Source organism: Streptomyces aureoversilis (assembly GCF_042657885.1).
Lineage (GTDB): Bacteria > Actinomycetota > Actinomycetes > Streptomycetales > Streptomycetaceae > Streptomyces > Streptomyces aureoversilis.
Map to the genome: position 1 here is coordinate 114,722 of NZ_JBHSKJ010000003.1, position 49,751 is coordinate 164,472.

Here is a 49,751-nt window from a genome sequence, read left to right on the forward strand (position 1 = left end):
CCGGCGGACCCTGCCGCCCCGCGACCGTGACGGGCAGCTCCGTCAGCGCGTGCGAGCGGAAGGAAGGCCGCCACCGCAGCGCGCCGGCGGGCACGGCGAGCGCGATGCCCGGCAGGCGGCGCAGCAGCGTGGCCAGGGCGATCCGGATCTCCATCCGGGCCAGCGCCGCGCCCAGGCAGTAGTGCATGCCCTGGCCGAGCGCCAGGTGGGCCTTGTCCTCGCGGTGGATGTCGAAGCGGTCCGGATCCGGGTAGCGGGCCGGATCCCGGTGGGCCGAGGCGAGGCAGAGCAGCACGGTGTCGCCCTGCGGTACCGGGACGCCCCCGATGGTGACCGGTTCGACCGGGAAGCGCCGGATGGCCATCTGATTGGGGTGGCCGTGGCGCAGCAGCTCCTCGACGGTGCCCGGCCACAGGGCCGGGTCCGCGCGCACCTCGTCCAGCTGGCCGGGGTGCCCGAGCAGGGTCAGCAGGCCGCCGCTGATCAGGTGCTGGGTGTTCTCGCTGCCCGCCATGAGGATGAGGAAGGCGAGGGAGACCAGTTCGTCCTCGCCGAGCCGGTCGCCCTCGTCGCGCGCGGCGATCAGAGCGGACAGCAGGTCGTCGCCGGGCGCGGCCCTGCGCGCCGCGACCAGGTCCAGCAGGAAGCGGTGGATGCGGTCCACCGCCTCCCCGGCCTGGGCCGGATGCCGAGGCGCGAGCATGGTGGCGACGTCCGCGGCGAACGGCTTCCGGTCGGCCTCCGGCACACGGAAGAGGTCGCCGATGACGGTCAGCGGCAGCGGCCCGGCGAACTCCGCGACCAGGTCGGCGCTTCCGTCCGCGGCGATGCGCGCGGCGAGCGCACCGGCGAGCCTGTCGGCCGCGGCCTGAACCCGCCCGCTCAGCTCCGCCACGCGCCGCGGCGTGAAGCCCTGGGAGACCAGGCGGCGCAGCCGCAGGTGGTCGGCCCCGTCGAGGTTGAGCAGGTTGGCGTCCAGGGCGGGCGGCAGGGCGAAGCCCTTGAACCCGCTGCCGGAGTGCGCCTTGTTCACCGACAGCCGCGGGTCGGCGAGGGCGGCCCGCACGTCGGCCTCGCGGGTGACGAGCCGGACGGGCGAGCCGTCGGGAAGGGCGATCCGGTGCACGGGCCCCGCCGCCCGCAGGCGTGCGTAGACCGGGTAGGGGTCGGCGAAGAACGCGGCGTCGAACGGGCGGGGGAGGGCGGCGGTGCCGGTGGTGTCGGTGCTCTCGGCGGTGTTCATCGTCCGAGCGTAGGACGGGCGCCGGCGGGGTCCTTGCCGGGTCCTCGCCGAGGCCGGTCGCCGGGGTCAGCGGAGTTGTACGCGGTAGAGCGTGCGGCGGTTGTCGATGGTGAGCTGTACCTCGCCCTTGGCCCCCGCGTACGCTCCCGTGCCGCCGACGACGGCAGCGTCCGCGCGGTACGGTCCGCGTCCGAAGCGGTTCTCCATGGACTCCAGGACCAGGGTGCCGTCGTTGCCCCGCAGCACGTAGCGGCACTGGGCGACCACGCCCTCGTAGCGCAGGAGCACCACCGTGCAGACGGCGCTGCCGTCGCCGGCGGGCTCGCCGGACGGGCCCTGCAGGTCGGCGTAGACCGACCAGGTGTCGCCCTCCTCGGGGTGCTCGGGCGGGCTGCCGGTGCGGTGGACGGCGGTCCACGCGAGGGCCTTCTCCCCGGCGGCCGCGGCGGGTTGGGGGGACGGCAGGGCGACGGCGACGGCAGTGGCCGCCACGGCGGCAACGGCGGCCACGGCGGCGGCTTGGCGGCGCATCGGGCGCATCGGGCACCTCCGGCTCGTACGGACGGGTCGGGCACCCACGTACCCGCTCCTGGTGCGTTCACCCCACCCCGCGTATGGCGCCCGCACAATTCCCGTCACGAAGACTTCACCCGCCGGGGAAGGGCGTTCATGCCGGCGGGTGAAGGTCACGCATCCGGAATCAGGTGAACTGTCCCGGCTCCGGCGGCAGTTCGTCCAGTGTCGGGTACGAGGGCTGGGCGCCCGGCCGGGTCACGGCCGCGGCGCCGACGCGCACCGCGAAGCGGGCCGCCTCGGGCAGCGGTGCGCCGGCCGCCAGCCGGGCCGCGAGCGCGCCGGTGAAGGCGTCGCCCGCGCCCGTGGTGTCCACGGCCTCGGCCTCGACGCCGGGCACCGCCACCGCTTCCCCGGCCCCCGCCTCCAGGACCAGGGCCCCCTCGGCGCCGAGGGTGACGACGACCGAGCGGGCGCCCTGGTCGCGCAGGGAGCGGGCCCACGCCTGCGGCGTGCCGTCCACGAGCTGCGTCAGGTGCCGGGCCTCGTGCTCGTTGACGACCAGCGGGTCGGCCGCCGTGAGGAGTTCGGGGTCCAGGCGGTCCGGGGCCGGCGAGGGGTTGACCACGACCCGCGTGCCGGCCTCGCGCGCGGTCTCGGCGGCCGCCCGTACGGTCGCCGGGGGGATCTCCAGCTGGATCGAGACGACCGCCGACGCGGCGATCACCTCCCGGGCGGCCTCGACGTCCTCGGGGAGGAGGCGGGCGTTCGCGCCCGGCGAGACCACGATGCTGTTGTCGCCGTCCGGCCCGACGACGATCATCGCCGTGCCCGTCCGGGCGCCCTCCTCGACGAGAACGTGCCGCAGCTCCGTGCCGGCCTCGCGCTGACCTTCCATCAGCAGCTCGCCGAACGCGTCGTCACCGACCTTGGCCAGAAGGGCCGTCCGGGCGCCGAGGCGGGCCGCGGCGGCGGCCTGGTTGGCGCCCTTGCCACCCGCCGATTCGACCAGATCCGTGCCCAGGACCGTCTCGCCCGCCCCGGGCCGGCGGTCCACCCGCACCGTCAGGTCCGCGTTGGCCGACCCCACGACCAGTACGTCGTACATCTGCTCGATCCGTTCGCTCTGTGTGTCACCCATCGAAGTGTCACCCATCGAATTCCGCCGCGTTCTTCCTGTCGACCAGCACCACCGGCACCTTGACCCGTGCCGGCAGCTTCTCACCCTTCGAGGCCCTCACCGCCCGGTCCACGGCCTGCCGGCCCAGCAGCTTCGGCTGCTGGGCGACGGTCGCGGTCAGCCTGCCCGCGCGCACGGCGGCGATCCCGTCCGGGGTGCCGTCGAACGCGACGACCTTGACGCCCTTGCCCGCCGCGGAGCCCAGCGCCTTGGCGGCGCCCAGCGCCATCTCGTCGTTCGCGGCGAAGACCCCGGCGAGGTCCCGGTGCGCCTGGAGCATGTTCGCCATGACGTCCATGCCCTTGGTGCGGTCGAAGTCGGCGGGCTGGCGGGCCACGACCTCGATGCCCGGGTAGGCCCTGATGCCCTCCTCGAACCCCTTGCCGCGCTCGCGCGCCGCCGACGTCCCCGGCTGCCCCTCCAGGAAGGCCACCTTCCCCTTGCCGCCCAGGGATTCGGCGAGCGTCCGCGCCGCCAGCCGCCCGCCCGCGACGTTGTCGGAGGCGATCGTCGAGCCGACCCGGCCGCCGTTCACCCCGCGGTCGATGGAGATCACCGGCACCTTCGCGCGATTGGCCACACCCACCGCCGGGACGGCCGCGTCGGAGTCCACGGGGTTGATGACGGCCGCCTTGACGTTCTGGCTGGTGAACGTCTCCATCTGATTGATCTGCTGGGTGGGGTCGTTCTGCGCGTCCGTGATGTTGATCTTCAGTCCGCGGGCCTTCGCCTCCGCCTGGGCGCCCTCCTTGATGCCGACGAAGAACGGGTTGTTCATCGTGGACAGGGCGAGCCCGAGGTCGGTGCCGCCGCCGCGGTCGCAGCCGGACAGGGCCAGGGCCGCCGTGAGCGCCGCGGCCGCCGTCACCGCGCTCCTCCGCCCCCTCACCGGGCGCTCCTGCGGCGCAGCGTGTCGAGCAGCACGGCCAGGGCGATGACGAGGCCGGTGGCGACCTGCTGCCAGAACGCCGACACGCTCAGCAGGTTGAGGCCGTTGCGCAGCACCGCGAGGATCAGCGCGCCGATGAGGGTGCCGGAGACCTTGCCGGAGCCGCCGGACAGGCTCGCCCCGCCGATCACGACGGCGGCGATGGCGTCCAGCTCGTAGCCGACGGCCGCCTGCGGCTGCGCGGAGGTCAGCCGGGCGGCCAGGACGATGCCGGCCACGGCGGCGAACAGCCCGGAGAGCGCGTAGATGACGAGTTTGCGGCGCTTGACGTCGATGCCCGACAGCCGGGCCGCCTCCTCGTTGCCACCGATCGCGAACATCGCGCGCCCGGTGTACGTACGGGCCAGGACCAGCGCCGCGAGTGCCCCCATCGCGACCGTCACGAGGACCGGCACGGGCAGCCGGCCGCCGAGGGTGTCGCCGAGCCTGCCGACGGACGAGGGGAAGGCGATGGGGGAGCCACCGGAGATCACGAGGGCCAGGCCGCGGCCGACCGAGAGCATCGCCAGGGTGGCGATGAAGGCGGGCAGCCTCCCGTACGCGACGAGGGCGCCGGAGAGCAGACCCGCGCCCGCTCCCACCGCGAGGCCGAGCAGCACGGCGACCCAGACCGGCAGGCCCTCCTTCGTCGCCGCCCAGGCGAGGACGGTCGCGGAGAGCGCGGCCACCGAACCGACGGACAGGTCGATGCCCGCCGACACGATCACGAACGTCACGCCGAACGCGAGGATCGCCGTCACGGACGCCTGCACGCCCACGTTGAGGAGGTTCTGCCCGTTCAGGAAGTCCCGGGACAGCACCGCCATCACCACGACCAGGGCGATCAGACCGCCCAGCGGGCCGTTGCGGAGCACCGCTCTCGTGAACCACTGCCCCGTACTGCTCCCGGGCGCCCGCAGCACCTCAGCCGACATCGGAGCCCTCCATCGCGCTCGCCTCGTACGTGTTGCCCTCGTTCACCGGCCGGACGGCCAGTTCCATCACCGCGTCCTGCGTGGCCCGTTCGCCCGCCAGCTCGCCGGCGATCCGGCCCTGGGCCATCACCAGCACCCGGTCGCTCATCCCGAGCACCTCGGGCAGGTCGCTGGAGATCATCAGCACCGCGCAGCCCGCCGCCGTCAGCTCGTTGACGAGCCGGTAGATCTCGACCTTCGCGCCGACGTCGACGCCGCGCGTCGGCTCGTCGAGGATCAGCAGCCGGGCGCCCGCCAGCAGCCACTTGCCGATGACGACCTTCTGCTGGTTGCCGCCGGAGAGGGTGCGCGCGGTCTGCTCCAGTCCGCTCATGCGCACCTTCAGCCGCTCGGCGACCTCGGCCGCCCGCCGGCGCTGGCCGCCCCGGTCGACGAACCCGCCCCGGGTGTCCTGCGCCAGCCGGGCCAGGGTGAGGTTGTCGCCCAGCGAGGCGTCCAGCAGCAGGCCCTGGCCCTTGCGGTCCTCGGGGACGAGCCCGACCCCGGCCCGCATCGCCGCCCGCACGTCGCCGCGCGCGAGCGCCCGGCCGCCGACCTCGACGGTCCCGGCGTCGTAGCGGTCGACGCCGAACAGCGCCCGCGCCACCTCCGTACGGCCCGCGCCGACCAGTCCCGCGAGGCCCACGACCTCCCCGGCCCGGACGTCGAAGCCGACGTCGCGGAAGGCGGGCGCGCGGGTCAGCCCGCGCACGCGCAGGAGCGGCGCCCCGGGCTCCGCGGGCCGCTCGCGCGGGTACTGCTCGGCGATGTCGCGGCCGACCATCAGCCGGATCAGCTCGTTCTCGTCCGTCGTGGCGGGCACTTCGGCCACCGAACGGCCGTCGCGCAGCACCGTCACCCGGTCCCCGAGCGCGGCGATCTCGTCCAGGTGGTGGGTGATGAAGACGACGCCCACGCCGCTGTCGCGCAGCTCGCGCACGATGGCGAAGAGCGTGCCCACCTCCTCGGAGGTGAGCACCGCCGTCGGCTCGTCCATGATCAGGACGCGGGCGTCCAGGCTCAGGGCCTTGGCGATCTCGGCCATCTGGAGCCGGGCGATGCCGAGCCCGGCCACCGGCGCGGCGGGGGAGACGTCCAGCCGGACGCGGCGCAGCAGCTCGGCCGCCCGGGCCCGCATGGTGCGCTTGTCGATCAGCCCGAGTGCGGTGCGCGGCTGGCGGCCCAGGAAGATGTTCTCGGCGACGGTCAGGCCGGGGACGAGGTTGAACTCCTGGTGGATGGTGGCGATGCCGAGCCGTTCCGCGTCCTGCGCGGAGCGGACCGCGACCTCGCGCCCGTCCACCAGGATGCGGCCGCCGTCGGGCCGGTGGACGCCGGAGAGCATCTTGATCAGCGTGCTCTTGCCGGCGCCGTTCTCGCCGAGGAGGACGTGCACCTCTCCCGCGCGGAGGCTCAAGTCGACCCCGTCCAGGGCGCGGACGCCCGGGAACGACTTGGTGACGCCTTCGACCCGCAGCAGTTCGCGGCCGCCCGGTACGTCGTCGTCGACGCCGGTCATGCGCTGCCCCTCTCCTGTCCTGATGTCGGTCGGCCTGGTGTCAGCCGGTCGGTGGTTCGCCGCACGAGCGGCGCCGCACCAGGTGCGCGGGGAGCAGCACCGACGGCGCCTCGCGCCCCTCGATCCGCTCCAGCAGCGTGTGCACGGCGGCCCGGCCCAGCTCGCGCGTCGGCTGGGCGACGGCGGTCAGCGGCGGGTCGAGGTGGGCGAACCACGCCACGTCGTCGAAGGCGACGAGCGCCACGTCGGAGGGGACGCGCAGCCCCCGCGCCCGCACCTCGTCCAGGGCGCCGAGCGCCATCAGGTTGTCAGTGGCCAGCACGGCGTCCGGCGGCTCCGCGAGGTCCAGCAGCCGGCGCATCACCTGCCTGCCGCCCTCCGGGCGCAGGTCGGGCGACGAGCCGATGCGCTCGGGCGGCAGGGGGACGCCGTGCGCGGCGAGGGCCGTGCGGAACGACTCCAGGCGCTCGTCCCCGACGGGCGTGCCGGCGGGCGCGACGATGACGGCCGGCCGGCGCCGTCCCAGCGCCGCCAGGTGCGCGGCCAGCTCCGTCAGCGCGGCCCGCCCCTCCGCCCGTACGCACGGGGCGGCGACGCCCGGCACCTCGCGGTCGAGGAGCACGAGCGGGGTGCCGGCGGCGACGGCCTCGCCGAGCATGGCCGAGCCGGTGCCGGCCGAGCTGACCAGCAGGCCGTCGATGCGCCGGTCGAGGAGGGTGCGGATGTGGTCGTCCTGCTGCTCCGGGCTCTCGCCGGCGTTCCCGATGATCAGGCTGTACCCCAGCCGCCGGGCCTCCTGCTCGACGGCGTCGGCCAGTTCGGTGAAGAAGGGGTTGCGCAGGTCGCTGATGACCAGCCCGAGCGTACGGGTCCGGGCGGTGCGCAGGGCGCGGGCGACGACGTTGGGCCGGTAGCCCAGCTCGGCCACGGCGGCCAGCACGCGCTCGCGGGTCTCGGCCACGGGGGAGCGGCCGTTGAGGACGCGGGAGACGGTGGCGACGGAGACGCCGGCCCGCTCGGCGACGTCCTTGATGTTCGCCATGGCGCTGCGCCTCCCGGTCCCGGACGTGTAATCGATTTCGTGCCGCCGTTGTGCCGGTCAGGTAATCGATTACACGCCCGGGGCGTCAAGGTTTCGCCGGGGTGACGCCCGTCACGCGGGTGCACGTCGCGGGCCGTCGCGTCATCCCGGCCAGCTCCAGTCCGCCACCTCCGGCATGTCCACCCCGTGCTCCCGGATCCACGCGTGGTGGCGGGTGCGGGCGTCCGCCATGGCCTGGCGCACGGACGCCGCGCGGACGCCGAGGCCGGGGACGCGGTCGACGACGTCCATGACGAGGCGGTAGCGGTCGAGGTCGTTGCGGACGACCATGTCGAACGGGGTGGTCGTGGTGCCCGCCTCCTTGTAGCCGCGCACGTGCAGGTTGGCGTGGCCGGTGCGGCGGTAGGCGAGGCGGTGGATCAGCCACGGGTAGCCGTGGTAGGCGAAGACGACGGGCCGGTCCGTGGTGAACAGCGCGTCGTACTCCGCGTCGGTCATCCCGTGCGGATGCTCCTCGCGCGGCAGCAGCCGCGTCATGTCGACCACGTTGACGACCCGTACGGCGAGCTGGGGAAGCTCGTGGCGGAGCAGGTCGGCCGCCGCCAGCACCTCCTGGGTGGGGACGTCGCCGGCGCAGGCCAGGACGACGTCCGGCGGCCGGTCGCCGTTCTCCGTGCCCGCCCACTCCCAGATGCCCGCGCCGCGGGCGCAGTGCGCGCGGGCCTCGTCGAGGCCGAGCCAGTCGAAGCAGGGCTGCTTGCCCGCCACCACGACGTTGACGTAGTCGCGGCTGCGCAGCACGTGATCGGCCACCGACAGCAGGGTGTTGGCGTCCGGCGGGAGGTAGACCCGCACCACCTCGGGGCTCTTGTTGAGGACGTGGTCGACGAAGCCGGGGTCCTGGTGGGAGAAGCCGTTGTGGTCCTGGCGCCACACGTGCGACGTCAGAAGGTAGTTGAGGGAGGGGACAGGGCGGCGCCAGGGGAGCGTCCGCGCGGTCCTGAGCCACTTGATGTGCTGGTTGACCATCGAGTCCACGATGTGGATGAACGCCTCGTAGCAGGAGAACAGGCCGTGCCGGCCGGTGAGGGTGTAGCCCTCCAGCCAGCCCTGGCAGAGGTGTTCGGAGAGCACTTCCATCACGCGGCCGTCGTGGGCGAGGTGCTCGTCGACGGGCAGTATTGCGGCCTGCCACGCCTTGCCGGTGGCCGCGTAGAGGGCGTCGAGCCGGTTGGAGGTGGTCTCGTCCGGCCCGACGACGCGGAAGTTCCGGCTGCCGGCCGTGTCGGCCATGATCTGGGCCAGCAGGCCGCCGAGCACCCGCGTCGGCTCGTGCAGCGCCGCGCCGGGCTTGTCGACGGGCACCGCGTAGTGCTCCAGCGGGGGCAGCGGCAGGGAGCGGGTGAGCAGGCCGCCGTTGGCGTGCGGGTTGGCGCCGAGCCGCCGCTCGCCCCGCGGTACGTGGGCGAGGACTTCCGGGCGCGGCCGCCCGTCCTCGTCGAAGAGCTCCTCCGGCCGGTACGAGCGCAGCCAGCGCTCCAGCTGGCGCAGGTGGTCGGGGTTGTCGCGCACCCCGGCCAGCGGCACCTGGTGCGAGCGCCAGGTGCCCTCGACGGGCAGGCCGTCCACCACGTCCGGGCCGGTCCAGCCCTTGGGCGTGCGCAGCACGATCACCGGCCAGTGCGGCCGGTCGGTCACGCCCTCCTCGCGGGCGGCGCGCTGGGCGAGGGCGATGTGGTCCAGGGCCCGGTCCATCGCGTGGGCGAGCGCGCGGTGCACCTCGAGCGGTTCGTCGCCGGTGACGTGGATCGGCTCGTGGCCGTAGCCGCGCAGCAGCCGGTCCAGCTCGCCCTCGGGCAGCCGGGACAGCACCGCCGGGTTGTCGATCTTGTAGCCGTTGAGGTGGAGGACGGGCAGGACCGCGCCGTCGTGCACCGGGTCGAGGAACTTGTTCGCGTGCCAGGACGTGGCCAGCGGCCCCGTCTCCGCCTCGCCGTCGCCGATGACGCACGCCACGAGCAGGCCGGGGTTGTCGAGGGCGGCGCCGTAGGCGTGGGCGAGGGAGTAGCCCAGCTCGCCGCCCTCGTGCAGGGAGCCGGGCGTCTCGGGGGCGACGTGGCTGGGCACCCCGCCGGGGAAGGAGAACTGGCGGAACAGCCGCTCCATGCCGTCGGCGTCGCGCCCCACGTCCGGGTAGACCTCGCTGTAGCTGCCGTCCAGCCAGGAGTTCGCGAGGACGGCCGGCCCGCCGTGCCCCGGCCCCCAGACGCAGACGGCGTCCAGCCCCCGCGCCCTGACGACGCGGTTGAGGTGGGTGTGGACGAGGTTGAGGCCGGGGGAGGTGCCCCAGTGGCCGAGCAGGCGGGGCTTGATGTGCTCGGGCTCCAGGGGCACGGTCAGCAGGGGGTTGCTCAGCAGGTAGATCTGGCCGGCGGCCAGGTAGTTCGCGGCGCGCCAGTGGGCGTCGAGCGCCGCCAGCTCCTCGTCGTCGGGGCCGTCCGGTCGCGGTCCGGCGGTGCGGTCGGCGTGCTCGGGCATGTACGACCTCCTCGGGACGCGTGCCGGGTACCCGCCACCGGGTACGGGAAACGCTTCCAGCACCCCGGCCTCCCGCGTAGGGGCTGTCCGGCCAGCTTTGCGGGCCGGACGGACCGCCGTGCGACCCCTCCGGCCCCCGCCGTCCCGCCGCCACCCGGCGCACCGTCACCCTGAGTGCCGCCCCCGGCGCTCCGAGTCGCGGGAACGCTCCCGCCGGGCGATCCTTGGAGCACGTGGCCGGCCCCCGGCCACCGCCCCGCGGCACGGCCGGGGCGACCCGCCGACCTGTTTGCAGGTGCCCCGCGGGGGCAGCCGCAACTACCGGAAGGTGCTTCCGGCCGGCAGGCACTCCTTTTGCTCAGGAGCGAGGAGGACCGTGACCATGGCCCAGACGATGCGCCGGCGCAACCGGGACGCCCCCGACACCGCCGATTCCTTCGCCCGCATGGCGGAACTGCCGGCCGGCGCGGAGCGCGAACGGCTGCGGCAGGACGTCATCGCCGCCTGGCTGCCCATGGCGGAGCGCATCAGCCTGCGCTTCCGCAGCAGCGGCGAGAGCCCCGCGGACCTGCGGCAGGTCGCGGCGCTGGGGCTGGTCAACGCCGTCGACCGGTACGACCCCCGGCTCGGCCACGCCTTCGAGACCTTCGCCGTGCCCACGATCGTCGGCGAGCTCAAGCGGCACATCCGCGACCACGCGTGGTCGCTGCACATCCCGCGCCGCGACCAGGAGCTGCGCACGGCCGTGCGCTCCGCCCAGGCGGCCCTCGGGCAGCGCGGCGCGCGGAGCCGGCCGAGCCCGGCCGAGCTGGCCGCGGAGTGCGGCCTGTCCGAGGACGAGGTGCGCCGGGGCCTGGCCGCCGAGGGCGTGCACAACACGCTGTCGCTGGACCACCCGGTCCTGGGTGCCGACGACCTCCCGCTCGCCGACACCCTCGGCGGCGTGGACCGGGCGCTGGACCTCGTCGTCGACCGCCAGTCCCTCAAGCCGCTGCTGAGGGCGCTCCCCGAGCGGGAGAAGTACGTCCTGTACTGGCGCTTCTTCGGCAACCTCACCCAGAAGCAGATCGGCGCGCGCCTCGGCGTCTCACAGATGCAGATATCCCGCATCCTCAGCCGGACCTGCGCGCGGCTGCGCGACGAGCTCGGCCCCGCCGGGACGCCGCAGCGCACCCCGGCCCCCGGCTGACCGGGTCTCCCCCTCTCCCCGGGACTCTCTTCTCTCCCCCCTCTTTCCCCCTCTTCCCCTTCTTTCCCCCTCGTTCCCCAGGACCTCCGACAAGGCAGGCACCAGCGATGACCTCAGGGCATACGCACTTGACCCCCGACCTCCCGCCCGTCGTGGAGATACCCGACCTCCCCGGCGCCCAGCGGCCGGGCCGCTCCGCCGCGGACGACGGCGGGGAGGGGCGCGAGGACGCCGGAGCCGGACACGGCCGTGGCGCCCACCACGAGGAACGTGATGGACGCCACGAAAGCGCAGGTCAGGATTCCGGCGGCTGACTGTGACCTTCCCCGCGCCTACCGCGCTGGTGGGTCCGGTGGTCCCACCAGGGCGCGGGGGTCACTAATCGGCGTTGACGCAGGTGTTGCCGAAGGTCGGGTTCAGGAGACCGACGATGTCGATCGTGTTGCCGCACAGGTTGATCGGGATCTGGATCGGGACCTGAATGACGTTCCCGGAGATGACGCCGGGCGAGCCCACGGCCGCACCGTTCGCTCCGGAACCGGCGAAGGCGACCCCGGTGGCACTGCCGACGGCGACCCCGGCGGCAGCGGTCAGGACGGCGGCCTTGGCGATACGCGACATGGCTAAACCTTTCTCATGGGTGGTGAGCGGCAATTGTGTCCGGTGTAACTGTGGGGATTGGTCCGATGTGGTCACTGAAAGGCATAAATAACCCGGAAGACCCAATAAGTGGTATGTGATGCATGCGGCGCCAGGGGCGGGTGCGTACCCTGTGCCGCAACGCTCGCGCCTGCGGGTTTGGTGCCACCACCGCTGTCTACGTACAGTTCCCTGGAAGCTTCATTCGAACAGACGAACTGGGACACAACAGCGGCGATGACGGTCACCGAGGTCACTGAAGGCAGCCGCGCAGGCGCAGGCACGGACGCAGAGGGCGAGTACGGGCCCGGCATCGACCCCGAGCGCATGGCGGTCTGCCTGAGCGTGCTCGAGGAGCTCGACGAACTGCCCGTCGACCACCCCGACGCCATCGCCGTCCGCCGCGCCACGGCCGGCATCTACCGCACGGTCAAGCAGCGCCGCCGCCAGGAGCGCCGGGCCGCCAAGACCGCCCACGACAAGTCGGTCACCGAGGCCACGGCCACCGGTGCCGCCGACCGGATCGACGACGAGACCCGCGGCATCCCGCTCGCCGCCACCGCCACCACCCAGATCGTCGGCATCCTCGAGCGCCCCCGGTCCTGCTACATCTGCAAGGGCCGCTACACCGAGGTCGACGCGTTCTACCACCAGCTCTGCCAGCCCTGCGCGGCGGAGAACCGCGCCCGCCGCGACGCCCGCACCGACCTGACCGGCCGGCGGGCCCTGCTCACCGGCGGCCGCGCCAAGATCGGCATGTACATCGCGCTGCGGCTGCTCCGTGACGGCGCGCACACCACGATCACCACGCGCTTCCCCAACGACGCCATCCGCCGCTTCAAGGCGATGGAGGACAGCGCGGACTGGCTGCACCGGCTCAAGGTCGTCGGCATCGACCTGCGCGACCCGGCGCAGGTCGTCGCCCTCGCCGACTCCGTCGGCGCCGAGGGTCCGCTGGACATCCTGATCAACAACGCGGCCCAGACCGTCCGCCGCACCCCGGCCGCCTACCGCGAGCTCATCAGCGCCGAGGCCGCCCCGCTGCCCGCCGGCGAGCTGCCCGCCTCGGAGGTCTTCGGCGCCTTCGGCAGCGGCGCCCAGCCGGCGCTGCCCGCCCCCGCCGGCAGCAAGCACGACGAGCTCACCCCGCAGGCCCTGACCGAGCTCGCGCTCACCAGCGGCTCCGCGTCCCTCGCCCGCGTCGAGGCCGGCACCGCCATCGACGCCGGCGGGCTCGTCCCCGACCTGGACGCCACCAACACCTGGATCCAGGCCGTCGGCGAGGTCGACCCCGTCGAGCTGCTCGAAGTGCAGCTGTGCAACGTCACCGCGCCGTTCGTCCTGGTCAACCGGCTGCGGCCGACGATGGCCGCGTCGCCGGCGCGCCGCAAGTACGTCGTGAACGTCTCCGCCATGGAAGGCGTCTTCAGCCGCGGCTACAAGGGCGCTGGGCACCCGCACACCAACATGGCCAAGGCCGCGCTGAACATGCTCACGCGCACCAGCGCCGACGAGATGTTCCAGACCGACAACATCCTCATGACCAGCGTCGACACGGGCTGGATCACGGACGAGCGGCCCCACCCGGACAAGGTCCGGCTCGCCGAGGCCGGCTTCCACGCCCCCCTCGACCTGGTCGACGGCGCCGCGCGCGTCTACGACCCGATCGTCCGGGGCGAGCAGGGCGAGGACCTCTACGGCTGCTTCCTCAAGGACTACAGCCCGGCCGGCTGGTAGCCGGACGTGGACGTCCACGTCCTGCGGGTGTTCACCGGCGGCCCGGACGGGGTGGCCGGTGCGGCGGGGGCCGGGGGCAACCCTCTCGGCGTCGTCCTCGACGGGCCGGCCGTGCCGGACGCGGCGGAGCGGCAGCGGCTGGCCGCGGAGCTGGGCTTCAGCGAAACGGTGTTCGTCGACGACGCCGGGCGCGGCGTCGTCGACATCCGCACCCCGAGCGGGCGTCTGCCCTTCGCAGGGCACCCGCTGGTGGGCGTGGCGTGGCTGCTGCGGCAGCAGGGGTACGCGGCGGACGTGCTGCGGCCGCCGGCCGGTGACGTGCCGTCCTGGACGGCGGACGGCGTCACGTGGATCCGCGCCCGCGCGTCCTGGGCCACGGGCCGCCGCCTCCAGCAGTACGCGATGCCGGCCGACGTCGACGCCCTCCCGTCACCGCCGCCCGGCGAGGGCTGGCTCTACGCCTGGGCCTGGCAGGACGAACCGGCGGGCCGCGTCCGCGCCCGCGGCTTCCCGCGCCGGGGCGACGGCATCACGGAGGACGAGGCGACGGGGGCGGCGGCCCTGTCCCTGACAGCCGCGCTCGAACGGAACTTGACGATCAGTCAGGGCCGGGCGTCCCTGATCCGCACCCGCCACGAGGGGAAGGACACGGTCTCCCTGGGAGGCGGGGCCGCCTCCACCGGGGTCCGCACGCTCACCCCCTGACGGCTCGCCGACCACTGCCGAGGCTTCTGACACACCGGCTTCCGGGGGCGCACCCGTTTCTCCCACCGGAGCCGCCGCGCAGGCCGGTGGGCGCCGGCCACCGCCGCCGTGGTGGCCCGCCGGTTTCCAGGCAGCAGGCCGTGCCCGTTTCTCCGCCGCAACGGCGACCAGCCCCCACGCGCTGCTCCGGCGGTGCCGAGCCGGCGTGCAGGTTGGCGGGCGCCGCAGGGTTGTCCGCGGTGGCGGCGGGGGTTCTGGTGCGCCGGTCTCCCGGATGGTGGGCCGTTCCCGTTTCTCCCGCCGCGACGGCGATCAGCCCCCACGCAGTGGACCGGCGGTGCCGAGCCGGCGTGCAGGTTGGCGGGTACCGCCGGACCGCGCCGCGGGGGTTGTTCGCCGTGGCGGCGGGGCTTCGGTGCGCCGGTTCCAGGCGGCCGGGCCGCGCCCGTTTTCTCCGCCGCCGCGGTGGTCAGCCCCCGTGGCGCGGCCCGGCGGTGCCGAGCCGGTGGGTGTCGGTGGGCCCCGCCCGGGGCCCGGCTGGGCGGGCTTCGGGGGTGGTCAGTAGAGTTCCCGTGCCCCCGCTCGTCGCGAATGCCGAGGTGTCAGCCCCGTGAGCCCCGCCCCCGCCGCCGTCACCGTCGTAGGCATCGGCGCCGACGGCTGGCCCGGTCTCGCCCCGGTCTCGCAGGAGGCCCTGCGCGGCGCCGAGGTGGTCATCGGCGGCCCGCGCCAGCTGGACCTGCTGCCCGGCGCCGAGTGCTCCGCCGAGCGCGTCGCCTGGCCCTCCCCGCTGCGCCCCGCCGTCCCGGGCCTGCTGGCCGCGCACGCAGGGCGCCGCGTGTGCGTGCTCGCCAGCGGCGACCCCATGTTCTTCGGCATCGGCCGCACCCTCGCCGACGTCGCCGGCCCGGCCGCCCTCCGCGTGCTCCCGCACCCGTCCTCCGTCTCGTACGCGTGCGCCCGGCTCGGGTTGCCGCTGGAGGAGGCGGAGGTCGTCAGCCTCGTCGGCCGCCCGCTCGCCGCGCTCACCGCGGCCCTGCACGACGGCCGCCACCTGCTCGTCCTCGGCGCGGGCGCGGACACCCCGGCCGAGGTCGCCGCGCACCTGCGCTCGCGCGGCTTCGGCCCGAGCCGGATGACGGTCCTGGAGCAGCTCGGCGCCCCGGCCGAGCGCCGTGTCGAGGGCACCGCCGACGACTGGCCGCACCCGCCGGGCGACGCCCTGAACGTCATCGCCATCGCCTGCCACCGCACTCCCGGCGCCCTCCGCCTCCCGCTCACGCCCGGCCTGCCCGACGACGCCTTCGAGCACGACGGCCAGCTGACGAAGCGCCACGTGCGGGCGGCCACGCTCGCCGCCCTGGCCCCGGCCCCCCGAGAGCTCCTGTGGGACGTGGGCGGCGGCTCCGGCTCGATCGCGATCGAATGGATGCGGGCGCACCGCACGTGCAGGGCGATCAGCGTGGAGCGCGACCCCGAGAGGGCGTCCCGCATCACCCGCAACGCCGAAGCGCTCGGCGTCCCGGCCCTCCGCGTGGTCACCGGCGCCGCGCCCGCCGCCCTCGCGGAACTGCCCACCCCGGACGCGGTCTTCATCGGCGGTGGCCTGACGGCGCCGGGCCTGCTGGCCGCCTGCTGGGAGGCGCTGCCCCCGGGCGGCCGCCTGGTGGCCAACACGGTCACCCTCGAATCCGAGGCGCTGCTCACCGAGTGGTACCGGCGCCACGGGGGCGAGCTGACCCGCCTGGCGGTGGCGCACGCCGTCCCCGTGGGGGGCTTCACCGGCTGGCGCCAGGCGATGCCGGTGACGCAGTGGTCAGCGGTCAAGCCCACCGACCCCGACCCGCTCACCGCTCCCGAGGGGAACTTCCCGTCATGACCGTGTACTTCATCGGCGCCGGCCCCGGCGCCGCCGACCTCATCACGGTGCGCGGCGCCCGCACGCTCGCGCGCTGCGCCGTCTGCCTGTACGCGGGCAGCCTCGTCCCGCGCGAACTCCTCGCCGAGTGCCCGCCGGACGCCCGCCTCGTGGACACGGCCGGGCTGAACCTGGACCAGATCACCGAGGAGTTCGTCCGCGCCCACGAGGCGGGCCACGACGTGGCGCGCCTGCACTCGGGCGACCCCTCGGTGTTCAGCGCCGTCGCCGAGCAGATGCGCCGCCTCGACGCTGCGGGCATCCCGTACGAGATCGTGCCGGGCGTCCCCGCCTTCGCCGCGGCAGCCGCCGCGCTGGGCCGCGAGCTGACCGTGCCGACGGTGGGCCAGACCGTGATCCTCACGCGCATCTCGCAGCAGGCCACGCCCATGCCCCCCGGCGAGGACCTCGCGACCCTCGGCCGCAGCGGCGCCCTGCTCGTCCTGCACCTGGCCGCGCGCTACCCCGAGCGGATCGTCTCCGAGCTCATCCCGCACTACGGCCCCGACTGCCCCGCCGCCGTCGTCGCCATGGCCAGCCGCCCCGACGAGCTGGTCCTGCGCGGCACGCTCGCCGACATCGCCGGGAAGATCAAGGAGGCGGGCGTGGTCCGTACCGCGGTCATCGTCGTGGGCCGCACGCTGGCCGCGGAGCAGTTCCCCGACAGCTACCTCTACTCGGCGGACCGGGAGCGGGACCAGGACCAGGGCGGCCGCTGCGCAAACTGAGGGCAGCCTATGCTTACCCCCAAATGATCATGTGGCCGCTCGTCCGGCCACGCCATTTCCCAGGGGGGAAGCGCATGTCGCAGCACGTATCCAAGGTCCTGAGGGCCACGCTCGTCGCCCTCACGGCGACCGCGGTCGCCGGCACGGCGGTCGTCCCGGCCGTCGCCGCGACGGCGCCGGGCGCGGACAAGGCGCACGCCGCCACGCAGGAGGCCCTGAACGGCCTGGTCGCCGCCGACATGCCGGGCGTGGCCGCCGAGGCCCGTACGCCCAAGGGCACCTGGTCCGGCTCCGCGGGCTACGCGGACACCGCGACGAAGCGCAAGCGCACCGCCGCCGACCACTTCCGCGCGGGCAGCATCACCAAGTCCTTCGTCGCCACGGTCCTGCTGCAGCTGGAGGCCGAGGGCAAGCTCAGCCTCGACGACTCGCTGGAGAGCCGCCTGCCCGGCGTCGTCAAGGGCAACGGCTACGACGCCGGCAAGATCACGATCCGTCAGCTCCTCAACCACACCAGCGGCGTGCACGACATGGTGTACACCCCGGAGTGGGACAAGGAGATGAACGGCCCCGGCTTCTTCGAGCACCGCTACGACATCAAGACGCCCGAGCAGATCGTCGCCATGGGCATCAAGTACGGCCCGGACTTCGAGCCCGGCAAGGGCTGGCGGTACTCCAACACCAACTTCGTGCTCGGCGGCATGATCATCGAGAAGGTGACCGGGAAGCCCTACGCCCGGGAGGTCGAGCGGCGCATCGTCAAGCCGCTGGGCCTGAAGGAGACCACCTTCCCGGGCACCGACCCGAAGCTGCCCGCGCCGCACCCCGTCGGCTACTCCAAGCTCTACGTGCCCAACCCGGGCCCGGAGATCCACGACGCCACCGAGTACCGGCCGTCGTGGTCCGGCGCCACGGGCGAGGTCGTGAGCACCAGCGGCGACCTCAACCGCTTCTACAGCGCGCTGCTGCAGGGCAAGCTGCTGCCCAAGAAGCAGCTCGACGCGATGCTCACGACCGTCGAGACCGGCGAGCACTACACCTACGGGCTCGGCATCATCTCCCGCAAGCTGTCCTGCGGCGTGCAGGTGTACGGGCACGACGGCGTCGTCTGGGGCTCCCTCAGCGGGTCCGCGGGCACCCGCGACGGCAAGCACATGCTCACCTTCAACATCAACGGTGACTGGCTCAACGAGAGCCCGCCGTTCGAGAACATGTTCGAGGGTGAGTTCTGCGGGGCCATCGCGAAGAGCGAGAAGAAGTTGGCGCCCCGGGCGGAGCTTGGCCCGGTAAACCACTAGGTCAGAGCCGCGGCGCACCCGGAGGTCCGCGATTCGCACTCTGTGATCGATGCAGGGACGTGAATCGCGAAGGGTGCGCCGCGCCGAACGTCCAGAAAACGGGAACCCCATGGGTACCCGTCGGCATGCAAGGCGGCCTATCGTCTCGTTATGGCGAGCATCGTGGAACGTCCTAAGAAGGACGGATCGATCACGTACCAGGTGCGCTGGCGCGACGGTGGGGGCCGCGCCGGCGGCATCCAGACTGAGAACTTCGGAGAGCTGGAAGCGGCCGAGGACTTCCGCGATCTGGTGAACGCGCACAAGCAACACTGGCCGCACGGCTGGGTCCGAGGCCATGGGTTTGTTGAGGAGGAGCGCATCCCGGGAGACCAGCCGCTGATGGACTTCGGCCATCGGTATGTGGACCGGCTCACGGGGGTCAACGAGCGCACACGAGAGGACTACGCGCGGGATCTTCGGCTTCATCTGTCGAGGCTTGTGCACACGACCCGCTCAGGACTGGTCGTGCCTGCGACAGTGTGCAACGTGGTGGCGGACGACGTCCAAGACTGGGTGAGGATGCAGAAGAGCGGCGTGCCAGACCCCGACCGCCCGGGGGAGTGGTTGCGTCGCAAAGCGGGCTCCAAGAGCATCCGGAACCGCCACGGGCTGCTCTTCTGCATCTTCCAGGCTGCGGTGGAAGCAGACCCGCCGCTTCGTCCTAAAAATCCGTGCAAGGGAACGGATTTGCCCCGTATCGACGACGGGCCGGACGAGGAGATGTGCTTTCTGGAGCCGGCGGAGTACGCGCGCGTCAGGGCAGAGATCAAAGATCCGGACGCGGCTGACCTGACGGACTGGCTGGTCACCTCGGGGACACGATGGGGTGAGGCCTCGGCGCTCCAAGTGCGAGACCTGCGGCTCAACAGCGACAAGCCTACGGTGAGCATCGTCCGCGCCTGGAAGAAGGCGCCTAGGAGCAGCACAGAGTCCTTCTACCTCGGCGCGCCGAAGACCAAGAGGGGGCGGCGGACGCTGCGCTTGTCGCCTAGTCAGGTAGAGATGTTGCGTCGGCGCACGGTGGGGCTTCAACCAGAAGCCTTCGTCTTCCGCACGGCTCTGGGATACGTGTGGCAGCACGCGAACTTCTACAGCCGGAAGTGGCAGCCAGCCGTGGAGGCCGCGGTGTCGAAGGGGCTGCCGAAGCGTCCACGCCTCCATGACCTGCGCCATACGCACGTCGCCTGGTTGATTGCAGCTCGGACTCCGTTGCCGAAGATTCAGTCTCGGTTGGGGCATGAATCAATCTCGACGACGGTGGATCTGTACGGGCACCTGCTGGAGAGTCTCGACGACGAGCTCAGTGCCGTCGTCGACGCCATGCTGGTGGTCCCGGAGCAGCAGGGATTGCGCATGGTGCGTGGGGCCTAGGTGAATGCGGGCGGTTAGTTGTGGCCTCTTCGGGCCATCTGGCCGCCCAAGCGGTATGCGTGGACGCTTGTACCGGCGAGCGCTCGGGCGGTCTGGGCAGCCCGTTCGCGGCTGTTCGGGGTTCCTTTAAGGCTGGATAGGCAGCCGTCGAGCAAGAGGCTTCGGCGACTCCTGCACAGTCCCACGGGCGATGCCGTGACCTCGGCGCTGTGTTTGGCGCCGAGGTCGATGGCAGCTTGAAAGCTCGGATTACAAGTGGCAGATGCCGCCTAGACGTCCTTGTCAGGGTGAGGCGTGCAGGGGCCGCCCCACCTCTGTTCCCACAGCCCGTTGCCCACGATGTGTTCCAGTCGCTTATTGATCTCGGAGACCACCTCGGGGGTCATCTGACCGCGACGCACGAGCATCACGAACTCCCCGTCTCGCTCCAGAGGCATGATCACCTCGCCGTCAGGCAGGAGATCACTTAGCTCGAACCGCGCGCTTGCTCTCTTCCTGTCCGCTGCCTCGTCTGCCATGTGTCCCCCGTAGGCATGAGCGCACTCGGACTGATCGCAGGCTGGACCAGCCCGGATGCGGGGTTCTCATCAACACGCCCCCCAGGCGGACCCTCATCGTGCCAGGTTGGACAGGATTGAACTACTGGTTCTGCGCATAAAGATCGCAGGTAAGGGCGGACTTACTCGCTTCGTGGTGAGGATTCGAAGGCGTCGAGTAGCCGAGCCAGCTGCTCACGCTGCTTCGGGGTATACCGCGCCACCTGTTCGACCAGTGCACGCGCCTCCCCCGAGGCGCTCCACGTGGAGTCGATACCGAGGAACTGCGCGCCGGCGGCGTCCTGCAGGCGGCCGAACGGGAGCTCAAGCGCTCGGGCGAGCGCTTTTAGCTCAGGCACCCGGAAGGGGATGGTCGGCTGACGGGTCTCCAGGCGGTGGAGCACGCCAAGCTTGATGACGGGGGCGCCGGCCGTGTCGGTGGTGCGAGATTCGAGGGCTTTGAGGCTGAGGCGGAGCTCAGCGCGCCGGTCCTTGACGAGGTCAGACAGGTCCCAGCGCTCTTCGTGCGTCGTCTCGTCCTGTTCGACCATGGTGGTCATCCTGCCATCCCGGTTCCGTTTACATGCCAATGATGTCCATGGTGCCTGAGTGACAGCGTTGTCGTCACTGCTGCTCAGAGGGCCTAGCCATCTCGCTTGCTGAACGGATTGTCCATCCTGTGCGACACGGGGCAACAGGTACCCCGGCTGATTTGACGCGAATACAACACTCCGTTCATTTCGATGGACAGAGCGTTCATCTCATGCCATGCTGAAGACGTTCAAGCAGATGAACGCTCCGTTTGAGGAGGTGAACGTGGCTGCCCGTGACGATCTGTACCTGCTAGACGATCGCGACCTGCTCATACGCCTCATGCAGCGCACCGGATCGGGACAGCGAGTCACCGTGCGGGATCTGGCGGAACGCGCCTCCGTGGCCGTCGGCACTGTGGGAAACCTGACCAGCGGCGCCCAGCAGTGGGTGACCTACCCCACCGCACGCGCTATCAGCAACGCAATCGGCGTAGATCTGCCGATTCTGTTCGTCCGATCCGGGCGAGCCGTGCCGGTGTCGGAGGCTGAGGCCACACCGCTTTTGAGACGGACCGCCGTATGAGCAGCCGGTACACGTACCCGGAAGCCGCGGCCAAGCTCCGTGTCGAAGAGACCTGGCTCCGCCGCCACATCAAGAAGCTGCCGCACTCGAAGAAGGGGCGCGTCGTCACCTTCTCCGAGGCAGACCTCGACGCGGTCGACTCGCTCTTCCACTACACACCAGCGACGGGCCCGTTGGCCCCTCCATCGACTGCTTCAGCAGGTGCCCATCCCCTGGCTCATCTGAAGCCGCTGCCCGGCCGCTCACTGCGCCGGGCGTAACAGAAGGGGTCGCTCCGACTTCCCGGCCCGAGCGACCCCACACGGATCACCTCACCAACACAGAAGAGAGGCTCACCGTGACCATCAACAATATCCAACCACCCCCTCAGCTCCCCGCTCCCCTCACGGAGCGCCTGCAGTACGGGCACCGAGCCGCCCTGGCGGTAGCCGAGCACCTGCTCAACATCAGCCCTGTCCCGCCGCGCGAGGTCACGACCACGTACTCGGGGCATGCCCTGGACACTCCGCGGGTCGACCTCCACTTCTTCGGCTCCTCGGACGGTGTCGAGGCCCTCGCGGAGGTGCTGGGCGTGCCGGCGGAGTCGGGGCCCCACGCGATCAACGCGGACTCCACGTACACGTCGATGACGACGATGCTGGCCGGGGTCACGGTGCGTGCGTGGTCGCTGGTCCGTTCGTCTCAGGGTGCTGAGGCGGTGTCCCGGTGAGCGGGGAGGCGCGCGTCCGGACCGCGCGAAACATCATCGTCGCGACCTGGGAAGCCTCGCGGGATCCGCTGGCCGACGCGGCGTCGGAGGCCGCGCAGGCGCTGGAGGACGCGGGTCTGCTGCAGTCACCTGAGGTGGCCGCGGAGATGGTGCGACTGCGAGAGCTGGAGCTCGCGGTCTACGTCGCGGTCAGCGAGCTGGCCAGCCTCGTCGCGGCTGCGCCGTCGGACGGGCTGACGACCTACGAGGCGCGCTATGAGGGGCAGACGCTGCGCCCGTACACGAGCCTCGGTGCCGCTCAGCAGCACTGCGAGGAGGACGCCCGGCGGCTGTATTCCCGCCTTCGGTTCGTCTGGGCGGGCGATGAGCTGCTGATGCGCAAGGACGGCGAGCTCGTCGCCACGGGGCACACCGTCGCGGCCGTGCCGGTCGCGTCCTTCTACGGTGCGAAGGGGGCGTGATGAGCCTTCACGACAGGCAGCCCGTGACGGGGCCGTTCAGGGTCTACGTGGATCCAGCGTCGGCGGGGGTCGAGATCGATGTCTCCCACATGATCTACGCGCTCCTGCGTCAGCTCGCGGCGGACTTCGAGGAAGACCCCGACGGAGTCGGCGAGATCCTCACCGAGATTGCTGCCGCGGACCGGGCGGCCAACGGCCCGGATTCCCACGCGACGCACGAGCGGGACGCTCGCCTCGAAGGGCTGCTGGAGTCGATCGGCGGCGGCAAGGTCCCGGTGTATGGGCAGCAGGTGTTGCGGCTGGCGGAGCGGCTGCGGGTGCTGGGGATGCCGAAGTCGGTGCCGCACCAGCGTGAGGGCGGTGAGGCTGCATGAGCGCCCGTCGTGTCCTCTTCGATGCGCTGGTCGCCGGCGCCCCCGTGTCCGAGCTGGACGCGGCCCAGCTCCTCGCCGACCACAGTGACGAGGTGCTCCGTGAGCTCAGGAAGGCGCAGGCCCGGAAGGTGCAGCAGCGTCCTCATGCCAACCATGTGACGGCTGCGCGGAAGCTGCGGCAGGCGCCGGGCAAATGGCGGGTGGTGGCCTTGTACAAGGACATGCCGGCGGCGCAGGGCATTTGCTCGAAGGTGCGCACTGCCGAGCTCACAAGCTACGCCCCCGCTGGTGCGTTCGAGGCGAAGGCGTCGGTGACGAAGGCCGGCTGCCGTGTGTACGTGCGCTACGTGGGGGTGGCCGGTGAGTGAGTCCGGGTTCAGCCCGAGGGTGGCGGATCTGCTGGCGGCCATCCGGAAGCAGGGGGGTGCGTGGACCACGCACCGGGTCCTGCGCACGCACAGCAAGAACGGGCACGCCGCTCCGAACCGGGGCACGGCCCGCCGGGACCTGGACCTTCTCGTCCGTGCCGGCCATCTGGTCCGGCACTACGAGACCCCGGACCGGATGTTCTTCACGCTCAATCGGGCCAAGGGGGATGGCTGATGTACACCATCAGGCGACTGTCTGAGGGGGAACGCGCTCTCTGTCAGGCCGAGCGCGGCGAGATCCGCATCGGCCCGGACGCTGCGCGTGAGATCGCTGCCCGGCATCAGGCCGCGTACGGCGATGCCGTGTGGCCGAGCGACCCCGCGGAGGCAGCGTGGGACGAGGCCGTCGCTGCCCTGGGTGGAGGCGATGCGTCGTGACGATGACCGTGTCGGCCGGGGCCCCGGCCCCGGCCGCCGGCCGCCGGGTTACCCCCACCGGCCGCCTCGTCCTCCCCGCCGACGCCGACCGCGAACTGTGGCTCCAGGCCCGCCGCTCCGGCATCGGCTCCTCCGACATCGCCGCCATCCTCGGCATCAGCCGGTACGGCAACGCGCTCTCCGTCTATCACGACAAGACGGGCGGTCTCCCTCTGGAGACCGACGACTCCGAGCCCGCTCTGTGGGGACGGATCGACGAAGAGGGCATCGCCCGCGAGTGGGCCCGCCGCAACCGCAGCGTCGTCCGACGCGTCGGCCTCGTTGCCAACACCGACCGCCCCTGGCAGATGTGCACCCTGGACCGCCGGGTCCTGGAGTGCCCGCTCGCGGACGGCCGCGAGAAGTGCGCGGTAGAGATCAAGTGCCGCGACAAGATGAAGGCCGGCCAGTTCCGCAAGGGCGTCGCGGACGACGTCCTCGTGCAGACACTCTGGCAGGCCGACGTGTGCGGCTACGACCACATCCACGTCGCAGTGCGCCTCGGCGGCAACGACTACCGGCAGTTCGTAGTCCGGGTCGCCGATCACGCCGAGCTCATTGCGGACCTGCGCGAGGCCGGAGCCCATGCCTGGCGGCAGATCACCGAGCGCCGGCCGCCGGTCCTCGCCGCGGACGCCGACCCGGACGTCCTCCTCGACCTGTACGAGCAGCTCCATCCGGACCGGGGTGGTGAGCCCGTCGCGATCGACCGGGACGGCGATGCCCTGGACGCGCTGTCCGAGTACATCGAGGCCGCGGCCGCCGAGTCCGCCGCCAAGAAGCGGAAGAACCAGGCAAAGGCCCAGCTGATCGCCGTCCTCGGTGACGCCGACCTCGCTCTCCTCGGTGGCCGTACGGCGTACAGCTACGACGAATCATTGCGCGAGCACTGCGACGTGAGGCAGCTCGCCGAGCGGTTCCCGGAGGCCTACGCCGCGTGCGTCGAGGACCGGGTCAGTCGCCGCCTGAACATCCCGAAGTCTGTGCGTGAGGAGCTCGGCCTGTGACCACTCTCGCTGACCGCGCGGCTGCCGCTGCCGGCCGCACCGTGCAGGACACCCCGCCCGTCGACAACTACCTCACCGCTGCCGATGAACAGCCCGCCGCGATGCCGGACATGGGCGAGTACGAGCCTGGTCCGGACGACCCCGAGATGGTGCCCGTCCACCTTGCCTGGCTCCGCGTCCGCCGTGACGTCCGCGCCATCGCCAAGGGCGAGCAGTACAACGGGGGCGGCACCCGCTTCAACTTCCGCGGCGTCGACACCGTCGTCAACACCTTCGGCCCGGTCACCCTCCGGCACGGCGTGAACATCTTCCCCGCCGCCGTGGAGGCCGACTACCGGGACACGACGACCAGCAAGGGCAACAAGATGCGCGAGTGCACCGTGCGCGTCTCCTGGCTGATCATCGGCCCGAAGGGCGACACCATCACTGCCCAGTCCCAGGGTGAGGCGCTCGACTCTGCCGACAAGGGCACCGCGAAGGCACAGTCCGTCGCCCTGCGGGTGCTCCTGCTGACCGGCGGCCTGACACCGACCCACGACAAGGACCCGGACTCCTCCTACATCGAGCGCGGCAACGAGGCGCCGGCCCGCTCGGCGGAGTCCTACCGCGACGAGATCCTTGACATGAAGACGTCGCCCGGCCGCCTGAAGCAGATCAGTTACGAGCTGGGCAACCTGCGCATGCTCGGCAACCGGGTGCAGAACGAGACCGGTGAGTGGGAGACCCTCGACGCTCTCGGCCGCCGGACCTACGACGAGCGCACCTGGGGCGCGTCGTGATCATCAGCCGCCGCAAGTACGACACCCTGCGCGAGGAACTCGACCAGCTGAAGGCCGAGCGTGAGGCCGACCGTCAGGCCCGGCGTCGGCTGGTTGTGGATCTGCGGGAGGCGCACGAGAGCCTCACGAAGATCACGGCTCACGACGGGCGGCTTAGCGCGCTGCTGCAGACCACGCAGCGGGACCAGGGCGCTGAGGTGGCGCGCCTGGAGGGCCGTCTGGAGCGCACGGTCCGAGGGTGCGCCCGCTACCGGAGCGAGCTGGAAGACCGGGACCGGGTGATCGGTCGGCTGACGGTGCAGCTCATGGGCGCGATGGGCTACAGCCCTGAGGAGCTGCGGCTCCTCGGGCTCGTCCCGGACCGCGCTGACAGCGAGCCGGGCCTGGAGGCGGCGTCATGATCGCTTCCGTCATGGCGACCGGGGTTGGGCTGTGCGGGCTGACGGCCGCGGCGTGGTCGATCAACGGCGGCCTGATCAGCGCCTCCGCGCGGCTGCGCCGGGTCCGGCTCGCCCCGCAGCCGCCGTACGCCGGCTTCGATCTGGCCCTCGTCTACGCCGTCCGCTACCTCCCGTGCCGTCCCTGCGAGCGGCCGCACATGCCGCACGAGGTCGACGATCAGGCGCGCACCGCCCGGTGCGTGGAGTGCCGGACCGCCCGGCCGCTGACCGCCGAGGAGGGCCCGTGTTGAACGCCCTCGACCCGTGGGTCATCTTCCTGACCTGCATCGGGGTCACGTCACTCATCGCCGCCGGCGTCATCCTCCTCGTGGTCATCGTGTGGGGCCTCCGGGAGATGGCCCGCTGGGTGCGGGAGATGCGTGGTGGGCCGCGCGGCCGGCACCGGGCAGGCGGCGCAGCCGCGGAGGACGGGCTCGACGACGCCGAGCCGGACCCGCTCGCCGGGCTCAGCCTGCCCGGCGTCTGCGCCGAACACGGCCCGGACATGCACCACGTCCATGCCGACGGCCGCCGTACCTGCTGGTCCTGTGCAGCATTGACCGGGGAGGCCTAGTGACCACCTCCGAAACGCTCGTCATCCCCGCCCCGGCTCCGGCCGGGGCGGGCACCCGCCCCCTGGTGATCGGCCTCGACATCGCCCTCGGTATCACCGGGGTGGCCGGTACCGGCTGGACCGACATCATCCGAACCGGCGACCGCCGAGCCGAGGAGCGGCTGATCTACATCGTCAAGACCGCCGCCAGCTACTACCGTCACGCCGACTACGTGGTGATCGAGGGCCCTTCGTACGGCAGCGCCAAGCAGACCGGGCACGACGAGATGTCCGCCGCCCGCTGGATGGTGCGGTGTGACCTGCACCGCCGAGGCATCCCGTGCGCGGTCGTCCCGCCGGACTGCCGAACCATCTACGCCACGGGCAAGGCCCGGTGGAAGCATCCCGAAAGTGGCCGGAAGCTGAGCTCGGCAGAGGTCAAGGGCATGGTCCGCGATGCGGTGTATGAGCGGTACGGCATGCCGTGCGACGGCGCTGGCCGCTATGACCAGGCCGATGCTTACGTCCTGTTGGCCATGGGTCTGGACCGGCTGGGGTCTCGGCTGGCTGACGTCCCCGAGGACCACTATCGCGCGCTCGCCGGCTGCCAGTGGCCCGGCCTCGGGACGAGGGCCGTGTCATGAGCGACCGCCCGCACGGCTACCCCCGGTACAAGCTCGACGGCTGCCGCTGCTACCCCTGCGGCTGGGCTGTTGCCCAGTACAACGACGCCCGCGAACACGCCATCCGACGCGGTCAGTGGCTGCCCTACGTGAGTGCCGAGCCGGTTCGCCAGCACATCCGCAACCTGCAGGAGTGCGGCCTCGGACTCCGCATCATCGCTGCGGCCGCAGGCGTCGACCGCAAGCGCCTCCAGGCAGTGCTCAACGGCCGGCCGGAGCGCGGAACCCCGCCACAGAGGCAGGTCCGCCCGGCCCTGGCAACCGCTGTGCTCGCCGTCGAGCCGACCCTGGACCTTCTCGGGGCCGCAACGGTCATCACTGCCGTCGGCACTGCCCGTCGTCTCCAGGCCCTCGTGGCCGCGGGGTGGCCGCAGCACCACCTCGCCGTCCGGCTCGGCATGAAGGACACCAACTTCAGCGACACGCTTTACCGCAGCCGCGTCACGGTCCGGACCGCACGGGCAGTGCTCTGCCTCTATGACGAGCTCTGGCGCGCGGACCCTCGCGAACACGGCGTCGGCAACCAGGCATACAGCCGCGCACGTAACCATGCCGCAGCCCGTCAGTGGGCTCCGGTCGGCGCCTGGGACGACGACACCATCGACGACCCGGCCGCCTTCCCTGACTGGACCGGCCGGTGTGGCACGTCGCAAGGCTACGACGCTCATCACCGGCTCGGTATCCCGTACTGCCAGCCCTGCCGCGGCGCCAATGCGGCATACGCCCGGGCGCGGGCCGCAGCCCGCCGTGCGGACGCCCCTGACCTCGAAGGAGCCCAGCCATGAACTCGTGGCGCAACCAGGCTGCCTGCGGCGGCATCGTGAACGACACCTTCTTCGGCGACCCCACGGCGGCCAAGCGGTTCTGCCGGCAGTGCCCGGTCCGGCCGGAGTGCCTGGACTGGGCGCTGAAGACCGGCGAGTGGCACGGCGTCTGGGGCGGGCTGGACGAGGACGAGCGGCGTGACCTGGCGCTCCGCCGTCGGGGCAGGCCTCGCGTGCCGGATGGCATGTCGCCGCTGCTCCAGCAGCTGTTCTACGACCGGACCACCGAGATCCTCGGCGGCCACCTCCGGTGGAACGGGCCACTCGCCGACGGCCGCCGGCCGCAGCTTCGCCACGAGAACCGAAACCTCAGCGTCTACCGGATCGCCTTCCGGATCGGCCACGGCCGCGAGCCGCAAGGCAGCGTGACCTCCCGGTGCGGCTATGACCGCTGCGTCGCTCCGCAGCACATGGAGGACAGGGTCATTCGCTCCGCGGTCCGGCCCGCGGCGTGAGTGGCATATGGCCGCCGGCCACGCTCCCCGGGCTCCACATCGACATGGGCGACTACACCCGCCCGTGGACTCCGAGGCGCGGGACATGGCTCCGCCTGCCTACCGCGGACTACCTGTGCGGCAGGTGCGGCTGGACGGTCCACGCGAGCGCGGCCGGCGTGCTGACCATCACCGAAACGATCAACGACCACCAGTGCCCCACTGAGGCGGAGGACGACCACTGATGAATGCCACCACCGGCTCCAGCACCCCCGACGGGCTCGAACCCTATGCCCAACCTCTGATCTGGTCCTTCGGCGAGCAGCCCGTCATCAGGGTCCACGTGGCCTTTCACCCTCGCCTCCACGTGGAGAGCCGTGAACTCCTGATCGGCGACATCACCACAGTCGTCGACGACGTCCTCCGCGCCGCGCTGCCTGACTGATCACCGCACGGCCCCCGGGGCGGGGCGACCACGCACCCCCGCCCCGGGAGCACCAGCCCGGATCGCTCAACGGGAGAAGCGGCCGCCTTAAAAGCGGCTCCAGTGCGAGTTCGAATCTCGCTCCGGGCACTCAGCACCACCGCAGCAGAGGAGGGCCGCCTGATGGCCTGGGACGCCAAGAAGGCTATTGCCGAGTACCGCGAAGGCGAGTGTGACAACCCACGCTGCCTGAACCGCCTGCATGCATTGGACAAGCAGCGCACTGAACTGCTGGACGCGCACGGTCTCCTCTCCAAGATCATGCAGCGTGCCAAGGAGCACTGCACGGACAGCCAAACTGCCCGCGAGATCTACACGGCCATCGCCCATTACAACCTGGGCCGCCGCGACCACGGCGCCGAGCTTCCGCGGCTTCCTTCGAACGCCACCGACAGCCGGGGGCCGGCATGAACGCCAGCCCTACCGCCGCAAACCTCTGGCACGGCTACAGCCTGCGGGACATAGACAGCCTCTCCCGTCTTGTCATCGTGATCGACCGCTGGTCCAACGCCATGGACACCCGCGACCGGCAGGACGCCGCGCGTTTCGCTATCACCGAGTACCTGATCACCGCCGACGAAGCGCCCACCCGACAAGATCTCGTCCGGCTCGGCCGCGCAGCAGCCAACCGGCACGTCGCCACAGAGATGCGCTACCACGGATACGACCCGTGCCACGTCGACCGGGGCCAGGGCGGCATGGCTCGCTTTCAGCGCTACTGGCAGCACACCAGCCACCTTCCATGGGACGAGCAGATGGTCGAGCGGCTGGCGCTCGCCCAGGTCTGGCCGCGCCTGACCCTCGCTCAGCAGCAGGCGCTCATGGCCCTCGCGATCACCGGCGACCACCAGGCCGCCGCGGACTACCTCGGACTGTCGCTCGGGGCGTTCTCCGGACGCCTGCGGAAGGCCCGCCAGCGCGTCCTGGCCTTGTGGCACGAGCACGAGACGCCCCGCCGCCAGGCGAAGGACCAACGGGTCCTTGCCCGCTCGGGGACCTATCGGGGCCGGCGCCTGCTCACCGAGCAGGATCTCGAAGCACTACGGGACCGACGGGCCGCTGGCGCAACGCTCCGCCAGCTCGCCGCGGAGACCGGATACAGCGCCGGAGCCCTCTGCAACCTCCTCAAGGGCAAGCGTCGCCCTGCACGCGCAGCGGCCTGACTCCTGCCGCTGCATTCCCGCACAGGCACGTCGAAAGGCGGAACCGCCGTGAACATCGAACGCTTCCACTCCGACGCGGGCTTCGACATAGAAGTCCTTCCGCGAGGAACCTCGTTCATCGTCCTCGCTGCCGGCCTTGCCAAGGGCCTGGCCTTCAAGGATGCCTACGACTTGGTGCGCAGGCTCAACGACGACGAGAAAGGGTCCGGACTAGTCCGGACCCCCGGCGGTGACCAGCGTGTTTGGCACGTCACCGAGCCTGGCTTTTACCGGGTGATCGGGCAACGGCAGGTCGCACGCATCAAGGACAACACGATCCGGGACCAGGTGGACCGCTTCCAACGCTGGATCTTCCATGAGGTTCTGCCGTCTTTGCGCGAGCACGGCCAGTACGCCCCGCCCGTGCCCGGGAATTTCGGCGAGCCGGCCGTCCTCACGTGGGAGAAGGCCGCGGCGCACCTCCGGCAGCGCTTCGGACTGCCGGTCGACGACGCCGTGGCCCTGCGTGAACGGCTGACCGACGCAGGCGTCCTCAAGCTCACGGGAACACCGCGCAAGGAGTTCCGTGATCTCTTCTGGCCGACCGGCAGCCGCTTCGACATCCACGCCCACGCCCTGCCCATCCTGGCCGGCCGCCTGACGCAGGCGCTCTACGACCTCGCCGCGGCGCAGGCCGGGGTGCAGACGGCGCTGGAGCTGGACGCGATCGGCCGGGCCGCGCTGGAAGGCGGTCACCGATGACCAGGTCGTACCTGACCGGCGCCGCCCGCATAGCCGAGGCTGAGCGTCTGGCGCCTCTGTACCGGGACGGCGCGAAGATCCGGGAGATCGCCGCCGTGACTGGCCGGTCCTACGGCGGCACGCGGGCGCTGCTCCTGCTCGCCGGGGTGAAGCTTCGTCAGCGTGGCGGCGAGCCACGGCCGATGCCGCTCAAAGTTCCGGGTCGAGACCGGTGACCTCGCGTCCGGGCAGTGGAGGGGCGGTCCGTACGGCCAGCCCCCGCTGCGCTCAGAGCGCGGACCTACTTGGCCAGCGATTCCAGCCGGGCCCGGTCCTGGATGGCGCGCTCGTAGAAGTCGGGCGTGACGAGGTATGCCCTGCGCCGGCCGCGCACGGTCAGGGCGCTGACGAGGCCGTCTTCGCGTACCTGCTCGATGAGACGGGTGAGGAGGGGGCGGGCGACCGTGAGCGGCACCTCTTGGATGCCGTCCTCGGCAATCTGCGGGCCCGGTTCTGTGGTCATGGCGAGAGTGTAAACCATGCCCATTCTTGCCATCATTGCCAATCTTTAAAGTTTGGTGAGATGATGGATGTGCGGCAAGCGGGCGCACAACCGCCCTGAGCTGCCCCTTTTCTCTGCGCCCCCTACCGGCACGACCGAGAAGAGCACCACATGCCCCACTTCGCCGTCGATACGAGCGTCCACGCACACCGCAAGGTCGTGCGCGTCGGCAACGCAGCCCTCGGGCTGTGGACCCGCCTGGGCAGCTATGCCTGCGACCACCTCACCGACGGCGTCATCCCGGCCGAGATCGCGGCCATGTACGGCAGTGACCCCCAGATCCGCAAGCTCGTCGCGGTGGGGATGCTCCACGCCGCCGACCACACCTGCCGCCGCTGCGTCCAGCCTGTCCAGGGCGACTACGTCCTTCACGACTACCTCGGTCCCAACGCCTCCCGCGCCACCGTCGAGCAACGCCGCGAGAAGGCCGCCGCCAAGAAGCGTGAGCAGCGTGCAGGCCAGGACGAGCAGGGGGGCGCGGCAAAAAAGCCAGAAGTTTCTCCGAAGATTCGCGACGAAAAAGAAGACGTTTCGCGCGCGAAAGATACCCCTGTTTTTGAAGAAACCACAGGTCAGCGAAGTGCGTCCCCCGGGGACCAAACTCAGACTCGCGCGCGCCCGCGCCCTAACCCTGTCCCTCCTTCTCTTCCTTCGGAAGAGAAGGAGGGCAAGCAAGCTAGCTGCGACAGCCCCCCACGCATCGGTGACCGCCCCCGGATCCCCGACTCCTGCCGCCCCCTCGTCGAAGCCCTCACCAGTGCACGACTCGTCGTCGGCTGGGACCTCCAGCCCGCCGAGTGGTTCGTAATCGAGGCCCTCGTCAGCCGATGCGGCATCCCGATGCTCATCTCCTCCGCAAACGCCAGCTGGCACGGCGCCCGCACACAACCGCGGTCCGGCCGGTACTTCCTCCCAGCCTGGCGTGCCCTCCCCGACGCCCCCGCCCAGCCGCACACCACCACCGACGCTCTCCCCGCCGTCGTCGGCGGAGACGTCATCCCCTTCCAGCCCCCAGGCCCGCCCACCGGCACCGACGCCAAGGTCGCCGGCTGGCTCGCCCTCGCCGAACAAGCAGCCCAGGAGGAGAACCAGTGACACCCGCCGAAGCCCTCCAGCTCCTCGCCCACGCCGCCGCCTTCGACAACCGCCAGCCCAGCCAGATCGCCGGCCGCGCCTGGGCTGCCGCCCTCCACGACATCCCCCTCGACCAAGACACCCTCGACGCCGTCGCCGCCTTCTACGGCACGAACACCCTCGACGGCGCCGCCAGATTCGACCCCACCAAGCGCCGGTGGCTCGAACCCCACCACGTCCGCCACCACCGCCAGCAGATCCGCAACGCCCGCCTCGCCGAGACCAACGCCTTCTACGACGGAACCCCGGGCGAGACCGGAGCCGAGTCGATCCAGAACATGCGCGCCCTCACCCGATCCGCCGCCGACGGCCACCTCCCCCCGCAGGGCGCCCGGGCCGCCATCACCAGCGGCCACGGCGTGGACGCCGATGGCCGCGGCCGGGCCATCCTCAACTCCGTGGGCCGGGAATCCCTCAGCCGCCGACCCGAGTTCGCCGCCAGCTGCCCGCATTGCGGAGCCGCCGCCGGAGTCCCCTGCCGCAACGGCCACGCTCCCCGGCTTCGCGACGCCCACCCCAGCCGTATCGAGGCCAGCCGCCGCCTTGCCGCCGGCCTCCCCCAGATCGACCCCGCCGAGGAAGCCGCGGAACGGGCGCGCCGGATCTCCGCCTCGTACCACGCCCTCAACCGCCAGGCCGCCGCCCAGGACGAGGAGACCGCAGCGTCATGACCGACCACCCTGACCACACCGCCGACCCCGACCGCGTCATGACCGCCCTCGCGGCGGGCATCCGCGGCAACCACCAAGCCGCGATGGACCTCCTCATCCCCATCATCGAGCGCGGCCCCCATGCCACCTGCTGCATGCTCGCCGCCCTCGCCGACGCCGCCAGCTTCGACGCCCGCAACCACCAGGCCCCCGGCACCCACTTCGGCCTCGCCACCCTCCACACCGACGGCACCCCCGCCAACATCGCCGACGCCGACCCTGGCCCCCGCTTCGCCGCCCGCTTCATCACCGCCTGGGCCAACGGTGATCCCGCCACCGCCTACGCCCTCTACAACGCGATGCTCAGCGACGGCACACGGACCATGAGCGACGACCTCGCCATCGGCATCCGCACCGTCTACGAGATGGCCGTCGTCTCGCTGCGGGACATGCTCCAGCGCACCGCACCCGAGCAGTCCTCGTGAGCGGCCAGCCCGCTCACCCCGAGCACGCCATCCCGTGTCCCTGGTGCAAGGCCCAGCCCGGCCAGCGCTGCACCGGCCAGCGCGGGCGCCGCCTCGCCATCCCGAGCCACGACGCCCGCATCACCGCCTGGAACAACCAGCCGACCGGCGAGGAGCGCGACCAATGACCGACCGCATCCGCCTCGACGACCTCACCAGCAGCCAGCTCGACCAGCTCTACGACCAGCTCGACATCCTCCGCGGCTTCTGCGACGTCGTCCTCCTGGAGCTGGAGAGCTGGCACCCCACCGAAAGCCCCCGCCTCCTCCGCACCGAACTCGCCGCCCTCAGCGCCGCACTCCGGGCCGCACCGTGACCACCGCCGACCTCCCCGGCCTCGTCATCCTCGGCGCACCCCTCTGGACCGTCCTCCTCCTCGTCGTCGGCGACTACGCCGGCCGGGCCTGGAGAGCCGCCCGCCAGCCCCAGCCAACCGTTGGCGGCACCAACGATCCCATCGACATGGAGCCCACCGTGACCCACCACGAGACCCAGACCTACGCCCTCACCGGCATCGCCGCCCTCACCATCGGCGCCGGGATGTACGCCCACGTGGTGCACCAGCCCGTCCTCACCGCGGCCTGCGTGATTGCCGCGCTCGGCCTGAGTCACGCTGCCCGCCGCGAGCACTGCCACGGCATCGAGGCCCGCGCCGCGGCCGTCCGCGCCGACCGGGCGGCGCGGTTCCCCGGGGTGACGTACCTGGTGGCGCTGGAGCGGGAGCCCGGCGCCAGCGCGGCGCAGGTGTTCGGCTGCTGTTGCGCTCCTGCGCTGTTCACGGAGGGCCAGGAGCACGCGGGCGAGTGCGCGGCCGGCCGGGAGTCGAGCAGCACGTGACGGGGCCCGAGAGACCCGTGAAGGGGCCTGGGTGGCTGCGTGACGGACGATCACACCTTCCTGGCCCCCTCGGGTCCCCCCGGCTCTTGATCGAGCCTCAGTCGCCCGCACGGCGCCTCGACTTCCGCCAGCCCGTTTCAAGGAGCCCTGGATGCCCACCCGCACTTTCGCCATCGCTGAACTTGCCGCGCTCGGCATCCCGCCGGACAGCCCTGACGACATCGAGTACAGCGACCACCTGTTCGCCGACGAGCCAGTCACGACGCAGAAGTACACCGCCCTCCGCCGTGTGATCTTCCGCGCCGAGGACGACGGCCGGATCTGGGCCGTCGAGTACGAGACCGCGATCGACGCCGGCGACTACGAGATCGGTGAGCCGCCGGACGACCACGGCTGGCACGGCGACACCGTCGAGGCCGTCGAGGTCCAGCAGCAGCCGGTCACGGTCTTTCGCTGGGTGCCGATCGAGGACGACCCGGCCCGCCTGGATGACGGGGTGCAGTGATGCCGATCCGTCCCGAGAACCGCGACCGCTACCCGGCCGACTGGGCGGAGATCAGCCAGCGCATTCGCTTCGAGCGCGCCGGCGGCCGGTGCGAGTGCCTCGGCGAGTGCGGCCGCGGCACTCACGACGGCCGGTGCCCGAACGTCCACGGCAGCGAGGCGTACGGCACTGGATCGCGCGTGATCCTCACGACTGCCCATCTCGACCACACGCCGAAGAACTGCAGTCCGGACAACTTGCGAGCCATGTGCCAAGGCTGTCACCTGCACTACGACGTCGAGCACCACCGGCAGACCGCAGCCGCCACCCGTCGAGCAGCGGTCGAAGCAGCCGGGCAACTCACCTTCGTGCAGCCGGACTGATGCTCCCGCTGATCGGCTTCATAGCCCTGGTCTGCCTCTGGACCAGCGTGCTCGTCACCCCACCCGACCGCCGGCGCTTCACCGGCCGACCCAAGGAGACCCGCCGATGAACAACACCGCAACGGCCGCGAACTACCGCGCCTACGCAGCAGACTTCCAAGCTCGCTGCCCTGACCACGGCACCGAGCACTCTAGGTGGCTGAACTGCCGCTGCAACGAGGCGCAAGACCTTCTGCGCCGCGCTGCCATCCGCGAGCAAGCAGCGGAGGGAACCCGATGACCGATCCGACCACCGCTGACCTCCGCCGCGAGCTGGAGAAAGCCCGCCTCACCCTCATCGACAACCAGACGCACCTCGCCGCACACGCCGAGATGAACGCGGCGCTCCACTGCTCCAGCGTGGTCATGCACTCGCCGCTGCACGCCAAGGTCACCGCCACGATCGCGAGCATCGAGCACGCCCTCACCCGCACGGAGAGCGCCCGATGAGCTATCCGCACCGGATACGCCTGCACGACGGCGCCACCCACGCCGCGCAGGAGCTCGTCGGCTATCTGCACCGGTACCTGACGACCGCGTGCCAGCACGACGCCGGGCCCCCGCACCCCGAGCTGCCGCCCGACGCACCGGTCACCTGCCCGGCCTGCACGACGAACTGCACCTCCTGACCAGCCGCCCGGCCGCCGACCGCGGCCGGGCCCGACCGAGAGACACCGATGCCCCAGACCACCATCCTCCCCGGCCAGATCTACCGCAGCTGCGACCCCCGCGGCGGCCCCCGCATCCGCGTCAAGAGCTACACCCCCGGCCACAACACCGCCCACGTCGTCGACGCCGACGACGGCAAGCGCCCCCGCTGGATCCTCGTGGACTCCCTGCACGCCAGCGCGACCACCCGGTACGGGAAGCCCCGGCGCACCGGATACGCCCTGGAGGCCGGCCAGTGACCGACACCAACCCGGCCGCCGTGCTGCGCGCCGCCGCCGACCTCGCACGCTTCAGCCCCGCTGCCCGTGATGCGCGCCACTGCTTGTGCTGGCGTTTCGTCAACTCCCGCACCGTGGCGACCCTCACGTGATTTTGATCATGGGCATGTCGGATATGTGGCACTAGCCTCTGAGGTTCGAACCCAATACACACAACAGAAGGAAAAACTTGCGCAAGAGACCCAGGCTGCTCGCCGGGGCCGCCGCAGCACTATGCGTGCTGCTGATGCCGTCTCCCGCCCAAGCAGCAGACGGGCCCAAGACCTACAAGACCGTCTTCTCGACAGTCGACGGCACGGGGCCGGATGCCAAACCGGTCGACCCCAAGGAACTCGCACGGTCACCGCGGGACAAGGCGGGTAAGCCCTCTAGCGAGACACCGCAAGAAGTTGAGAGGAGGCGCCAGGACGCACTAGAGAAGCCAAAAGAGGCGAGACGCCAGCGGCTTGCAGCGGCCGATGGCCCCCCCAACCCGGGCAGACGCGACGCAGCATATTGCGAGGTTCGCCTAAAGCCTGGGCAAGTCACCATGCATGAGACGTTTGACCACTGGTCGTTCTGCGACGTCCAGCGATATCTCCTTGAGCAGAAGGAGTGCAATGGAAATACCGGGAAATGTAAAACCATAGGCTCTGTAAACTTCCGAGGGATTCTAGCTGGAGAGGGTCACCAGGGAACGCGGGAGACGGACCGGAGGATGCTTTTTACGGTCCAGCTGGACAATCCGATATTTACCAACGAAACCGAGCGGCTCAAAACGCAGATACTCACCCTGGGCATGCGTTGCTGGGTAACCACGAATAATGGTGCGGATTATTGCAAGCAGGGAGCCCATAAAGGCCGAGCGGACAGCATCAGCCGTTGGCTAGTGGATCCCTACACGTGGTTTGACTTCGACGTTCCCATAGGGTCTGCCACGGACACGGATAAGTTGGCACACGTCGACTTCAAGTTGATCGGAAACCCTGGCGTAGGTTCACCGGCCGAAGGGGACTGGACATCCCGATCAGGAGGCGCCCGGTGTGACTCAAATGGTTACGTCTACTACGGGAACCTCTCGCACGGCTGCGTGTTCGACCAGACGGTATCGATCTTCAGCTTTGTATCGAGAAAAGAAACCGAACACTCGGCCAAGCACATTCGCGAAGCGCAGCTCTACCCCGACTTGACGATACCTCCCGTTAACAACAAGAGCATCCCCGGCTCTATCGAGTCCATGAAGCCCCTAACCCGCATGCGCTCCGGAAAAGAGAACGATTACAATCGGGATAAGAGTACGGCGCAATGCCGTAAATGGATAGCCAAGAAGTACCACACCATGCCGAATGGCCCGTTCGACTGCGACGAATACCCATTCGCCTCCACATACGAAGGCTCCTGGATGGGGAACCCAGACAGGACAGCTATGTCGCATTTTTCGGTGAGGGCAATTCCGAGTGATGACAATCAACAGGGCGGTCGCGATCTCAATGACTGGTATGTGGCGCAGCGGATCATTGACGAGGACAGGTTCTACGTCAAGGTCGTGAAGCAAGACGGAAGTGAACTGGCAGTGCCGGCTCCGCCGCCGCCGCCCAAGACGCCGCAGGGTCTCGTGACCGGCGACATGGACGATGACGGCAAACCGGACCTGCTCGCTATCCATAAAGACGGGACGGGGAAGCTCCGCTTCCACCCAGGCAAGGGAGACGGAAGCCTTGGGGCAGGTAAGGAGATCGGCCCTGAGGGTTGGGCCAATGCAGCAGTCTTCACGCATGGCCAAGACTTCAACGGCGACGAAGAAGAGGATGTGGTCGCTCGTGTAGGCAGCGACCTGCTCCTCTACCCGGGTAAGGGCGACGGAACCATCGGGACCCCCATACCCTTCAAGGGCTACGGAAAGGGGTGGGACCCGGCCGTTAGGAGCATTGTCACCGTCAGCGACGCCACTAACGACGATTACCCGGACATCATCGCCTTGTTGAAGGACCAACTTTGGCTATACCCGGGAGACTCATCCGACAAGCCATCGCTACTGGCTCCGATGAAAATAGGAACTCGCGGTTGGGGTGATTACGACATCGTCGCCGCCGGTGATCGTACCGGAGACGGGAAAGCGGATCTTGTCGCGAGAAACCGGCAGAGCGGAATGATGTTCCTGTACAAGGGGCCTTTGAATCGCGAACTCAAAACCCCACCGCCGCTGCCGGAGCAAACAGTAATCAGAATGGTCAATGGCAACAGCGAGAAATGCTTGGAAATTGATGGCTCCAGCACTCGCAACGGTGCCCTTGCTCAGCAATGGGACTGCAAGGGTCAGGCGGGAGCGCAATGGCAGATACAGCCGGACGACGGCAGTAGCTTCAGCAGCGTCCGAATAGTAAATGCCAATAGCGGAAAATGCCTCGAAGTGGCAGACTCGCGCAAGGATAATGGCGCCCCTGTGCAGCAGTGGGATTGCGTGAACAGCGAAACGCAGAAGTGGGAGGTGATTTGGAATAGCAATCTGGCCGAGCCGTTTACTCTTCGGAACCGCAACAGCGGTAAAGTGATCGAAGTTGACAACTCAAGCAAGTCCAATGGCGCTCGGGTGCAACAGTGGGATAATGCTGGCCAGCGCGGCGCTAAGTGGTGGTTCAGGGAAGAAGCTCCTGATTCAGGGCGAATCGTTCTGACTCCTAATCAGTCGAACGCGACAAGGGTATTCAACGCCGAAAATAGCCCTCTCATAGCGGCAGGTTACGACAGTGACCATGACGGGCGATTGGATATCTGGGCTACGCGGTACGACGGCTCGCTCGTTTTGCTCCGAGATGACCCTCAGCGGCACGACAGCGACTCTCCTCAGCCTCAAATAAACGCAATCAAAGACGTTGAAAAGTCTGGTTGGAGCAATATTGCCAGCATCGGATGAGTAGCATGTTCGGTGAATAAAGTTCGAGCCGCCCAATTCAGGGAGCCAAAGTGCAAGCTACCCCTCATCAGGTCGTCGAAATTCGGCCGCGCCTCCACTACAGCACGATCCAGCTCGCGTTGGTGGCATTTGGTCAGCAGCCCGAGGGTGATGGTGTTGTGAGGCTGCAGGGCCCCGCTCTGGAACTAACTTGCAGAGACGCCAGTGGCTACCCACTGTTCCGGCTGGAGTACCTCGCGGTCTCTCCACGGGAAGTTCCCCCGGGTTCTTGGGACTATCAACGCACTCTTGACGGGGTGGAAGTCTATAACCCGCCCCTCAAGGTGATGAGCCTTACGGGACCAGTAGCGGCTGAACTGGACGTCCCTAAGGGGTTCTATAGCCTGCGCATCCTGCGCGGCCTCAACACGGCTTACGAGGCACCCTCAGACGAGCCAGATGAGTTCATCGACGACGACTACGATGAGGATGCTGAGCCCGGCGAGCCCGAGGAACACTGGCTCATCCAGATCTGGCCCCAGGGCAAGGCACCTGCCGTGTAGGTTTATCGCCATCGCCAAACAACTGCCCCCTCGCCCGCTTTGGGCTAGGGGGCAGTGCATTGCCGGCGAGGCCGCGGCGGCACGCGCCGGGCTAGTCGTCGTAAGAGGGCTCGTTCTCGCCGTCGTCGCAGCACGTGGCGCGCTCGTCGAGCACCTCCTCGCCGCAGGAGTTGCAGAACCAGTAGACCGGCTCACGGTCGACACCCTCGACCTCCGCGGACGGTTGGGTCTCAGCCGAACTACTCATCGGACACCCCTTCGCGATTCTTTGCTGGACGCTTCGACCCACGATGGCCCTTGGCAATCTGGCTGGCGCGAGCCGCCCGTTGCGCGCGAGCCTCCGGAGTGCCGAGAACTGCCTTCCAGTACGCGCCATGGCACGGGGCGCTGTGCACGTTGTGCTTGGCGTTCTCGGAAGTCAGAGCAGTCTTCTCGGCCGCCCTCGCTTCCGCCCGGGTGGGGTACCAGGTCACGCTGTACTCCGCCACGTCTCGCCACCAGCTGTTCGCGACGTGCTCTCGCCACCGGCCCATGGGATCTTTGCTGATGCCGACGTACAGCAGCTGGTGGTTCGCATCAAACAGTCGGTAGAGCGCGACCTCATCGCCCTCCGCTCGCTGGATCATCTGGCCGTGCGTCGTGTGTAGCGGCATCTCCGTCATCCCCACCCTGCTTCTTCGGCCTGTCCTTCCACGACCCGGAGTGCCCGCGCAAGATGTCCTGAACGGTGCCCAGTGAAGTGCCGACCCGGGCCGCGATCTTCCGGAGCGAGACACCCTCGCCCCTGAGCTCGAATACCATCTGGCTCCGCTCGTCCTTCCAGCGGACATTGCGCTTCACCTGATCAGCCATGACCTTGCTCATGGCCTGAACGCGCGCCTCCGGGTCGGCGATCCGCTCGACCTCATCGAGAGCCTCGGACACTCGCCGCACCTCCTCGTCACTCACACCCGAGCCCTTCTCAATTTCGGGCGGGTCGCTTCCCAAGAGTGTATGGGTCCCATACACTTCACGGAAGTAGCCCCGCGCTACCGATGAAGAACGGCCCCGGCCGGCGCTCGCAACGCCACATGGCCGGGGCCAGACCCACCCACAACCATCACGAAGAGGCAGGTCCGCCATGGACTGTACCCACCCACAGCTCCCTCAGCCCACAGAGCACCCCGGGCACCCGATCATCGACCAGCCCGCCACCGTCGACGCCTGCCGCCAGGACTACGAGCAGGGCGAGGCCGAGCGCACCGCCAGCGAGCACCGCGACTGCCGCTGACCCACCCAGACCGGGCCGGGTCCGCCACCTCCCCCGGCGGGCCCGGCCCTCCTCCGCCCAGGAGCAGCACGTGAAGATCGAGATCCCCGACAGGATCAAGGGCCGCGTTGTCTGGTGCGCCTGCCACTCCTTCATCGGCGCCGCAGCAGCCGGCATCACCGGATGGTCCCTCTACGTCATCGCCCGCCACTACGGCGTCCCCAAGATCCTCGCTTTCGGCACCGCAGCCGTTTTCGACGGCGCCGCCATGGCCTGCTTGAACCTCGCCAGCCAGGCCGTCCGTGAACGCCGGTCCGCCCTCGGCCCGCTCCTGGCGACCCTGGGCATGGCCAGCATCTCCGTCTACCTCAACAGGCTCCACGCCGACCTGATCCATGGCGGGCGGGGCGCTTTCCTCCTCTTCGCCATGCCCACCGTGGTGCTGCTCATCCTCGCTGGCCTGTCCTGGTCCGCTCAGCGCGCCCGGATGCGGGCCCAGGACGGCGACGTGCCGGCGACCCTGCCCCGGCTCGGATTCTGGGGCTGGCTCATCGCGACGGAGGAGTCTTGGAAGCGCACCACGACACAGGTCCGCGCCCACGTGACCAGCACGGACAACCCCCGGACAGAGCCTGCACCCGCCAAGCCCCGAAGCGCGACCGAAGCACTCCGCGCCCACTTCGCAGGCATGCACCCCGTCGAGGCGATCCGCTTCGCCCACAGCGCCCGGCCTGACGCCGCACCCGGCGAACTCGCTGCCGAACTTGCCCTCTACGGCATCCACGTCTCTCCGGTCCAGGTCGCGCTCGTCCTCGGCCATCAGCCTCCCGTCACGACCGTGGACCGTCCGGATCCCGTCCGGACTCCTCCAGGGGCAGAACCTCCCGCCGCGGGACCGGCGCCGCTGACCAGCGCGGATCGCAATCCGGATCGATCCGGATTCCGCCCGGAGCTGATCAAGGACGCAGTCCAGTTCGTCACCGCTCAGGGCATCACCGACACCGCCATGGCGACTGCAGAGGTCTCTCATCTCATGGGCAAGCAGGTCCGCGAGGACACCGTCCGCCGCTACATCAGCGACCTGACCAAGCAGCCGAAGCCCCCCGGCGCCGAGCAGCTCCCCTTGGGCGACGGGATCGACGAGGGAGAGGGCTTCTACCCGTGACCGCCCTCGACTGTCTCTGGCCCCTCGAACTGGCCCTGGGCTTCATCGCCGTGGTCGCGCTGCGCCGCCACCTGGCCAGCCTCCTGGGCCTCTCCGCACTCGTCGCCATGGCGGCCGTCGCCCTCGCCGCCCTCATCACCCACTGAGGCCCCGATGTTTCTCACCCTGATCGCCGCCGGGCTCCTCTGCCCGCTGCTCACCCACCGGATCGCGGAACGCAAGCCGCTCCTCCACGCGGCCGCGGTCGGTGCCTTCATCGGCGCCCTCATCCTGGCCATCCTCAGCCGGGACGAGTGGTGACCGTGACCGAGCACCTGATTCCACCCCCGCCTGCCTACCCACCGGCGATCAGCGCGCGAGAGCCTCGCCCGTCTGGAGCGCAGGGCGCATGGCCTCTGCCCTGGTGGCAACAGAAGCCTGACGCCCTTCCTGGACCAGAAGCCGTCGTCGACATCGACGGCCTCCCCAAGAGCCCGCCGCCGGCCGGCATTGACGGTGCCGAAGAGGGAGCCACGCCGCTCGAAGACGAGGCGCTCCCCGAGCCCGTTCCGGTCTGGTTCATCCCCGCCCCCGGCTACTATCCGGCGCTGCCCACCCCGGGCCCGCCGACCGCTCTCAGCCCCCGCACCCGTGCCGCCCTCTACAACCTCACTGCCGCTGGCACCGGATACGGCCTCGGCCTCGCGCCCCTCATCAGCCACGCCATCACCGCCGTCGGACACACCAGTATCAGCGGCGCCCTCACCCTCGGCTGCGGCACCTGCCTGGCCACCGCCCACTTCTGGGACCGACGGACCCGCCACTGGTGGCCCGGCCTCGCCTGGGTCGCCCGCATCCCCCTCGCCTCCGCCGTCCTGGCCCTGGCCCTCTACGCACCCGCCACCACGACCTGACCCGAAGGGGACACTGAGTATGCTTCACCACTTCGTGATCGCAGCCGCCGCGCCGGACTTCACCGTCGACAGCGGGCACGTCCTGGGCAGCGTCGGATCCGGCGGGATCGCCCTCGCCCTCACCGGCGTCCTCGTCGCCGGCATCCGCCAGCCCAAGAATGGCGGCGGCCCCGAAGGCGTCGGCGGAGGCAAGAAGAGCAAGATCCGCAAGCGTCTTACCTCGGACCAGGCCCAGCTGACCGGCATCGCCGCCGGCACGTTCTACATGACCGCTGGCTCGATCTGGACTGCCAGCGGCAATATCTCCGATGCCTTCGCCTCCATCTTCACGAGCGGGGGGTTCGGGAACGTCGGCCTCGGCGCCGTCTCCCTCCTGCTGGCCGCGATCATGTACTACCGGGAGCTCACGCCCGGCCGCGCCGCGCTCACCGGCATCCTCTCCGCGGGGATCTGGGCGCAGGCCGGCGGCATCTGGGGCCTGCCCGAGGCCCTTGTCCTCACGGGCGCTCACGCAGCAGGCGCCCTCTGATGAACGACACCGAGCAGCCCGGCCGGTGGCGGGACGAGCTGCGCCCCTACCTGCCGTCCCGGGGGGCGGTCGAAGCCCTGTGCACGGGCTCGGCCGCACTCGTCGGCCGGGGCTGGGCGTGGATCACCGCGGAGGACTGGCGCACCGCTCTCAGCTGTCTCGGCTACGTCGCGGCCGGCGGCTACGTGGCCGTGTACGTGCTGGCTCATACGGCCGTCACGCCGTACGTACTGCCGACCGGCACGGTTGCATGGTGCGCGGCTGCATGGATGCACGCCCCTCCCAGCGAGCCCGAGCCCGACGAGGACGAGCCGGAGGAGCCCGAGCAAGACCAGGACGATGAGCCGGTTGCGCAGGCCCCTGTGCTCTCGTCGGAGGAACTATGCGCCCTCGTCCGCACGATCGCCCGGGGAGGTGCCGGCGCCCACCTCTCCGCCCTCGCCGAGCACCTTCCGGGCGGCCCTCATGACGCCTCCGCTGTACGGGCGCTGTGCGCCGCCCACGGGGTGCCTGTGTCCAATTCCGTACGGCAACCCGGTCGCGCCGTGTCGACGGGGGTGCGGGTTGTCGACCTTCCGCCCGCTCCCCGAGCCTCACCCGCGGCCCCTGGCGTAGGTGTAGCTGCCGCAGGTCAGGATGCAGCTACAGACTCAACTACAGCTACAACTATGCCTGCTGCCGAGCAGCACGCCGAGTGAGCGTACTGATCATCTGCACCCCTTGCTATCTCTCAACCGTTGTCTGGAAAGCGGCAGCTTCCGCGCGCACCGCAGCGCGGAGGCTGCCGCAATACCATGGGGAACACCAACGACATTCGGAGCGCAGGCCCATGGATGACCGCGACGGCGCCCCAGACCCCTGCCCGGTCTGCAAACGCCTATCCACCCGCCCTCACGACGACTGCCGCCACGACCTCGACCGCACCCTCGCCCAACTCCCAAGCCTGTACCACCAGCTCGAACAGGCCCTCCCACCCGGCCGGCGCGGGACCACCAGCAGAGCACCCTCATACGGCACCAGGCTCCCCGTCCGGCTCGACAGCCTCGACCTCCGCGCCCGAGGCGGCATCGAAGGAGTCCTCACCTGCTGGGAGACCGACGTCCGCCACCACCTCGCCTTACCAGACACCCCCTACCGGGGCACCGTCGAACAGCAGATCAACAGCGCCGTCACCTTCCTCCGCGGCAACCTCCTCTGGATCCTCGACCAGCACCCCGCCGCCGGCGACTTCGCCACCGACATCCACAACATCACCGCCCACGCCACCACCGTCATCACCGGCGAACCCCGCGAACGCCGCCTCCGCCTCGCCTGCCCCTGCGGCGCCACCCTCGCCATCACCCTCTCCACCCCCGGCCGCCTCTGCGCCTGCGGCCAGCAATACGGCTTCCACGAACTCCGCCACCTCGACCTCGCCCCCCGAAACGCCGCCTAACCGACAAGCACCCCTTGACGGCACCACCTGGGCGAACGTAACCTCCCGTCAACTGGACACGAATGCCCCAAGAGACCACGCGCCCCCGGGTGGTCTCTTGGCGCACCGGGAGGTACCCATGACTCCCAACCCCCTCCTCGTCCCCGAAGACGAAGCCGCCGCATGGACCGGCCGCCCCGGCGTGACCATCCGCCGCTGGGCCCACGAAGGCCGCATCCACCGCTACGGCAAAGGACGAGGCCGCGTCCGCTACAACCTCTGGGAACTCCCACAGAAGCGCCTCAACGAGGCCACCGGCGAAACCATCCTTGGACCACCCCCGCCCCTGCCCACGGCACGCGCCGCCTGATCTCCGGGAGGTGCCGGCATGCCCTTCCCTCCAGGCGCCGAGACGATCACCCTGACCGGCAAGGTGACCGTTCCCGTGGGCGGCACAGCGAGCGCAGGACAGATCACCTTCACCCCGTCCGCGCGCCTCGTCGACGCCACCCACAACACCATCTACACCGGCGGCGGCTCCATCACCCTCGACGCCTCCGGCTCCTTCTCCTGTGAGCTGCTGCTGAATGACGCCGACGGCGTTGCACCAGCAGGTTGGCGCTGGCGCGTCGACGAGCAACCCGCACGTGGCACCCATTGCACGTACTGGATCACACTCACCGCAGACATGGGCCCGACCGTGGACCTCGCCGACGTCGCGCCGGTCTCCTCGCCCGGCGGCGGCAGCCTCGGAGGACCCCCGTCCGGGCCAGCCGGCGGGGCACTGGCCGGCTCCTACCCCAACCCCTCCCTGGCCGCCACCACCATCGCCCTGTTCGACCCTGCTGGCGCCGCAGCGACGGCCCAGGCCGCGGCCATCGCCGCAGCCGCCACGGACGCGACGAGCCAGGTGACCGCGCACACGGCCGCCAGCGACCCGCACGGGGACCGGGCCTACGCCGACGCCAGCAAGCTCTCCAAGGCCGCGAACCTGTCCGACCTGGGCAACGTGAACACGGCCCGCACGAACCTCGGCCTCGGCACCGCCGCCGTCCTGAACGTCGGTACAGCCACCGGGACCGTGGCAGCCGGCGACGACGCACGCTTCACCGACGCCCGCACCCCGACCGCCCACGCTGCCACCCATGCCGCGGCCGGCAGCGACCCGGTCACCCTGACGCAGGCCCAGGTCACCGGGCTCGTCTCCGCGCTCGCCGCGCTCCTGCCGCTGGCTGGCGGCACGATCACCGGCAACCTCACGGTCAATGGCTATACGACCCTGGCCGGCGGGCAGTTCAATTCAGACTTTGCGGCCTTTGGTGACCTCCGGCTGATCGGCACGGGCAAGGCGTACCGCATGCGCCGGGGGGGCGGGGGCCTGGACTTCGAGGGTGCCGGCGCGGACCTGATCGTCAGCGTCTGGTCGGCTGGCGACTTCACCGGGACCCAGCGCTCGTACCTCCGTCTCAGCTCCGATGCGCAGAACCTCCAGATCGCGGGCAAGGTCGAGTACGTCGACGGGCTCTACGGGGCCACCCGGCATGTGATCGACGGCGCCGCCAACGCGCTCGGCTTCCACGGCGCCGCCCCCGTCGCCCAGCAGGCTGTCACCGGCTCCACCGGCGGCAACACCGCCCTGCAGAACCTCCTTGCCGCGCTCGACACGCTCGGCCTGATCGACAACCAGACCACCTGACCAGGAGACCGACATGCCCCGCGTCAACGTGCCCGTCACCTCGATCACGCGCACGGGCATCGCCCCGGCCACCGAGGTCAACGGCGACGCCACCAACAACCACTCACTGACCAACGACGGCAACGTCTGGGTCATGGTCCGCAACAGCGGCTCCACCGTCGCCCGGACCCTCTCCGCTGTCTACGCCAACACCGTCGACGGACAGATCGTCCCCGCGAAGACCTGGTCCATTCCCACCTCGTCCACGAGGTACATCGGGCCCTTCCCCGTCAGGTTGTTCGGGACCACGCTCAACCTCGACGTGGACAACGCCGAGCTCAAGCTCTCCGCCTACACCCTCCCCCTCTCTACCTGATCCCCCCCGGGGGCAGGAACAAGCCCCCGGGGGTGGACCCCGCCCCGGGGGTGCCACACCCGGGGGTCATGCAGGAGGGGGTGCCATGCCCACGTCCCCGCCCACCCGGTGTAGCGAAGGCGGCTGCCACGAGCTCACCACCACCGGACGGTGCGACGCCCACACCCGCAAAGCCTGGGCCAACCCCTCGAAGGCGTGGCGGGCGGGCAGCACCCGCCAGCACCGCCGATGGCGCGCGGCCCGGCTGGCCGAGGAGCCCGAGTGCCGGCGCTGCGGTGCCACCAAGGACCTCCAGGTCGACCACATCGTCCCGCTGTCCGAGGGCGGATCACGCTGGGACCCTGCCAACGCCCAGACGCTCTGCGCCACCTGCCACGAGGTCAAGTCGGCCGAGGACCGGCGCCGACGGACCCGCGAAAGGTACCTGTCCACCTGAGCGGATCCCCTGTCCGGAAGCGTCCCGGGGCTGTCCGGCCGGGACGGCCTTGGTCTCTTCGGAGAATCGGCCAGGCGGACCGGTAGGGTAGGGGAGTCCAAATCGCCAAATCGGACATCCCGGACAGCGCCCCGGTCAGCTGGGATCGCGCACGCTCAGCTCCGCGGCCCCCCTTGAGGGGAGCCGTCGGGAGAGCTTGATCGTTCGGTGTTCACCGCTGCTCGTGCACTTCGTGGATGAGGATCCATGCCCGGTGCTCCTGCCGGGCATACCCACGCGGGTTCGCGTGCCAGCACTCGGCACGAGCCGGGATCGGTCCGCAGGTGCTCCCGTTCAGAAGGTCGTGGCCGAGCAGCGCCTCGGCGTAACGGACGGCGTCGAGCTCCGCATCCCCTGGGGCGTCACAGCGCAGGTCGACGTCGGCGAACCGGTCCATGATGGCGGCACGCCGGACGAGATACTCGCGGGTGCGGTGAGCGCCATCGCTGTCTCCGGCCAGAATGCCGAGTTGTTGCGCTGCGGTCAGCTCGCGCAGGAGCTCTTCCATGCGGTCCTCCTCTGCGTCGGGGATGTCTAGCTTCCCGTGGAGGCGCTGGGCCGTCGGCGCCTTGGGCACGGACGGGTCGTGATGTAGGGCACAGGCGGAGCGGATCCGATTCGCGGTCGGGAGGTGTGGGATGGCCTCTCCGAAGCCGCGTCCAGCCGGGCTTAAGTTGGTCGAGGGCCGGGCGCCGGGTCGGGATTCCGGCGGGCGCCTGGTGAAGCCGGTGCCGTCGTTCCGCCGGCTGCCGCCGGAGCCGCCGGAGTGGCTTCCGGAGGAGGCGCGGGCGGAGTGGGAGCGGGTGGTGCCGGAGCTGGCCCGCCTGGAGTTGCTGAAGCCGGTGGACCGGTCGGCGTTGGCGGCGTACTGCCTGTGCTGGGACCGTCTGGTCCAGGCGCAGCGGGAGATGGCGCAGGACGGTTCGGTGCTGTCGACGAATTCGCAGGGGCGGGTGCGGCATCCGGCGGTGGCGGTGATCGAGGCGGCGTCGAAGGAGCTGCGCGCGTGGGCGGGTGAGTTCGGGCTGACGCCCTCGGCCGAGGCCAGGGTCGGGCGTCAGGAGGCGGACGATGGCGACGAGGCGAACCCGTTCGCGGGATCCGGCTGAGCTCGGCATCTCTCCCGAGGTCGCTTGGTACTTGGCGGAGCGGGGGGTACCGCTGCCGGACTGCCCGCCGAAGGTCCAGACTCCCAGTCCTGGCGAGGCCCCGGGCGCCGTCTTCGACCCTGACCGGGTGGACCGGGTCCTCCAGGCGTTCCACTTGCTGCGCCACACCCAGGGCAAGTGGGCGGGCAAGCCGCTGGATCCGGACCCGTGGCAGGTCGCCTACATCATCGCGCCCGTGTTCGGGTGGGTGCGGTGGGACGACGAGGCGGAGGGGTACGTGCGGATTGTCCGCAAGCTCTACGTCGACGTCCCCCGCCGCAACGGCAAGACCACGCTCTCGGGCGGCATCGCGGTGTACCTGATGGCGGCGGACGGGGAGCCTGGCGCGCAGGTGTACGCGGCGGCGACGTCGGAGAAGCAGGCGCGTTTCACGTTCGATCCGATCCGGCTGATCGCGGAGCGGGCGCCGGCTCTGAAGGGGAACGTCAAGGCGTTCACGAAGAAGATCACGCACCCGGCGTCCGGCAGCTACTTCACCGTGGTCTCGTCGGTGGCCGAGGCGATGCACGGCGCGAACGTTCACGGCGGGATCATCGACGAGCTCCACGTTCACAAGACGGCGGACCTGGTCGAGACGATCGAGACCGGTACGGGCTCGCGCCGTCAGCCGCTGGTGGTCACGATCACCACGGCGGATGACGGCAAGCAGGAGTCGATCTACGACCGCAAGCGGCAGTACGTCGAGCAGCTGGCCCGCGGGGCCCTGCACGATCCGGACACCTACGGGGTGGTCTGGGGCGCGGACGAGGAGGATGACCCGCACGCCGAGGCGACGTGGCGGAAGGCCAACCCCGGCTACGGCGTCTCCCCGTCGGCGGCCTACCTGCGGGGCGCGTCAGCCGAGGCCCAGCAGTCCCCGGCGGACCTGGCGAAGTTCCTGCGGCTGCACCTGGGCATCCGCACCAAGCAGGCGACGCGCTTCATCCGGCTGGAGGACTGGGACGCCAACGCCGGCATGGTCGACGAGAGGCTCCTGGCCGGCCGGGAAGCCTACGGCGGCCTCGACCTGGCCTCGACCTCCGACCTGTGCGCGCTGGCGTGGCTCTTCCCCGACGACCGTACCGGCACCCTGGACGTGCTCTTTCGGTTCTGGACACCGGAGGCCAACCTCGGCGCGCT

74 protein-coding genes, 1 tRNA gene and 1 pseudogene (3 of these 76 only partly in view) are annotated in these 49,751 nt (G+C 70.6%); 60 read left to right on the plus strand and 16 right to left on the minus strand.

Annotated features, from left to right (window positions below):
• Window positions 1-30: the 3' end of a SpoIIE family protein phosphatase gene (locus ACFPP6_RS05860; RefSeq protein WP_382037887.1), read on the plus strand. 2,079 nt of this gene lie to the left of the window's left edge; 30 of the gene's 2,109 nt are visible here — the last part of the coding sequence; the start codon falls outside the window, past its left edge; its stop codon occupies window positions 28-30.
• Here the strand turns inward: ACFPP6_RS05860 and ACFPP6_RS05865 are convergent.
• From ACFPP6_RS05865 to ACFPP6_RS05895, 7 genes and pseudogenes are all read right to left on the minus strand, one after another.
• On the minus strand, window positions 1-1,243 hold the 5' portion of the coding sequence (locus ACFPP6_RS05865) for a cytochrome P450 family protein (protein WP_382037889.1). Its footprint begins 17 nt before the window's first position; only the first 1,243 of its 1,260 coding nucleotides appear in the window; its start codon is at window positions 1,241-1,243; its stop codon lies off the left edge, out of view. The two genes, ACFPP6_RS05860 and ACFPP6_RS05865, sit on opposite strands and share 47 nt — an antisense overlap.
• 66 nt (window positions 1,244-1,309) lie before the next feature.
• On the minus strand, window positions 1,310-1,774 hold the full coding sequence (locus ACFPP6_RS05870; protein ID WP_382037891.1) for a hypothetical protein: 465 nt from the start codon (window positions 1,772-1,774) through the stop codon (window positions 1,310-1,312).
• A 169-nt stretch (window positions 1,775-1,943) separates the two neighbouring features.
• On the minus strand, window positions 1,944-2,864 hold the full coding sequence (rbsK, locus tag ACFPP6_RS05875; protein ID WP_382038506.1) for a ribokinase: 921 nt from the start codon (window positions 2,862-2,864) through the stop codon (window positions 1,944-1,946).
• Between the two features lie 40 nt (window positions 2,865-2,904).
• Window positions 2,905-4,799, minus strand: a pseudogene (locus tag ACFPP6_RS05880) (ABC transporter permease/substrate-binding protein).
• Window positions 4,789-6,357 carry a sugar ABC transporter ATP-binding protein gene (locus ACFPP6_RS05885; protein WP_382037893.1) on the minus strand — a complete coding sequence of 523 codons (1,569 nt, stop codon included), beginning with the start codon at window positions 6,355-6,357 and terminating at the stop codon, window positions 4,789-4,791. The pseudogene ACFPP6_RS05880 and the gene ACFPP6_RS05885 overlap by 11 nt, the downstream one beginning before the upstream one ends.
• A 40-nt stretch (window positions 6,358-6,397) precedes the next feature.
• Window positions 6,398-7,399, minus strand: coding sequence for a LacI family DNA-binding transcriptional regulator (locus ACFPP6_RS05890; protein ID WP_382037895.1), 1,002 nt, complete (start codon window positions 7,397-7,399; stop codon window positions 6,398-6,400).
• 141 nt (window positions 7,400-7,540) lie between these two features.
• Window positions 7,541-9,937 carry a phosphoketolase family protein gene (locus ACFPP6_RS05895; RefSeq protein WP_382037897.1) on the minus strand — a complete coding sequence of 799 codons (2,397 nt, stop codon included), beginning with the start codon at window positions 9,935-9,937 and terminating at the stop codon, window positions 7,541-7,543.
• Between the two features lie 382 nt (window positions 9,938-10,319).
• On the opposite strand from ACFPP6_RS05895, the gene ACFPP6_RS05900 reads away from it, so the two are divergent.
• Window positions 10,320-11,126, plus strand: a complete 807-nt coding sequence (locus ACFPP6_RS05900) for a SigB/SigF/SigG family RNA polymerase sigma factor (RefSeq protein WP_382037899.1) — start codon at window positions 10,320-10,322, stop codon at window positions 11,124-11,126.
• A gap of 113 nt (window positions 11,127-11,239) precedes the next feature.
• Here the strand turns inward: ACFPP6_RS05900 and ACFPP6_RS05905 are convergent, their stop codons facing one another.
• Together ACFPP6_RS05905 and ACFPP6_RS05910 are read right to left on the minus strand one after the other, a co-directional pair.
• The gene (locus tag ACFPP6_RS05905) at window positions 11,240-11,410 is read right to left on the minus strand and encodes a hypothetical protein (RefSeq protein ID WP_382037901.1); all 171 of its coding nucleotides are present in this window, start codon (window positions 11,408-11,410) and stop codon (window positions 11,240-11,242) included.
• A 94-nt stretch (window positions 11,411-11,504) separates the two neighbouring features.
• Window positions 11,505-11,747: a chaplin gene (locus tag ACFPP6_RS05910; protein WP_382037903.1), complete on the minus strand. Its 243-nt coding sequence runs from the start codon at window positions 11,745-11,747 to the stop codon at window positions 11,505-11,507.
• Window positions 11,748-12,002: 255 nt separating this feature from the next.
• Between ACFPP6_RS05910 and ACFPP6_RS05915 the strand changes: the two genes are divergently transcribed.
• The 6 genes from ACFPP6_RS05915 (at window position 12,003) to ACFPP6_RS05940 (ending at window position 19,564) form a co-directional block, all read left to right on the plus strand.
• Window positions 12,003-13,502, plus strand: a complete 1,500-nt coding sequence (locus ACFPP6_RS05915) for an SDR family NAD(P)-dependent oxidoreductase (RefSeq protein WP_382037905.1) — start codon at window positions 12,003-12,005, stop codon at window positions 13,500-13,502.
• 6 nt (window positions 13,503-13,508) lie between these two features.
• Window positions 13,509-14,207: a PhzF family phenazine biosynthesis protein gene (locus ACFPP6_RS05920; protein ID WP_382037907.1), complete on the plus strand. Its 699-nt coding sequence runs from the start codon at window positions 13,509-13,511 to the stop codon at window positions 14,205-14,207.
• Between the two features lie 610 nt (window positions 14,208-14,817).
• Window positions 14,818-16,086, plus strand: coding sequence for a precorrin-6y C5,15-methyltransferase (decarboxylating) subunit CbiE (gene cbiE, locus ACFPP6_RS05925; protein ID WP_382037908.1), 1,269 nt, complete (start codon window positions 14,818-14,820; stop codon window positions 16,084-16,086).
• The gene (gene cobM, locus ACFPP6_RS05930; RefSeq protein ID WP_382037910.1) at window positions 16,083-16,853 is read left to right on the plus strand and encodes a precorrin-4 C(11)-methyltransferase; all 771 of its coding nucleotides are present in this window, start codon (window positions 16,083-16,085) and stop codon (window positions 16,851-16,853) included. Before cbiE ends, cobM begins: the two co-directional genes overlap by 4 nt.
• Window positions 16,854-16,927: 74 nt before the next feature.
• Window positions 16,928-18,151: a serine hydrolase domain-containing protein gene (locus ACFPP6_RS05935; RefSeq protein WP_382037912.1), complete on the plus strand. Its 1,224-nt coding sequence runs from the start codon at window positions 16,928-16,930 to the stop codon at window positions 18,149-18,151.
• Between the two features lie 150 nt (window positions 18,152-18,301).
• Window positions 18,302-19,564: a tyrosine-type recombinase/integrase gene (locus ACFPP6_RS05940; RefSeq protein ID WP_382037913.1), complete on the plus strand. Its 1,263-nt coding sequence runs from the start codon at window positions 18,302-18,304 to the stop codon at window positions 19,562-19,564.
• A gap of 269 nt (window positions 19,565-19,833) precedes the next feature.
• Here the strand turns inward: ACFPP6_RS05940 and ACFPP6_RS05945 are convergent, their stop codons facing one another.
• A complete protein-coding gene (locus ACFPP6_RS05945; protein ID WP_382037915.1) occupies window positions 19,834-20,082 on the minus strand; it encodes a hypothetical protein in 249 nt (82 codons plus the stop codon).
• 161 nt (window positions 20,083-20,243) lie between these two features.
• Window positions 20,244-20,660 carry an XRE family transcriptional regulator gene (locus ACFPP6_RS05950; RefSeq protein WP_382037917.1) on the minus strand — a complete coding sequence of 139 codons (417 nt, stop codon included), beginning with the start codon at window positions 20,658-20,660 and terminating at the stop codon, window positions 20,244-20,246.
• 208 nt (window positions 20,661-20,868) lie between these two features.
• On the opposite strand from ACFPP6_RS05950, the gene ACFPP6_RS05955 reads away from it, so the two are divergent.
• From ACFPP6_RS05955 to ACFPP6_RS06065, 23 genes are all read left to right on the plus strand, one after another.
• Window positions 20,869-21,216: a hypothetical protein gene (locus tag ACFPP6_RS05955; protein WP_382037918.1), complete on the plus strand. Its 348-nt coding sequence runs from the start codon at window positions 20,869-20,871 to the stop codon at window positions 21,214-21,216.
• Complete coding sequence (locus ACFPP6_RS05960; protein WP_382037920.1) at window positions 21,213-21,476, plus strand: helix-turn-helix domain-containing protein; 264 nt, start codon at window positions 21,213-21,215, stop codon at window positions 21,474-21,476. Before ACFPP6_RS05955 ends, ACFPP6_RS05960 begins: the two co-directional genes overlap by 4 nt.
• 77 nt (window positions 21,477-21,553) lie before the next feature.
• The gene (locus tag ACFPP6_RS05965) at window positions 21,554-21,925 is read left to right on the plus strand and encodes a hypothetical protein (protein WP_382037922.1); all 372 of its coding nucleotides are present in this window, start codon (window positions 21,554-21,556) and stop codon (window positions 21,923-21,925) included.
• The gene (locus tag ACFPP6_RS05970; RefSeq protein WP_382037924.1) at window positions 21,922-22,386 is read left to right on the plus strand and encodes a hypothetical protein; all 465 of its coding nucleotides are present in this window, start codon (window positions 21,922-21,924) and stop codon (window positions 22,384-22,386) included. The genes ACFPP6_RS05965 and ACFPP6_RS05970 overlap by 4 nt, the downstream gene beginning before the upstream one ends.
• Window positions 22,386-22,760: a hypothetical protein gene (locus tag ACFPP6_RS05975; protein ID WP_382037926.1), complete on the plus strand. Its 375-nt coding sequence runs from the start codon at window positions 22,386-22,388 to the stop codon at window positions 22,758-22,760. Before ACFPP6_RS05970 ends, ACFPP6_RS05975 begins: the two co-directional genes overlap by 1 nt.
• On the plus strand, window positions 22,757-23,128 hold the full coding sequence (locus ACFPP6_RS05980; RefSeq protein ID WP_382037928.1) for a hypothetical protein: 372 nt from the start codon (window positions 22,757-22,759) through the stop codon (window positions 23,126-23,128). Before ACFPP6_RS05975 ends, ACFPP6_RS05980 begins: the two co-directional genes overlap by 4 nt.
• 19 nt (window positions 23,129-23,147) lie before the next feature.
• Window positions 23,148-23,363, plus strand: coding sequence for a hypothetical protein (locus ACFPP6_RS05985; protein ID WP_382037930.1), 216 nt, complete (start codon window positions 23,148-23,150; stop codon window positions 23,361-23,363).
• The gene (locus tag ACFPP6_RS05990; RefSeq protein WP_382037932.1) at window positions 23,363-23,566 is read left to right on the plus strand and encodes a hypothetical protein; all 204 of its coding nucleotides are present in this window, start codon (window positions 23,363-23,365) and stop codon (window positions 23,564-23,566) included. Before ACFPP6_RS05985 ends, ACFPP6_RS05990 begins: the two co-directional genes overlap by 1 nt.
• Before the next feature lie 2 nt (window positions 23,567-23,568).
• Window positions 23,569-24,612 (plus strand): YqaJ viral recombinase family nuclease, encoded by a 1,044-nt coding sequence (locus ACFPP6_RS05995; protein ID WP_382038508.1) that lies wholly within the window; start codon window positions 23,569-23,571, stop codon window positions 24,610-24,612.
• Entirely contained in the window at window positions 24,609-25,391 is a 783-nt protein-coding gene (locus tag ACFPP6_RS06000; RefSeq protein WP_382037934.1) for an ERF family protein, read from the plus strand. The genes ACFPP6_RS05995 and ACFPP6_RS06000 overlap by 4 nt, the downstream gene beginning before the upstream one ends.
• A complete protein-coding gene (locus ACFPP6_RS06005; RefSeq protein WP_382037935.1) occupies window positions 25,388-25,792 on the plus strand; it encodes a hypothetical protein in 405 nt (134 codons plus the stop codon). The genes ACFPP6_RS06000 and ACFPP6_RS06005 overlap by 4 nt, the downstream gene beginning before the upstream one ends.
• Window positions 25,789-26,082, plus strand: coding sequence for a hypothetical protein (locus ACFPP6_RS06010; RefSeq protein ID WP_382037937.1), 294 nt, complete (start codon window positions 25,789-25,791; stop codon window positions 26,080-26,082). The genes ACFPP6_RS06005 and ACFPP6_RS06010 overlap by 4 nt, the downstream gene beginning before the upstream one ends.
• Window positions 26,076-26,405, plus strand: coding sequence for a hypothetical protein (locus ACFPP6_RS06015; protein ID WP_382037939.1), 330 nt, complete (start codon window positions 26,076-26,078; stop codon window positions 26,403-26,405). Before ACFPP6_RS06010 ends, ACFPP6_RS06015 begins: the two co-directional genes overlap by 7 nt.
• Complete coding sequence (locus tag ACFPP6_RS06020; protein WP_382037941.1) at window positions 26,405-27,028, plus strand: hypothetical protein; 624 nt, start codon at window positions 26,405-26,407, stop codon at window positions 27,026-27,028. The genes ACFPP6_RS06015 and ACFPP6_RS06020 overlap by 1 nt, the downstream gene beginning before the upstream one ends.
• Complete coding sequence (locus ACFPP6_RS06025; protein WP_382037942.1) at window positions 27,025-27,852, plus strand: hypothetical protein; 828 nt, start codon at window positions 27,025-27,027, stop codon at window positions 27,850-27,852. Before ACFPP6_RS06020 ends, ACFPP6_RS06025 begins: the two co-directional genes overlap by 4 nt.
• On the plus strand, window positions 27,849-28,346 hold the full coding sequence (locus ACFPP6_RS06030) for a WhiB family transcriptional regulator (RefSeq protein WP_382037944.1): 498 nt from the start codon (window positions 27,849-27,851) through the stop codon (window positions 28,344-28,346). The genes ACFPP6_RS06025 and ACFPP6_RS06030 overlap by 4 nt, the downstream gene beginning before the upstream one ends.
• Entirely contained in the window at window positions 28,343-28,570 is a 228-nt protein-coding gene (locus tag ACFPP6_RS06035) for a hypothetical protein (RefSeq protein ID WP_382037945.1), read from the plus strand. Before ACFPP6_RS06030 ends, ACFPP6_RS06035 begins: the two co-directional genes overlap by 4 nt.
• A complete protein-coding gene (locus ACFPP6_RS06040; protein WP_382037946.1) occupies window positions 28,570-28,770 on the plus strand; it encodes a hypothetical protein in 201 nt (66 codons plus the stop codon). The genes ACFPP6_RS06035 and ACFPP6_RS06040 overlap by 1 nt, the downstream gene beginning before the upstream one ends.
• A 55-nt stretch (window positions 28,771-28,825) precedes the next feature.
• Window positions 28,826-28,899, plus strand: a tRNA-Leu gene (locus ACFPP6_RS06045).
• 33 nt (window positions 28,900-28,932) lie between these two features.
• Window positions 28,933-29,220: a hypothetical protein gene (locus ACFPP6_RS06050; RefSeq protein WP_382037948.1), complete on the plus strand. Its 288-nt coding sequence runs from the start codon at window positions 28,933-28,935 to the stop codon at window positions 29,218-29,220.
• Window positions 29,217-29,972, plus strand: a complete 756-nt coding sequence (locus ACFPP6_RS06055) for a hypothetical protein (RefSeq protein ID WP_382037950.1) — start codon at window positions 29,217-29,219, stop codon at window positions 29,970-29,972. Before ACFPP6_RS06050 ends, ACFPP6_RS06055 begins: the two co-directional genes overlap by 4 nt.
• Before the next feature lie 48 nt (window positions 29,973-30,020).
• Complete coding sequence (locus ACFPP6_RS06060) at window positions 30,021-30,713, plus strand: BRO-N domain-containing protein (RefSeq protein WP_382037952.1); 693 nt, start codon at window positions 30,021-30,023, stop codon at window positions 30,711-30,713.
• The gene (locus tag ACFPP6_RS06065) at window positions 30,710-30,928 is read left to right on the plus strand and encodes a helix-turn-helix domain-containing protein (RefSeq protein WP_382037954.1); all 219 of its coding nucleotides are present in this window, start codon (window positions 30,710-30,712) and stop codon (window positions 30,926-30,928) included. The genes ACFPP6_RS06060 and ACFPP6_RS06065 overlap by 4 nt, the downstream gene beginning before the upstream one ends.
• Window positions 30,929-30,993: 65 nt before the next feature.
• Here the strand turns inward: ACFPP6_RS06065 and ACFPP6_RS06070 are convergent, their stop codons facing one another.
• Window positions 30,994-31,215, minus strand: coding sequence for a hypothetical protein (locus ACFPP6_RS06070; protein WP_382037956.1), 222 nt, complete (start codon window positions 31,213-31,215; stop codon window positions 30,994-30,996).
• A 150-nt stretch (window positions 31,216-31,365) separates the two neighbouring features.
• Here ACFPP6_RS06070 and ACFPP6_RS06075 point away from each other — a divergent pair, with 150 nt between their 5' ends.
• The 15 genes from ACFPP6_RS06075 (at window position 31,366) to ACFPP6_RS06145 (ending at window position 39,687) form a co-directional block, all read left to right on the plus strand.
• The gene (locus ACFPP6_RS06075) at window positions 31,366-32,349 is read left to right on the plus strand and encodes a mucin-2 (RefSeq protein WP_382037958.1); all 984 of its coding nucleotides are present in this window, start codon (window positions 31,366-31,368) and stop codon (window positions 32,347-32,349) included.
• Window positions 32,346-33,059 (plus strand): zinc finger domain-containing protein, encoded by a 714-nt coding sequence (locus ACFPP6_RS06080; protein ID WP_382037959.1) that lies wholly within the window; start codon window positions 32,346-32,348, stop codon window positions 33,057-33,059. The genes ACFPP6_RS06075 and ACFPP6_RS06080 overlap by 4 nt, the downstream gene beginning before the upstream one ends.
• On the plus strand, window positions 33,056-33,523 hold the full coding sequence (locus ACFPP6_RS06085; protein WP_382037963.1) for a hypothetical protein: 468 nt from the start codon (window positions 33,056-33,058) through the stop codon (window positions 33,521-33,523). The genes ACFPP6_RS06080 and ACFPP6_RS06085 overlap by 4 nt, the downstream gene beginning before the upstream one ends.
• Window positions 33,520-33,690, plus strand: coding sequence for a zinc finger domain-containing protein (locus ACFPP6_RS06090; protein ID WP_382037964.1), 171 nt, complete (start codon window positions 33,520-33,522; stop codon window positions 33,688-33,690). The genes ACFPP6_RS06085 and ACFPP6_RS06090 overlap by 4 nt, the downstream gene beginning before the upstream one ends.
• Window positions 33,687-33,878: a hypothetical protein gene (locus ACFPP6_RS06095; protein ID WP_382037965.1), complete on the plus strand. Its 192-nt coding sequence runs from the start codon at window positions 33,687-33,689 to the stop codon at window positions 33,876-33,878. Before ACFPP6_RS06090 ends, ACFPP6_RS06095 begins: the two co-directional genes overlap by 4 nt.
• Window positions 33,875-34,399 carry a hypothetical protein gene (locus tag ACFPP6_RS06100; RefSeq protein WP_382037967.1) on the plus strand — a complete coding sequence of 175 codons (525 nt, stop codon included), beginning with the start codon at window positions 33,875-33,877 and terminating at the stop codon, window positions 34,397-34,399. Before ACFPP6_RS06095 ends, ACFPP6_RS06100 begins: the two co-directional genes overlap by 4 nt.
• 151 nt (window positions 34,400-34,550) lie before the next feature.
• Entirely contained in the window at window positions 34,551-34,904 is a 354-nt protein-coding gene (locus tag ACFPP6_RS06105) for a hypothetical protein (protein ID WP_382037969.1), read from the plus strand.
• Entirely contained in the window at window positions 34,904-35,266 is a 363-nt protein-coding gene (locus ACFPP6_RS06110) for a hypothetical protein (protein WP_382037971.1), read from the plus strand. The genes ACFPP6_RS06105 and ACFPP6_RS06110 overlap by 1 nt, the downstream gene beginning before the upstream one ends.
• 106 nt (window positions 35,267-35,372) lie before the next feature.
• Window positions 35,373-35,546, plus strand: coding sequence for a hypothetical protein (locus tag ACFPP6_RS06115; RefSeq protein WP_382037972.1), 174 nt, complete (start codon window positions 35,373-35,375; stop codon window positions 35,544-35,546).
• Window positions 35,543-35,755, plus strand: a complete 213-nt coding sequence (locus ACFPP6_RS06120; protein ID WP_382037974.1) for a hypothetical protein — start codon at window positions 35,543-35,545, stop codon at window positions 35,753-35,755. The genes ACFPP6_RS06115 and ACFPP6_RS06120 overlap by 4 nt, the downstream gene beginning before the upstream one ends.
• Window positions 35,752-35,934, plus strand: a complete 183-nt coding sequence (locus ACFPP6_RS06125) for a hypothetical protein (RefSeq protein WP_382037976.1) — start codon at window positions 35,752-35,754, stop codon at window positions 35,932-35,934. The genes ACFPP6_RS06120 and ACFPP6_RS06125 overlap by 4 nt, the downstream gene beginning before the upstream one ends.
• A gap of 48 nt (window positions 35,935-35,982) precedes the next feature.
• Window positions 35,983-36,213, plus strand: coding sequence for a hypothetical protein (locus ACFPP6_RS06130; RefSeq protein ID WP_382037978.1), 231 nt, complete (start codon window positions 35,983-35,985; stop codon window positions 36,211-36,213).
• Entirely contained in the window at window positions 36,210-36,344 is a 135-nt protein-coding gene (locus tag ACFPP6_RS06135) for a hypothetical protein (RefSeq protein WP_382037980.1), read from the plus strand. Before ACFPP6_RS06130 ends, ACFPP6_RS06135 begins: the two co-directional genes overlap by 4 nt.
• Window positions 36,345-36,949: 605 nt before the next feature.
• A complete protein-coding gene (locus ACFPP6_RS06140; protein WP_382037981.1) occupies window positions 36,950-39,145 on the plus strand; it encodes an RICIN domain-containing protein in 2,196 nt (731 codons plus the stop codon).
• A 296-nt stretch (window positions 39,146-39,441) separates the two neighbouring features.
• Window positions 39,442-39,687, plus strand: a complete 246-nt coding sequence (locus tag ACFPP6_RS06145) for a hypothetical protein (RefSeq protein WP_382037983.1) — start codon at window positions 39,442-39,444, stop codon at window positions 39,685-39,687.
• A gap of 91 nt (window positions 39,688-39,778) precedes the next feature.
• On the opposite strand, the gene ACFPP6_RS06150 is transcribed toward ACFPP6_RS06145, so the two are convergent.
• The 3 genes from ACFPP6_RS06150 to ACFPP6_RS06160 are packed head-to-tail and all read right to left on the minus strand — an operon-like array spanning window position 39,779 to window position 40,635.
• Complete coding sequence (locus ACFPP6_RS06150) at window positions 39,779-39,934, minus strand: hypothetical protein (protein ID WP_382037985.1); 156 nt, start codon at window positions 39,932-39,934, stop codon at window positions 39,779-39,781.
• A complete protein-coding gene (locus tag ACFPP6_RS06155; protein ID WP_382037986.1) occupies window positions 39,927-40,349 on the minus strand; it encodes a GIY-YIG nuclease family protein in 423 nt (140 codons plus the stop codon). Before ACFPP6_RS06155 ends, ACFPP6_RS06150 begins: the two co-directional genes overlap by 8 nt.
• Complete coding sequence (locus ACFPP6_RS06160) at window positions 40,288-40,635, minus strand: sigma-70 RNA polymerase sigma factor region 4 domain-containing protein (RefSeq protein ID WP_382037988.1); 348 nt, start codon at window positions 40,633-40,635, stop codon at window positions 40,288-40,290. The genes ACFPP6_RS06155 and ACFPP6_RS06160 overlap by 62 nt, the downstream gene beginning before the upstream one ends.
• Before the next feature lie 172 nt (window positions 40,636-40,807).
• Here ACFPP6_RS06160 and ACFPP6_RS06165 point away from each other — a divergent pair, with 172 nt between their 5' ends.
• From ACFPP6_RS06165 to ACFPP6_RS06220, 12 genes are all read left to right on the plus strand, one after another.
• Window positions 40,808-40,957, plus strand: coding sequence for a hypothetical protein (locus tag ACFPP6_RS06165; protein WP_382037990.1), 150 nt, complete (start codon window positions 40,808-40,810; stop codon window positions 40,955-40,957).
• Between the two features lie 70 nt (window positions 40,958-41,027).
• Entirely contained in the window at window positions 41,028-42,101 is a 1,074-nt protein-coding gene (locus ACFPP6_RS06170) for a DUF2637 domain-containing protein (protein WP_382037992.1), read from the plus strand.
• Window positions 42,098-42,247 carry a hypothetical protein gene (locus tag ACFPP6_RS06175; RefSeq protein ID WP_382037994.1) on the plus strand — a complete coding sequence of 50 codons (150 nt, stop codon included), beginning with the start codon at window positions 42,098-42,100 and terminating at the stop codon, window positions 42,245-42,247. The genes ACFPP6_RS06170 and ACFPP6_RS06175 overlap by 4 nt, the downstream gene beginning before the upstream one ends.
• Before the next feature lie 7 nt (window positions 42,248-42,254).
• Entirely contained in the window at window positions 42,255-42,401 is a 147-nt protein-coding gene (locus ACFPP6_RS06180; protein ID WP_382037996.1) for a hypothetical protein, read from the plus strand.
• 2 nt (window positions 42,402-42,403) lie between these two features.
• Complete coding sequence (locus ACFPP6_RS06185) at window positions 42,404-42,994, plus strand: hypothetical protein (protein WP_382037997.1); 591 nt, start codon at window positions 42,404-42,406, stop codon at window positions 42,992-42,994.
• Between the two features lie 19 nt (window positions 42,995-43,013).
• Window positions 43,014-43,523, plus strand: a complete 510-nt coding sequence (locus ACFPP6_RS06190) for a hypothetical protein (RefSeq protein WP_382037999.1) — start codon at window positions 43,014-43,016, stop codon at window positions 43,521-43,523.
• Window positions 43,523-44,221, plus strand: a complete 699-nt coding sequence (locus ACFPP6_RS06195) for a hypothetical protein (protein ID WP_382038001.1) — start codon at window positions 43,523-43,525, stop codon at window positions 44,219-44,221. Before ACFPP6_RS06190 ends, ACFPP6_RS06195 begins: the two co-directional genes overlap by 1 nt.
• Window positions 44,222-44,352: 131 nt before the next feature.
• Window positions 44,353-44,958, plus strand: coding sequence for a DUF7341 domain-containing protein (locus tag ACFPP6_RS06200; protein ID WP_382038003.1), 606 nt, complete (start codon window positions 44,353-44,355; stop codon window positions 44,956-44,958).
• A gap of 118 nt (window positions 44,959-45,076) precedes the next feature.
• Complete coding sequence (locus ACFPP6_RS06205; protein ID WP_382038005.1) at window positions 45,077-45,307, plus strand: DNA-binding protein; 231 nt, start codon at window positions 45,077-45,079, stop codon at window positions 45,305-45,307.
• A gap of 18 nt (window positions 45,308-45,325) precedes the next feature.
• Window positions 45,326-46,633: a hypothetical protein gene (locus ACFPP6_RS06210; RefSeq protein WP_382038007.1), complete on the plus strand. Its 1,308-nt coding sequence runs from the start codon at window positions 45,326-45,328 to the stop codon at window positions 46,631-46,633.
• A 13-nt stretch (window positions 46,634-46,646) separates the two neighbouring features.
• Entirely contained in the window at window positions 46,647-46,988 is a 342-nt protein-coding gene (locus tag ACFPP6_RS06215) for a hypothetical protein (RefSeq protein WP_382038008.1), read from the plus strand.
• An 85-nt stretch (window positions 46,989-47,073) separates the two neighbouring features.
• A complete protein-coding gene (locus ACFPP6_RS06220; protein WP_382038010.1) occupies window positions 47,074-47,424 on the plus strand; it encodes an HNH endonuclease in 351 nt (116 codons plus the stop codon).
• A gap of 211 nt (window positions 47,425-47,635) precedes the next feature.
• Here the strand turns inward: ACFPP6_RS06220 and ACFPP6_RS06225 are convergent, their stop codons facing one another.
• Window positions 47,636-47,971, minus strand: a complete 336-nt coding sequence (locus ACFPP6_RS06225; RefSeq protein ID WP_382038012.1) for a hypothetical protein — start codon at window positions 47,969-47,971, stop codon at window positions 47,636-47,638.
• A gap of 130 nt (window positions 47,972-48,101) precedes the next feature.
• Here ACFPP6_RS06225 and ACFPP6_RS06230 point away from each other — a divergent pair, with 130 nt between their 5' ends.
• On the plus strand, window positions 48,102-48,572 hold the full coding sequence (locus ACFPP6_RS06230) for a phage terminase small subunit P27 family (protein WP_382038013.1): 471 nt from the start codon (window positions 48,102-48,104) through the stop codon (window positions 48,570-48,572).
• Window positions 48,573-48,699: 127 nt separating this feature from the next.
• Window positions 48,700-49,751, plus strand: the 5' portion of a protein-coding gene (locus tag ACFPP6_RS06235) for a terminase large subunit (RefSeq protein WP_382038015.1). The gene runs 505 nt beyond the window's last position; the window shows 1,052 of its 1,557 coding nt (coding positions 1-1,052); it begins with the start codon at window positions 48,700-48,702; its stop codon lies beyond the right edge, outside the window.

What these genes read in the sequence shown, in the direction of transcription:
- ACFPP6_RS06115 (WP_382037972.1), top strand. Translation starts at nt 35,373, where the DNA reads ATGAACAACACCGCAACGGCCGCGAACTACCGCGCCTACGCAGCAGAC.
- ACFPP6_RS05935 (WP_382037912.1), top strand. Translation starts at nt 16,928, where the DNA reads ATGTCGCAGCACGTATCCAAGGTCCTGAGGGCCACGCTCGTCGCCCTC.
- ACFPP6_RS05960 (WP_382037920.1), top strand. Translation starts at nt 21,213, where the DNA reads ATGAGCAGCCGGTACACGTACCCGGAAGCCGCGGCCAAGCTCCGTGTC.
- ACFPP6_RS05950 (WP_382037917.1), bottom strand. Translation starts at nt 20,660, where the DNA reads ATGACCACCATGGTCGAACAGGACGAGACGACGCACGAAGAGCGCTGG.
- ACFPP6_RS05895 (WP_382037897.1), bottom strand. Translation starts at nt 9,937, where the DNA reads ATGCCCGAGCACGCCGACCGCACCGCCGGACCGCGACCGGACGGCCCC.
- ACFPP6_RS06030 (WP_382037944.1), top strand. Translation starts at nt 27,849, where the DNA reads ATGAACTCGTGGCGCAACCAGGCTGCCTGCGGCGGCATCGTGAACGAC.
- ACFPP6_RS05940 (WP_382037913.1), top strand. Translation starts at nt 18,302, where the DNA reads ATGGCGAGCATCGTGGAACGTCCTAAGAAGGACGGATCGATCACGTAC.
- cobM (WP_382037910.1), top strand. Translation starts at nt 16,083, where the DNA reads ATGACCGTGTACTTCATCGGCGCCGGCCCCGGCGCCGCCGACCTCATC.
- ACFPP6_RS06095 (WP_382037965.1), top strand. Translation starts at nt 33,687, where the DNA reads ATGACCGACCGCATCCGCCTCGACGACCTCACCAGCAGCCAGCTCGAC.
- ACFPP6_RS06025 (WP_382037942.1), top strand. Translation starts at nt 27,025, where the DNA reads ATGAGCGACCGCCCGCACGGCTACCCCCGGTACAAGCTCGACGGCTGC.
- ACFPP6_RS06215 (WP_382038008.1), top strand. Translation starts at nt 46,647, where the DNA reads ATGCCCCGCGTCAACGTGCCCGTCACCTCGATCACGCGCACGGGCATC.
- ACFPP6_RS06050 (WP_382037948.1), top strand. Translation starts at nt 28,933, where the DNA reads ATGGCCTGGGACGCCAAGAAGGCTATTGCCGAGTACCGCGAAGGCGAG.
- ACFPP6_RS06205 (WP_382038005.1), top strand. Translation starts at nt 45,077, where the DNA reads ATGACTCCCAACCCCCTCCTCGTCCCCGAAGACGAAGCCGCCGCATGG.
- ACFPP6_RS06150 (WP_382037985.1), bottom strand. Translation starts at nt 39,934, where the DNA reads ATGAGTAGTTCGGCTGAGACCCAACCGTCCGCGGAGGTCGAGGGTGTC.
- ACFPP6_RS06065 (WP_382037954.1), top strand. Translation starts at nt 30,710, where the DNA reads ATGACCAGGTCGTACCTGACCGGCGCCGCCCGCATAGCCGAGGCTGAG.
- rbsK (WP_382038506.1), bottom strand. Translation starts at nt 2,864, where the DNA reads ATGTACGACGTACTGGTCGTGGGGTCGGCCAACGCGGACCTGACGGTG.
- ACFPP6_RS06105 (WP_382037969.1), top strand. Translation starts at nt 34,551, where the DNA reads ATGCCCACCCGCACTTTCGCCATCGCTGAACTTGCCGCGCTCGGCATC.
- ACFPP6_RS06085 (WP_382037963.1), top strand. Translation starts at nt 33,056, where the DNA reads ATGACCGACCACCCTGACCACACCGCCGACCCCGACCGCGTCATGACC.
- ACFPP6_RS06220 (WP_382038010.1), top strand. Translation starts at nt 47,074, where the DNA reads ATGCCCACGTCCCCGCCCACCCGGTGTAGCGAAGGCGGCTGCCACGAG.
- ACFPP6_RS05885 (WP_382037893.1), bottom strand. Translation starts at nt 6,357, where the DNA reads ATGACCGGCGTCGACGACGACGTACCGGGCGGCCGCGAACTGCTGCGG.
- ACFPP6_RS06120 (WP_382037974.1), top strand. Translation starts at nt 35,543, where the DNA reads ATGACCGATCCGACCACCGCTGACCTCCGCCGCGAGCTGGAGAAAGCC.
- ACFPP6_RS05890 (WP_382037895.1), bottom strand. Translation starts at nt 7,399, where the DNA reads ATGGCGAACATCAAGGACGTCGCCGAGCGGGCCGGCGTCTCCGTCGCC.
- ACFPP6_RS05990 (WP_382037932.1), top strand. Translation starts at nt 23,363, where the DNA reads ATGTACACCATCAGGCGACTGTCTGAGGGGGAACGCGCTCTCTGTCAG.
- ACFPP6_RS06225 (WP_382038012.1), bottom strand. Translation starts at nt 47,971, where the DNA reads ATGGAAGAGCTCCTGCGCGAGCTGACCGCAGCGCAACAACTCGGCATT.
- ACFPP6_RS05995 (WP_382038508.1), top strand. Translation starts at nt 23,569, where the DNA reads ATGACCGTGTCGGCCGGGGCCCCGGCCCCGGCCGCCGGCCGCCGGGTT.
- ACFPP6_RS06165 (WP_382037990.1), top strand. Translation starts at nt 40,808, where the DNA reads ATGGACTGTACCCACCCACAGCTCCCTCAGCCCACAGAGCACCCCGGG.
- ACFPP6_RS06190 (WP_382037999.1), top strand. Translation starts at nt 43,014, where the DNA reads ATGCTTCACCACTTCGTGATCGCAGCCGCCGCGCCGGACTTCACCGTC.
- ACFPP6_RS06210 (WP_382038007.1), top strand. Translation starts at nt 45,326, where the DNA reads ATGCCCTTCCCTCCAGGCGCCGAGACGATCACCCTGACCGGCAAGGTG.
- ACFPP6_RS06155 (WP_382037986.1), bottom strand. Translation starts at nt 40,349, where the DNA reads ATGACGGAGATGCCGCTACACACGACGCACGGCCAGATGATCCAGCGA.
- ACFPP6_RS06130 (WP_382037978.1), top strand. Translation starts at nt 35,983, where the DNA reads ATGCCCCAGACCACCATCCTCCCCGGCCAGATCTACCGCAGCTGCGAC.
- ACFPP6_RS06010 (WP_382037937.1), top strand. Translation starts at nt 25,789, where the DNA reads ATGATCGCTTCCGTCATGGCGACCGGGGTTGGGCTGTGCGGGCTGACG.
- ACFPP6_RS05910 (WP_382037903.1), bottom strand. Translation starts at nt 11,747, where the DNA reads ATGTCGCGTATCGCCAAGGCCGCCGTCCTGACCGCTGCCGCCGGGGTC.
- ACFPP6_RS05870 (WP_382037891.1), bottom strand. Translation starts at nt 1,774, where the DNA reads ATGCGCCGCCAAGCCGCCGCCGTGGCCGCCGTTGCCGCCGTGGCGGCC.
- ACFPP6_RS06230 (WP_382038013.1), top strand. Translation starts at nt 48,102, where the DNA reads ATGGCCTCTCCGAAGCCGCGTCCAGCCGGGCTTAAGTTGGTCGAGGGC.
- ACFPP6_RS05915 (WP_382037905.1), top strand. Translation starts at nt 12,003, where the DNA reads ATGACGGTCACCGAGGTCACTGAAGGCAGCCGCGCAGGCGCAGGCACG.
- ACFPP6_RS06140 (WP_382037981.1), top strand. Translation starts at nt 36,950, where the DNA reads ATGCTTTTTACGGTCCAGCTGGACAATCCGATATTTACCAACGAAACC.
- ACFPP6_RS05955 (WP_382037918.1), top strand. Translation starts at nt 20,869, where the DNA reads ATGCTGAAGACGTTCAAGCAGATGAACGCTCCGTTTGAGGAGGTGAAC.
- ACFPP6_RS05980 (WP_382037928.1), top strand. Translation starts at nt 22,757, where the DNA reads ATGAGCGCCCGTCGTGTCCTCTTCGATGCGCTGGTCGCCGGCGCCCCC.
- ACFPP6_RS06110 (WP_382037971.1), top strand. Translation starts at nt 34,904, where the DNA reads ATGCCGATCCGTCCCGAGAACCGCGACCGCTACCCGGCCGACTGGGCG.
- ACFPP6_RS06070 (WP_382037956.1), bottom strand. Translation starts at nt 31,215, where the DNA reads ATGACCACAGAACCGGGCCCGCAGATTGCCGAGGACGGCATCCAAGAG.
- ACFPP6_RS05945 (WP_382037915.1), bottom strand. Translation starts at nt 20,082, where the DNA reads ATGGCAGACGAGGCAGCGGACAGGAAGAGAGCAAGCGCGCGGTTCGAG.
- ACFPP6_RS05900 (WP_382037899.1), top strand. Translation starts at nt 10,320, where the DNA reads ATGGCCCAGACGATGCGCCGGCGCAACCGGGACGCCCCCGACACCGCC.
- ACFPP6_RS06055 (WP_382037950.1), top strand. Translation starts at nt 29,217, where the DNA reads ATGAACGCCAGCCCTACCGCCGCAAACCTCTGGCACGGCTACAGCCTG.
- ACFPP6_RS06125 (WP_382037976.1), top strand. Translation starts at nt 35,752, where the DNA reads ATGAGCTATCCGCACCGGATACGCCTGCACGACGGCGCCACCCACGCC.
- ACFPP6_RS06075 (WP_382037958.1), top strand. Translation starts at nt 31,366, where the DNA reads ATGCCCCACTTCGCCGTCGATACGAGCGTCCACGCACACCGCAAGGTC.
- ACFPP6_RS05975 (WP_382037926.1), top strand. Translation starts at nt 22,386, where the DNA reads ATGAGCCTTCACGACAGGCAGCCCGTGACGGGGCCGTTCAGGGTCTAC.
- ACFPP6_RS06040 (WP_382037946.1), top strand. Translation starts at nt 28,570, where the DNA reads ATGAATGCCACCACCGGCTCCAGCACCCCCGACGGGCTCGAACCCTAT.
- ACFPP6_RS06195 (WP_382038001.1), top strand. Translation starts at nt 43,523, where the DNA reads ATGAACGACACCGAGCAGCCCGGCCGGTGGCGGGACGAGCTGCGCCCC.
- ACFPP6_RS06180 (WP_382037996.1), top strand. Translation starts at nt 42,255, where the DNA reads ATGTTTCTCACCCTGATCGCCGCCGGGCTCCTCTGCCCGCTGCTCACC.
- ACFPP6_RS06200 (WP_382038003.1), top strand. Translation starts at nt 44,353, where the DNA reads ATGGATGACCGCGACGGCGCCCCAGACCCCTGCCCGGTCTGCAAACGC.